Genomic DNA, 57,215 nt, shown 5'->3' with positions numbered 1-57,215 from the left:
TTCGACCGCCGTCGCCCTCGCACACCACGGGCATTGCCCGATCGTCGTCGCCAGGGGGAACCGGCCGGACGGTGTGGTCCCGCAGGCCGGCCCGGTCGTCGTCGGCACGGACGGCTCGCCCTCCAGCACGGCGGCGCTCGCGTTCGCGTTCGATGAGGCGGAGCGGCGGAAGACGGCGCTCGTCGTCGTCCGGACCTGGTCGGAGATGTTCGACCACGGGACCATCCGCCCGCATTTCCTCGATGTCGATCCGGCCGGAATCGAAGCCGCCGAGCGCACGGAAGCCGAAACGCAGATCGCTCCTTGGCGAGAGAAGTACCCGGACGTCGCGGTGGAACTCGTCGTGCGCAAGGGGCGACCGGTGCGGACCCTGCTCGAGTTCGGCGCGAAGGCGAGTCTGCTCGTGGTCGGCAGCCGGGGACGCGGCGGGTTCCAAGGCATGTTGCTCGGTTCGACCAGCCAGGCGCTGGTGGCGCACTCGGAGTGCCCGGTCGCCGTCATCCGGCCCGCGGCCCCGGCGGAATGACCACGTACCCCCTGTTCAGGAGACGAGATGCGAGCACGAGACCTGATGACGAGGCCGGTCCTCACCGTCACCCCGGAGACGACCGCCAAACACGCCGCCGGAGTGCTGGCCGAGCACGGCTTCACCGCTTTGCCGGTGGTGGATGACGATGACCGCCTGATCGGCATCGTGACCGAGGCGGATCTGATCCGCGACCGGTTCCCCCACGACATCCGGTCCGGCGATGACTCCGCTGTCCGGGTGACACCGGGCACCACCGTGCGCGAGGTGATGACCTCACCCGCGACCGGAATGGGAGCCGGCGCCGATCTCGCCGAAGTGGGCAAAGCGCTGCTCGACGGGAAGATCCGCGCGATGCCGATCGTGGACGGTGCACGGGTGATCGGCATCCTCACCCGCGGCGACTTCGTCCGTGCCTTCGCCCGCGACGACACGGCGATCGCCGCGGACGTCCGGCACCACCTCTCCGTCTACGGCGGCTCGGGCCGCTGGACCGTCGACGTGACCGACGGTGTCTGCCGTATCGCCGACGCCTATGACGACGACACCGACCGGCACGTGGCCAAGGTCATCGCCGAAGCGATTCCCGGTGTCGTCGAAGCCGAAGTGACTTACCAGGAGGAAGACCGATGAACACCGCGGAAAACAGGATCGTCGTCGGAACCGACGGGGCCGAGCCGGGGCGGGCCGCCGTCCGGTGGGCCGCCTCCCTCGCGGCCGAGCGGGGGTTGGGGCTGCTGATCGTGCACGCTCTCCACAGTGAGCAGTTGGCCTACGGTGCCGGGCTCGCCGGTCCCGTTCCGTGGCTGGACGATCTCGCTGCCGCGGGGCGCAAGGTGCTGGACGAGGCCGTGGCGGACGCCGAAAGGGTCGCTCCCGGTGTCCCGGTGGACACCGCCATGCCCACCGACTCGCCGACGCCGTACTTGATCGACGCGTCGAAGTCGGCGGCGATGGTGGTGGTCGGCGCTTCGGGGAAGGGCTTCTTCGCCGGAATGGTGATCGGTTCGACGGCGTCGGCCGTCATCGCCCACGCCCATTGCCCGGCGGTGGTTCTGCGGGGGCGGCAGGGCACTACGAACTATCCCGACAGCGGGCCGGTGGTCGTCGGGATCGACGGCAGCCCGTTGAGCGAGCAGGCACTGGAGACCGCGTTCGACGAGGCGTCGCGGCGGAACGCGTCCCTGGTGGCCGTGCACGCGTGGTCGGACGTCACCTACGACGACGTGTACGGCATGGCGCGGCTGGTCACGCAGTGGGAGAGCATCGAGGGCGACGAACGCCGTCTGCTCGCGGAACGGCTGGCGGGCTGGCAGGAGAAGTACCCGAACGTCACCGTGGAGCGGGTACTCGTCCGTGACCGGCCCCGCCACACCTTGCTGGAATGGAGTGCCACGGCGCAGCTCGTGGTCGTCGGCAGCCGCGGCCGGGGCGGCTTCACCGGGCAACTGCTCGGCTCGGTCAGCCAGGCGCTCACCCGCCACGCCGAATGCCCCGTGATGGTGGTCCGGCCGAGGAAGACCCGATGACCGCGCTCGGCGCCCCGGCCACCCCGTCAGTGCTCACCTCGGCGGAACTGTCCCAAGTGGACGCGCAGTGGCGGGCGGCGAACTACCTCGCCGCCTGCCAGATCTACCTGATGGACAACCCTCTGCTGACCGAACCGCTGAAGCCGGAGCACGTGAAGCCCCGGCTTCTCGGTCACTGGGGGACTTCACCAGGGCTGAACTTCCTGTACGCACACATGAATCGTGCGATCGTGCAGCGGGATCTCGAGGCACTGTTCGTCACTGGCCCAGGTCACGGCGGTCCCGCGTTGTACGCGCACACATGGCTGGAGGGCAGTTACTCGGAGGCGTGGCCGTCGGTCACCTACGACGAGGCCGGTCTCCGCAAGCTGTTCCGGCAGTTCTCCTTCCCCGGCGGCGTTCCCAGCCATGTCGCGCCGGAAGTGCCCGGATCCATCCACGAAGGTGGCGAGCTGGGCTACTCCCTCGCGCACGCGTATGGCGCGGCGTTCGACAACCCGCATCTCGTCGTCGCCTGCGTGGTCGGTGACGGCGAGGCGGAAACCGGTCCGTTGGCCGCGAGCTGGCAGTCGAGCAAGTTCCTGAACCCGGCCCGTGACGGGGCGGTGCTGCCGATCCTGCACCTGAACGGCTACAAGATCGCCAATCCGACGGTGCTGTCCCGGATCACGCAGGCGGAACTCGACGAGCTGCTGCGCGGCCATGGGTTCGCCCCGCGCTACGTCGAAGGTGCCGATCCGGCGCTCATGCACCAGGCGATGGCCGCGGCGCTGGACGGGGCCCTCGACGAGATCGAGGGCATCCAGGTCCGGGCGCGAGCCTCCAGCCGGATGCCTGAACGGCCGCGCTGGCCGATGATCGTGCTGCGCAGCCCCAAAGGCTGGACCGGTCCGTCCTTTGTGGACGACAAGCCGGTCGAAGGTACCTGGCGTTCGCACCAGGTCCCGGTCGCCAACGCTCGTGGGAATCCAGACCATCTGCGGCAGCTGGAGGACTGGCTTCGCTCTTACCGTCCGGAAACCCTCTTCGACGAGGGAGGGCGACCTTCGCCCGAGGTCACCGCGCTGATCCCGCGAGGCGAACGCCGGATGGGATCGAGCCCGCACGCCAACGGCGGGCTCCTGCTGAGGCCGTTGGACCTGCCCGCGGTGTCCGCGCACGCGGTGCCGGTCGAGCGGCCGGGCACGGCCGTCGCCGAGCCGACCCGGGTGCTCGGCCGATGGTTGCGCGACGTGTTCGCGATGAACCGTCGTGCGGCGAACTTCCGGTTGTTCGGTCCCGACGAGACGGCGTCGAACCGGCTCGACGCGGTGTTCGACGAGACCGCCAAGACCTGGCTGGCCGGCGTCGAGCCCGTCGACGAGCACCTCGCCGCCGACGGCCGGGTCATGGAAGTGCTCTCGGAGCACCTGTGCCAGGGCTGGCTGGAAGGCTACCTGTTGTCGGGCAGGCACGGGCTCTTCTCGTGCTACGAGGCCTTCGTGCACATCGTCGACTCCATGCTCAACCAGCACGTCAAGTGGCTCAAAGTGCACCGGAGGATCCCGTGGCGACGGCCGGTCGCGTCCCTGACCTACCTGCTGACGTCGCACGTCTGGCGCCAGGACCACAACGGATTCTCCCATCAGGATCCGGGATTCGTCGACCACGTCGCGAACAAGAGCGCCGAGGTCGTCCGCGTGTACTTGCCTCCGGACGCGAACACCTTGCTGCACGTCGCCGACCATTGCCTGCGGAGCCGCGACTACGTCAACGTGATCGTGGCGGGGAAGAACGACAGCCCGGTCTGGCTCGACGACGAACAGGCCGCGATCCACTGCGCGCGGGGTGCCGGGATCTGGGACTGGGCGAGCACGCACCCGGAACGGGAACCGGACGTCGTACTCGCCTGTGCCGGCGACGCCCCGACCGTCGAGGTGCTGGCGGCGGTGAAACTGCTGCGCGAGCACTTGCCCGAGCTCGCGGTCCGGGTGGTGAACGTGGTGGACCTCATGCGCCTCCAGCCGGCAACGGAACATCCGCACGGGATGGGGGACCGGGAGTTCGACGCGTTGTTCACCACTGATCGGCCGGTTATCTTCGCCTATCACGGTTATCCGTGGCTCGTCCACCGGCTGGCGTACCGGCGTACGAACCACCACAACCTGCACGTGCGCGGCTATATCGAACACGGGACCACGACGACACCGTTCGACATGCTGGTCCTCAACAGCATGGACCGCTTCCAGCTGGTGATCGACGTGATCGACCGCGTGCCCGGCCTGCTCACCGGCGCGGGACTGGTGCGGCAGCGGATGACCGAGGCGCAGGAACGGCACCGGCGCTGGATCGTCGAGCACGGCGAGGATCTGCCGGAGGTCCGAGACTGGGCGTGGGAGGACCGATGAGGGTTCTGACGCTGAATCCCGGCTCGTCGACCATGAAGGCGTCCCTGGTGCACGACGGCAGCCCGGTCGGCTGGGCCGCGTGGCCCCTGGATGGCGCCGGAGACGACGCCACGGTGGTGACGCAGGCGCTCGACCGATGGTCCACAGTGGACGCCGTCGCCATCCGCTTCGTGCACGGTGGCTCGAGGACGGGCCCGGAACGACTCGACGACTCGGCACTCGACGCGCTCGAACGGCTCGTTCCGCTGGCACCGCTGCACCAGCCCCGCGCGATCGGGCTGGCACGGGCGGTCCTCCGGCTGCGGCCATCGCTTCCGATCGTGGCGGCGTTCGACACCGCGTTCCACGCCGAGCTTCCGGCCGCCGCGGCGAAGTATCCGTTGCCGAGGGAGTGGACCAGGCAAGGACGGTTGCGACGGTACGGTTTCCATGGCCTCTCGTGCCGTCATGCCGCCCGCCGCACCGCCGAACTCCTCGATGTCGCCGCACCCCGGCTGGTGTGCTGTCACCTCGGCGCCGGCGTCTCGGTGACCGCGATCCGCGACGGCCGGAGCGTCGACACGAGTATGGGATTCACGCCGCTGGAAGGGCCCGCCATGGCCACGAGGTCCGGGTCGGTGGACCCGGGACTTCTGCTGCACGTCATGCGGACGGCGCCGATGTCGGCCGAGGAGATGGAGGACGCGCTCTATCACCGCTCTGGTCTGGCCGGGATGAGCGGTACGGACGGGGATCTGCGTTCGGTACTCGCGCTGGCCGCCACCGGCGATCCCGACGCGACGACCGCGCTCGAGGTCTACCTGCATCGCATCCGCCGGGAGATCGGCGCGATGGCCGTGGCGCTCGACCGGCTGGACGCGATCGTCTTCACCGGCGGGGTCACCGCGCATCAGCCGGAGCTGCTCGGGCAACTGGCGGAATCCCTTGGTGTGCTGGGGATCGCGGTCGACTCCGCGCGCTGCCTCGGTGAGGGCGATCGCGTCGTGAGTCCCGAAGGCGCGATGGTCACGGCCTTCGCCTTGGGAACGGGGGAGGACGTCGAACTCGCGCGCGACGCCGAGGACGTCCTGGCCGCCGCGCGGCTCTGAAGCCGGGTGAAGCGCGTGAAGGCCCCCTTCCCTCGGCTCAGCCGAGGGAAGGGGGCCTTCACGCGCGTTCAGGAGGCTTTAGGGCTGAAGTGGTGTGCCGCCTCAGGGGTGACGAGCACGATCGGACAGGGCGCGTGCCGGACACAGGCGGCGGCCACGCTCCCGAAGACGAGCCTGCCGATACGCCCTTCGGACGGCGAGCCGAGTACGAGCAGGTCCGCGCCTTCCGCGGCGGCCAGCAGTACCGAGGCCGGGTCACCTGTGCGGACCGAGGTCTCGACGGCGAGATCCGCCGCGAGCTCGTCGTGGATCCTCGCGACCTCCTTCGCCAGGGGATAGCCGTCCTGGATCGGGAGCCTGCCATGCGGCTGAAGCGCGAACGGTGTTCCGGGCAGGAGAACGTCCTTCGGTCGCACGAGGATCACTTCGACCCGGGCGCCGAGCGCCCGGGCTTCGCCGATCGCCCAGCGGACCGCTTCTTCGCCATGCGCGGTGCCGTCGGTCCCGACGACGATCCGGCGTTCGTGTGCTGACTGCTGGTTCATGGCATATCCCTTGACGAGGTTTCGGTGGCTCGCGCGCGCAGCAGGTCTCGCCAGGTGACAACGCCGACGACGCGGCCGTGGTCGAGTACGGGAACCGAGCGGAGCCGGTGCTCCAGCATCCGTTCCGCCAGGTCCGCGAGTTCCGTGTCCGGGTGCGTCCCGGCGCCCGGGGTCCGCATCACGTCCCGGACCTTGGTGCGGCCCCCGAGCAGGACACCCGCGTCGGGGTCGCTCGGTGACCGCGGGCCGGGCACGTAACAGGCGAGGACGACGTCGTCTTCCTCCAGGACGCCGAGCAGCCTGCCGGTCTCGTCGACGACCGGGAGGGAAGTGAACCCCTTGCCGGCCAGCACGGCGATCGCTTCGCCGAGTGTCGCGGCCGGGGTTACCGCGACGACGGGGGTGGTCATGACCTCACGTACACGCATTACCGCAGTGTGCAGCCCTCGTCGCGGTGGCCGGAACCGCTGGAGGTCCCGGCCTGCCGGGACCGAGGACCCTCTCCGCGCTCACGCGCCGGGAGGGTGTCGAAGGTCCCGGATGGCCGGGGCACACGGCTCTGCCGCCCGACCCCGTCCCGCGACAGGCTGGAAGTGTCCACCGACCGGCTAGGAGCCACAGCATGATCCCCACCGATTTCCCGGTACTCACCGCCTTGGAGGCCGCGGTGAGGGCGCCGTCGCCGCACAACACCCAGCCCTGGTTCTTCGAGCTGGAGCCGGACGCGATCGAGGTCCATCTCGACGAGGACCGGTTGCTCCGGGTGTGCGACCCCGACGGCAGGGAGGCGCGCCTGGCCTGCGGTGCCGCCTTGCTGAACATCGAGCTCACGATCGCGGCCGCCGGACGGCTCGTGGAGACGGAGCTGATGCCGGACCCTGGCCGCCCTTCGCTGCTGGCCAGGGTCGAGATCGGCGGCCGTCACCGGCCCGGCACCGAAGAACTGCGCCTCGCCGCCGCGATCCCTCGCCGCTACAGCAATCGCCGGCCGTTCGCCGATCAGGCCGTGCCGGAAGGCGTGCGAACCGCAGTACGACGAGCGGCACTCGCCGACGGAGCGGGACTTGTCCTGGTCGACGAGGTGGGCAAGCTGGAGGCGACCGCGGCACTGATCCGGCGCGCGGATCACGTGCAGACCGAGGACGAGGCCTTCCACGAAGAGCTCCAGGCCTGGACTCGAGGGCATGGCCGGGACGACGGGGTGCCCGCGTTCGCCGGGGGGCCGCGTTCGGCGGGCGGGCTGCTGCCGGTGCGGCACTTCCACGACAGTGAGGCGCCCCGGCCGTTCGAGCAGGATCCGGTCGTCGCGGTACTGACGACCGCCGCGGACGGTCCGTCGGCGCAGCTTCGCGCGGGACGGGCCATGCAACGCGTGCTGCTCACCGCGACCACCGCGGGGCTGAGCGCCTCGTTCTACTCCCAGCCCATGGAGATCCCGCCCACCCGGGAGGAACTTCGTGCGCTGCTCGGCGGAAGCGGCTATCCGCAGACGGTTTTCCGGCTGGGCTACGGCTACCCCGGTGTCCCGACCCCACGTCGCCCACTCGAGACGGTCGTCAGGCAGAAGACCTCGTGACGCCCATTTCCCTCTTCGCCACAGGAGACTTCAATGCGTACCCTTACCGCCTTTTGGCAGCGGATCCGCCCAGCCGGGAGCCCGCTCGTGCGGACGTCGGACCGGATCGAGGCGGCTCTGACGCTCACGGTGATCCTGGCCGGGTTGCTGGCGATACCGTTCGCGGCCGCGGTGGGCTCCGACATCTACGCGGGCCGGATGGCGCAGGTCGCCGAGCAGGCCGCCGACCGGCGGCCGGCCACCGCGATACTGCTGGTGGACGCGCCACCGGTGGCCATCCGGCTCGACGGCGTGCCGATCGAGGGGAGGTCCCGGGTCCCGGCGCGCTGGATCGACGGTGACGTCGTCCGGGAAGAACCGGTCGATGCCGGGAACGGTTCCGTAGCGGGGCAAGAGGTGAGGATCTGGCTGGATTCGCGGGGCGATGTGGTACCGGCACCGGTCACCCGGGATGACGCGGCGCGCAACGGCATCGGTGTCGGTGTCGGCGCCTGGCTCGGCTGTGCCGCGTTGCTCGCGGTGGTGTTCCTGATCGCGCGTTCGGCGCTGGCCAGGCGGCGTGACGCCGCGTGGAGCCGGGAATGGCGGCGGGTGGCGGACGACTGGACGACGGCCTGACGGCGGCTGGACCCCGGAACCGGTCGCGAGGCGATGGCCTGCCGTGGCAACGGCGTCCGGGCCGCTCGCCCGGTTCGCGCGGCTACCGCCTTCCGCTGATCGGAGATCATGGGACACCGTCGATGAGGGCCTGGACCGGTCCTGCCTTGGCATCGAGGCTGCCGACTGAAACGCTGAGGGCCATCATACGATGGACAATTGCCACGGTCCGCGCAGAGGGAGCCTGAGATGCCGGTAGAGCCGACAGCGGCTGAGAGCGCGCTGCCACCGAGCGCGGCGGTCCTCACCGGGTTGCGGCTGGACGAGTTGTTGCACGAGGTCCAGGAGCGGTTGTCGGAGATCGTCAAGACCAGGGACAGACTGCAGGGGTTGCTCGATGCGGTGCTGGCGGTGGGTACCGGGCTGGAGCTCGATTCGACCTTGCAGCGCATCGTGCAAGCGGCGGTCGAGCTGGTCGACGCGCAGTACGGCGCACTGGGTGTCCTCGGTGACGAGGACGGGCTCTCGGAGTTCGTCTACGTGGGGATCGATCCGGAGACCAGGTCGAAGATGGGGCATCTTCCCGAGGGACGTGGCCTTCTGGGACTGCTGATCGAAGAGCCACACCCGGTCCGGCTGCCGGACCTGTCGGCGCATCCGACGTCGGTGGGCTTCCCTCCGAACCATCCGCCCATGCACAGTTTTCTCGGCGTCCCGGTGCGCGTCCGGGACGAGGTGTTCGGCAACCTCTACCTGACGGAGAAGAGGGGTGCCGCGGAGTTCACGGCCGACGACGAGGTCGTGCTCCAGGCTCTGGCAGCGGCGGCCGGGGTGGCCATCGACAACGCCCGGCTGTTCGAGCGGTCTCGCTCCCGTGAACGCTGGCTGGAGGCGGTCGCGAAGGTCAACGGCGAGCTGCTCGGCGGCGCCTCCGTGACCGACACACTGAGCCTGATCGTCAAGAGCGTGCGGGATCTGGCCGAGGCCGATGGCGTGACGATCCTCCTGGCAGGAAGCGACGAGGGCGCCTCGCGATCACTGACCGTGACCGCCTCGTCGACCAGTGGGGGAGGTTCGTCCAGCAAGGTGGTCTCGGGGGACCATCCTGTTGTCGACGATGTCTTCACGGCGGGAGAAGCGAACCTGATCCCCGATCTCGGCATGGTGTTCCCCTCCACGGAGGACTCCACGCTCAGTGGGCCGGGAGTGATGGTGCCGCTGACCAGCGCGGGCGGCGTGGGCGGGATTCTGGTCGTCAGCCGGGAAAAGGGCTCTCCGCAGTTCAAGGCGGATCAGCTCCCGATGTTGTCGTCGTTCGCCGACCAGGCGGCGGTCGCTCTCGAGTTCGCGGAGAACCAGCGGAATCAGCGGCTGCTGGACGTGCTCGCCGACCGGGACCGGATCGCGCAGGACTTGCACGATCACGTCATCCAGCGACTGTTCGCCACCGGCATGAGCCTGCAGAGCATCGTGCCGCGCGTGCCCGACGAATTCGCCCGGAACCGGGTGACACAGGCCGTCGAGCAGCTGGACCGGACCGTACGGGAGATCAGGACGTCGATCTTCGACCTGCACACCTCGGGCGCGGACCAGTCGGTCAGCCTGCGACGCCGGTTGCTCGACGTGGTCACGGAGTTGTCGACGGACCCCTCGGTGACGCCCTCGGTGCGGATCAACGGAGCCGTCGACACCCTCGTCCCGGTGAAGTTGCACGAACACGCCGAAGCCGTCGTGCGCGAGGCGCTGAGCAACGCCATCCGCCATTCCGGTGCCGACGAGATCACCGTGTCCGTCGAAGCCGACGGCGATCTGATCATCGAAGTGACCGACAACGGCGTCGGCCTTCCCGAGACCGGCAGGCGCAGCGGTTTGGAGAACCTCACGCAGCGAGCGGAGCGATGTGGCGGCCGGGCCGAGTTCGTCGGGCGGGCAAGCGGGGGAACACAGGTTGTGTGGCGGGTACCCCTGCCGTGACGCGATCCCGGGTCACGGCGAAGGCGGTCACCGGTCGCCGAACAGCTGGCTGCGGTCCTGTTTCTTCAACTCGGTCGCGAGGACCGCGGCCTGGGTCCGTCGCTGGATGCCGAGTTTGGCGAGGATGCGGGAGACGTAGTTCTTGATGGTTTTCTCGGCGAGGAACATGCGCTCCCCGATCTCGCGGTTGGTCAGGCCTTCGCCGATCAGCTCGAAGACCGTGCGTTCCTGTTCCGACAGTCCGGCGGTGGGATCGTTGTGATCGCTCTCCCGGCGGATCCGGTTCATCAGCGCAGCGGTGGTCCTGCTGTCGAGCAGTGAGCCGCCGCCGGCGATCGTCCTGATCGCGGACACCAGGTCGTTCCCGAGTACCTGTTTGAGGACGAAGCCGGACGCGCCGGCCATGATCGCGGTGAACAGCGCTTCGTCGTCGGCGTAGGACGTGAGCATCAGGCAGCGCAGATTCGGCTGGGTGGACAACAGGTCCCGGCACAGTTCGATGCCGTTGCCGTCGGGAAGCCGGACATCGAGCACCGCGATGTCGGTGTCACTGGCGGGAATCCGGGTGAGAGCTTCGGACACGGAGGCGGCTTCGCCCGAGATCTCGATATCCGGCTCGCTGCCGAGGAGATCGGAGAGTCCTCGGCGGACGATTTCGTGGTCATCGACCAGGAACACCTTGGTCATCTGTGTGCATCCTCCTGTTGAGCCGGGTCCTGGCCGTCCTGGTGACCGTACTGATCCGTCTCGGTGAAAGCACCGGCCTGGACGTCCCGGGAAGGAGGGACTTTGGACCCTAATCGGACGAGGCGGGGCTTAGGTCCCGGCGATCGGAGTCGTCCGGACCTGCGCGCGGCACCCCTTCCTGCCGCACCGTGGAAACCGACACGGCCGGCGCGGAGGGACGGAACATGGCGAAGCGATCGCGGCAATGGTCGACGGCGGAGACCGAGGTGCTGGCGCGAACCTTGTTGCGGGCGCCCTCGGTGCACAACATCCAGCCTTGGCTTCTCGAGTTCGAGCGCGACCGGCTACTGCTGATCGAGCGCCGGGACCTGGCTCTGCCGGTACACGACCCGCTGGGCCGGGATCGGGCGATGTCCTGCGGGGCCGCTCTCGCGAATCTGGAAATCGCGGTCCGGGTACTCGGTTTCGAGCCCCGGACGGAGACGTTCCCCGATCCCGGCCGCCCTGAGGTGGTGGCGTCGGTGGAGCCGGGCGAGCGCACCCTTCCCTCGGCCGACGACCTGCACCGGTACTCCGCCATCGAGCGGCGCCGCAGCTACCGCAAGCGGTTCTCCGGGCGTCCGGTGACGCATCAACGGATCCGTGAGCTGGTGGCGACCGCCGCTTCGGTGGGTGTCGAGGCCCGGCCGATCCAGGACGAGCTGGAACTGTCGCGGGTCGCCGAGTTGCTCGAATTCGCGGCGGAGTCGTTTCAGCACGATCACGGATACCAACGCGAACTCGCGCTCTGGACGATCCGTGACGAGGTGTCCCACCGGCACGGCGTCGGCCTTGCCTCCGCCGCGCTTCCTTCGGGCTCGCTGCCGTGGGCCGGTCTCGTCAGGGCCTCGACAGCACTGCCGGACAGCGCGGTGCTGCGGCGGAGGCTGGCCGAGGAGTCCTTGCTGGTGTTCCTGACGCGTGACGACACCCGGCACGACCACCTGCGAGCGGGCCACGCCTTGCAGACGACGTGGCTGGACGCGGTCGACGGGGGACTGGCCGGCTCCATTCTGACCCAGCCGCTGCACCTGCCGGAGGTGCGCTCCGCACTGTGCGAAGACCTTGAGCTGCCCGGCTTCCCTCAGGCGCTCATGCGGTTCGGCTATCCGTCCGGTGCGGTACCCACGAGCCCCCGCCGCGCGGTCGACGAAGTGCTCGGACACGGCTTCCGAGCCGATTCCTGACCCTCGAAGGAGAAAACCACGATGCCCACGCGCAGCGAAACCGGATCCGTCGCACTGACCTTTCACGGCGGTGCGGGGACGGTCACCGGAAGCAAGTACCTGATCGACACACCCGAGGCGCGGGTGCTCGTGGATTGCGGTCTGTTCCAGGGGATCGCCGAGTTGCGTCGAAAGAACTGGGCGCCGGTGCCTGCGTCCTTCACCGAGATCGACGCGGTGGTGATCACGCACGCTCATCTGGATCACTGCGGATACCTGCCGGTGCTCGTGCGCGCGGGCTGGAGCGGGCCGGTGTTCACCACCAGGGGGACAGCCCAACTGGTCCCGATCGTCCTGCGGGACAGCGCGCATCTGATGACCGAGGAAGCGGCGCACGCGAACAAGTACGGCTGGTCGAAACACCGGCCGGCTTTGCCGCTGTACGACGCCTCCGACGCCGAGAAGGCGATCAGCCTCCTGCGTCCGGTCGAGTACGACGAGGAGATCGAGATCGCGCCGGGTGTGACGGCCGAATTCGGACAGGCCGGGCATATCCTGGGGTCTTCGTGGGTGCGGGTGCTGGCCGGCGAGCGAAGTGTCGTCTTCAGCGGCGACCTGGGCAGGCCGACACACAGCCTGTTGCGGCCCCCGCGGCCGCGGCCGGCTTGCGACGCGTTGGTCCTCGAATCGACTTACGGCGCGCGTGATCACCACGACACCGGGTCGATGGATCTGCTCGCCGACAGCATCCGGCGCACGGCGCGCCGTGGCGGCAGTGTGCTGATCCCGGCTTTCGCCGTCGACCGGACCGAGGTGCTGTTGTCGGCCTTGGCGAAGCTGATGCGTGAACAGCGCATACCCGAGTTGCCCGTCTACGTGGACAGCCCGATGGCGCTGGCCGCGCTGCGGATCTATCGCGAGGCACTGCATGGCCGCTGGCCGGAGATCCGGCCGGAACTCGCCGGGCACGACCCACTCACGCCCGGCTCGCTGACGGAACTGCGCACGGTCGAGGAATCCATGCGGGTGAACTCGCCACGGATGCCCTCGATCGTCGTGTCGGCCTCCGGGATGGCGACCGGTGGGCGGGTGCTGCACCACCTCGAGCACATGCTGCCCGACCACCGCCACACCGTGCTGATCGTCGGCTATGCCGCGCAGGGCACCCGGGCGAGACAACTCGCCTCGGGGGCCAAGCAGCTGAAAATCCATGGCCGATACGTGCCCGTGCGCGCCGACGTCGTCCAGGTCGACGCCTTCAGCGCGCACGCTGACGCCGACGAATTGCTGGCGTGGGCGACGGCCGGTCCTCCGCCGAAGACCACCTACCTCGTGCACGGGGAACCCGAAGCCGCCGAGACCGTGGCCGGCCGGCTTCGCGACGAACACGCCTGGTCCGCCGTCGTGCCTCGTCAGGGCGAGCGCGTGCTGCTTTAGCCAGGAAGAACCGAACTACCGAAGTGGGGAAGTCAATGCCGGAATACTCGAACGGGGCCGTGGTCGTCGGAATCGACGGCTCGGACTCCAGCCCGCGGGCGGTGCGCTGGGCCGCCGCCGAAGCCCGCCGTCGTCACGCCGAACTGCGGTTGGTCCACGCGATCGACGAGGAAGAGCTCAAATTCCCGCGGACGTTGCCGCTGGGCGAAGGTCTGGTCGAGAAGGCACGAACGCGCGGCCATCGCCTGCTGCGTCACGCCCGTGACCTCGTGAGGGAGGTGGAACCCTCGGTGAAGATCACCGCGGTCCTGCGGCATGACAGGCCGGCGCCCGCGTTGCTCGCGGTGTCGGAGGACGCGGCGTTGCTGGTACTGGGAACCGAGCAGATCCACGCGCTCGGCAGGGTGCTGGTGGGTTCGGTGTCGATCGCCGTGACCACGCACGCCCGGTGCCCGGTCGCGGTCGTACGCCCGCATATCGCGGAGGGCGAGGCTCCCGAGGAGGGCCCGGTGGTCGTGGGCGTCGACGGTTCCCGGGCGAGCGAGGCCGCGCTGGCGCTGGCGTTCGAAGAGGCGTCCTGGCGCGGCGCACCACTGGTCGCCCTGCACTGCTGGGACGACACCTTCCTCGCGGCACTCTTCGCCGAGTCGCGGACGACCCTGGACACCTCCGACTTCGAGGAGCGGGAGGGTGAGGTACTGGCCGAGCGGCTGGCCGGCTGGCAGGAAAAGTACCCGGAGGTACAGGTGGAGCGCGTGCTCACGCGTGGCCGGGCGTCCGATGAGCTGCTCGGATACGCCGATCGTGCCCGGCTGCTGATCGTCGGCAGCCGTGGCCGGGGCGGGGTCGCCGGGATGCTGCTCGGCTCGACCAGCCAGCGCGTGCTGTCCGCCGCCCTGTGCCCGGTGATCGTCGCCCGCTCACAGGGGGACGGGAAACGATGACGGGTGCCGGGCTTCTCCGGGAAGCCGGGGGCCTCACCGACGCCGAGGCGGCGACCGCGTTGCGGCGGGACGGACCGAACGTCCTGCCCGCTCCGAAGCGGCGGCACCCGGTACTCGTACTGGCCGGCCAATTCGTCCACTTCTTCGCGCTCATGCTCTGGGTGGCCGCGGTGCTGGCACTGATCGCCGGGATGCCCGCGCTCGCCATCGCGATCGCGGTGGTCGTGGTGCTGAACGGGGTGTTCTCCTTCGCGCAGGAATACCGCGCTGATCGGGCCGCCGAACGGCTGCGCGACCTGCTGCCGGTACGGGCCACGGTGCGGCGCGACGGACGGGCCAAGGTGGTGCAGGCGGCGGACCTGGTCGTCGGTGACGTCGTCCTGCTCGAAGCCGGCGACAGGATCTGCGCCGACGGACGCTTGATCGAGGCCGGACGGCTTTCGGTGGACGAGTCCATGCTGACCGGTGAGAGCCGTCCTGTCCGGCTCGAACCGGGTGGGACGGTGCACGCCGGAACCTACGTGACCGAGGGCCACGCCGCCGCGTCGGTGACCGCCACCGGTGCCCGATCGCGACTGGCCGGGATCTCCGCGGTCACGGCGAACGCCGTCCGCCCCAGAAGCCCGCTGACCGCGCAGCTCCACCGGGTGGTCCGGGTCATCGCCCTCGTCGCCGTCGCGGTCGGCTGCGTCTTCTTCGCCGCCGCACTGGGGTTGGGACGCACCGGCACGGAGAGTTTCCTGTTCGCGATCGGCGTGACCGTCGCCCTCGTGCCCGAAGGGCTCCTGCCGACCGTCACGCTTTCCCTGGCCCGCGCCGCGCAGAAGATGGCCGGGCGCAAGGCCTTGGTCCGCCGCTTAGAAGCCGTCGAAACCCTCGGGGCGACGACCTTCATCTGCACCGACAAGACCGGGACACTGACCAGGAACGAGATGTCGGTCGTGCGGGTGTGGACGCCCGCCGGAACCGTCGCCGTCGCAGGTGAGGGATACCGGCCTTCCGGTGATCTGACGGGAACACCGGAGGCGCTGGCGGCGACGGCCGCCCTCGCCGACTCGGCGGCGCGGTGTTCTCCGGACGCCCACGCGGTCGAGCAGGCTGGTCATTGGCAGCCGGTCGGTGATCCGATGGAGGTGGCGTTGCACGTCCTCGCCGCTCGCGCCGGTGTACAGGATCCACCGCCGCCGACCGAACGGCATCCCTTCGACCCTCGCCGTCGGCGTTCGTCGGTGAAGGACCGGGACGGAGTGCACGTATCGGGGGCGCCGGACAGCGTTCTCCCGCTGTGCCTGGAAGTTCCCGAAGGAGCGAAGGGCGCCGTGACCGCGATGAGCGAGCAGGGCCTGCGGGTGCTCGCCGTCGCCCGCCGTGGCCAGCCGTCCACAAAGGACGCTGAGAGTGAGCTGGAGCTCCTCGGCCTGGTCGGTCTGCAGGACCCGCCGAGGCCCGACGTCGGCGCCGCGATCGCCTCATGCCGCCGGGCGGGAATCAAGCTGGCGATGATCACCGGCGATCACCCGGGCACCGCCGCCGCCATCGCCGCCGAAGTCGGCTTGCTGGGCAGAGAAAAGCTTGTCGTGGAGGGAAAGAACCTTCCCGCGGACGACACCGAGCTCGGCGAACTGCTCGACGTGGACGGCGTGGTCGTCGCCAGGGTCGCTCCGGAGGAGAAACTGCGGATCGCCAAGGTGTTGCAGGCTCGAGGTCACGTCGTGGCGATGACCGGGGACGGGGTCAACGACGGTCCCGCGCTCCGCACCGCGGACATCGGCGTCGCCATGGGGGCGTCGGGGAGCGACGTCGCCCGCGAAGCCGCGGATCTCGTATTGCTCGACGACCACTTCGGCACCATCGTCTCGGCGATCGAACTCGGCCGGGCCACCTTCGTCAACATCCGCCGCTTCCTCACTTACCACCTGACCGACAACGTCGCGGAGCTGACACCGTTCGTGGTGTGGGCGCTCGCCGGCGGGCAGATCCCGCTCGCGATCACGGTGCTGCAGGTGCTGGCCCTCGACATCGGCACGGACCTGCTGCCCGCGGTGGCACTCGGCGCGGAGCCGCCGAACAAGCGCACGATGACCGGTCCGGCGAAGGGCGGTTCGCTGATCGACGGCAGGCTGGCTCGCCGCGCCTTCGGCGTGCTCGGACCGGTGGAGGCCGCGATGGCGATGGCCGGGTTCCTCATCGTGCTGCTCGCCGGCGGCTGGTGGTTCGGCGAAACGCCCGACGCCGGACTGCTGGCGGTGGCGTCGGGGACGGCGTTCTCCGCGATCGTGCTCGGCCAGCTCGCCAACGCCTTCGCCTGCCGCAGCGAGGCACGCTGGATCGGCCGTATCGGCGTCCGCGGCAATCCGCTGCTCTGGTACGCGCTCGTGTTCGAACTGGGGATGCTGGCCCTGTTCCTGCTGCTGCCGCCCTTACCGGGGGTGCTCGGTGGCGCCGTTCCCGGTCCGCTCGGCTGGGTGCTGGCCTTCGCCACCGTCCCGGTGGTCTTGCTGGCTGACACGCTGCACAAGGCCTTCCGGGCGCGAAGCCGGTAATGCCCTCTCCCAGTAAATGAAGGCCCTCTTCCTGGCGCCAGGCGCAAGGAAGAGGGCCTTCATGCCATGACCGCCTTCGTGCTGTCGACGTGAACAGTGGCCGCCATTCGGGAGATCGGGACGGAGGGCCACTGGGCCTGCCGGAGAGGGTCCTTGGTGCCTGTTTCCGGGGCGGGAAAAGCCGGATCGTCAAGGTGTCCGCTTCATACCGAGGAGATGCCGTGAATCAGTCTGTTCGTGCCGAGGCCGAGCTGGATCCCGGCCTGTCCCGCTGGCTGTGGCTGGTGAAATGGGTGCTGGCGATCCCGCACTACCTTGTGCTCGCGTTGCTGTGGCTGGCCTTCGTTCCTCTCACGGTGCTGGCGTTCTTCGCGATCTTGTTCACCGGTCGCTACCCGAGGGCGATCTTCGAATTCAACGTCGGTGTGCTGCGCTGGACCTGGCGGGTGCACTACTACGCCTACGCGGCGCTGGGCACCGACCGGTACCCGCCGTTCACCCTCGCCGACGTCCCCGCCTACCCGGCCAGGCTCGAAATCGCCTATCCGGAGCGGCTTTCGCGCGGCCTTGTGCTGGTGAAGTGGGTGCTGGCGATCCCGCACTACCTCATCAGCGCCCTGTTCGCGGGCGGTGGCCTGTGGCTGGCGTGGCGGCCGGAGGACGACGGGTTCAGCTGGGGTGCGGGCGGGCTCATCGCCCTGCTCGTCGTCATCGCGGGCTTCGTGCTGCTGTTCACCGGCGAGTACCCGAAGCCGATCTACGACTTCGTGCTGGGCATGGATCGCTGGGTCGTCCGGGTCGCCGCGTACGTCGCGCTCATGACCGACGAGTACCCGCCGTTCCGGTTGGACGAGGGCGGTACCGAGCCGGAGACCGTCATGGAGGACAGACCCTCACCGACGCGCAAGCTCGGCTGGACTTCGGGAAGGATCGTCTCCGTCGTCGCGGGGGCCGTCGCCGGCCTGGCGTCGATGGGGCTGCTGACCGGCGGCGCCGCACTGCTGTGGCTCGATCAGAGCGGCCGCGATGACAACGGCTACCTCGCCACTTCGACCTCCTATCGCACCGAGACACCCGCGCTGGTCAGTGAGCGGGTCCGGTTCGCCGGTGTCGCCGGAGAGTCCGTACCCGCGCTGAACGCGCTGGGCGATGTCCGGCTGACGGTGACGGAAAGCACCGGGAAACCGGTCTTCATCGGGATCGCGTCGTCGGCGGACGTCCAGCGGTATCTGGCGGGCACCACCTACGCGACGGTCACCGACCTGGCGTCCGGATCCGTTCTCGTGCGGCAAGGTGCCGGTTCGGCCGGTATCCCGGAAAGCGCGGACATCTGGACGGCGCGCTCGAGCGGCCCCGGTACCCGGACGGTGGCGTGGCCGGACCAAGCGGGTGACTGGACCGTCGTGGTGATGAACGCCGACGGCTCGGCGGGACTCGACGTGCGTGCCGAAGCCGCCGCGACCGTTCCCGCGCTCGGCTGGACGGCCTGGTCGCTGCTGATCATCGGAGCCGCCGGCCTGGCGGCGGCCGTCGCGCTCGTCGCGATCCCGGTCTCTCGCGTTTCCCGACACCGTTCCCTGACAGGACAAGGACCACTGTGATGAAAGCGACGATCGTGTACGAGTCGATGTTCGGGAACACCGAGCGTGTGGCGAAGGCGGTGGCGGATGGGCTGTCGCGTCATGCCGAGGTCGACGTCGTGAATGTCGACGACGTCGGCAGCGTGCCGGAAACCGGGTTGCTCGTGGTCGGCGGGCCGACCCACGTGCGTGGCCTTTCGTGGCCTTCCAGCCGGGCCGAGGCCGCGCGGCAGGCGATGGACGAGGTCCGTTCGAAGAAGAACTTGCGTGACTGGCTGGGCACCTTGGACCGGACGTCCGGCGGCACTCCCGTCGCCACGTTCGACACGAGGATCGGGAAACCGCGCTGGCTTGCCGGTTCCGCAGCGATCGCCGCGGAACGCAGGCTCAAGCGACTGGGGTTCGTCCCGCTCGTGCCGCCGGAGAGCTTCTTCGTCGATATCGACAAGGAGGAGACGGTGCTGCGTGACGGCGAGTTGCAGAGGGCACGCGACTGGGGCGCTTCGCTGGGCGAGCACTTCGTGTCGCTGCGGACGGTCGGCTGAGTGTCTTCGGTGGAAAAGGCGGTCGCCATGGCGAGCAGGCGTTATCCCGTTGTCGCGGGCGTGGACGGCTCGGATTCCGCGCTGCAGGCCGTCCGTTGGGCGGCCGGAGACGCGGTCCGGCGTGACCTGCCGTTGCGGCTGGTCTACGCCTGCGTCCCGCCGGGGCACGACTATCCGAACCTGGAGGTCACCGCGGCCGAAGTCCGTGACGCCATGTGGGAGACGGGCGCGAAGCGGCTGCGTGCCGCGACCGAGGCCGCTCGCACGGTCGCGTCGTCGCTGGTCGTCGAGAGCGAGATCAGACCCGGTGACCCGAGGGTCGTCCTGGTCGACGAGTCGAGACGAGCGGCGGTGACGGTGCTCGGTTCGCGGGGACTGAACGGGATAGGACGACTGCTACTGGGTTCCTCGGGTCTCGCCGTGGCGATGCGGGGGCATTGCCCGTTGGTGGTGGTCCGGGGCGATCGGGCGAGATCGGGGCCCGTGCTGGTCGGAGTGGACGACTGGGCCAGGTCGGCCGCCGCTGTGCGCTTCGCCTTTCAGGAGGCGTCCGCGCTCGGTGCTTCCGTGACGGCTCTCAAGACCTGGCACGACTTCGGGCCGGTGGACGGGCGGAGTGCCGCGCCGGCTGGACCGGCGACGCGGCACGAGGTGCTGCGACGGGAATTGGAGGCCGAGATGTCCGCGGTCGCGGCCGGGTTCCCGGAAGTGTCCTTCGATTGCCTCGTCGTCCGTGGCCGTCCCGGCCGGGTGTTGCTGGAATACGGCGAGCGGGCGGGCCTGGTCGTGGTCGGCAGCCGCGGTCGCGGCGCCTTCGGCGGACTGCTGCTGGGCTCGGTGGGCCAGAACCTGACCGGGCACGCGTCGTACCCGGTGGCCGTCGTCCGGTCCGAAGCGGGCGCCGAGACCACCGGCAGGCAAGACGAAGGACGCGCGTCCGTCCGAAGTGGACGAGAAACGACGCTCGAAGGCGTATCGGCCGACCGAGGGGAGCGGCGGTGAACCGGCGTCCTTCCGCGGAAGTCGTGCTGCTCGCCGCGGTGGCCGCTTCGCTCGCCGCCGGCGGGCTCGCTCGCGCGGCCGGCCTCGCGCCCGTGGCTTCGGCGCTTTGGGCGGCAGCCACCGTGACGGCACTCGTCCCGGCCGTGATCTGGGTGCTCGCGGACCTCCGGGCGGGCCGGTGGGGCGCGGACGTCCTGGCCGTGCTCGCGCTGGCCGGGACGGTGGCGGTCGGCGAATACCTCGCGGGAGCGATCATCGCGGCGATGGTCGCGACCGGCAGGGTGCTGGAAGCGGCGGCACAACGCCGCGCCGGGCGCGATCTCTCCGCGCTGCTGGAGCGGGCCCCGAGCACGGCCCATCGACGGCGTATCGACGATGCCGGCGCACCGATGGAGACCATCGCGGTCGCAGAGGTCGGCCCTGGTGACCGGATCGTGGTCTTACCGGGAGAGGTGGTACCGGTCGACGCGATCGTCTGCGAGCAAGGGGTTTTCGACGAATCCGCGCTGACCGGTGAGGCGGAACCGGTGCTTCGCCAGGGCGGGCCGGTGCGTAGCGGGGTGGTGAACGCCGGAGCGGCCGTCGACCTCCGCGCGTCGGCCACCGCCGAGGGCAGTACCTATGCGGGGGTGGTGCGGCTCGCCGAGCAGGCCGCGGCTTCCACCGCTCCGATCGCGCGGCTCGCCGACCGTATCGCCGTGTGGTTCCTCCCCGTCGCGCTGCTCATCGCCGTGCTGGCTTGGCTGCTCAGCGGAGAGCCCGCCCGGGCCGTCGCGGTACTGGTGACGGCCACGCCGTGCCCGCTGCTGCTCGCCGTCCCGGTCGCCGTGACCGGCGGGATGTCGCGGATGTCCCGCTCGGGTGTGGTCGTCAAGGACGGTGCGGCGCTCGAAACGCTCGGCCGGGTCCGGACCCTCGCGATGGACAAGACCGGAACGGTGACCGCGGGGCAGCCGGAGGTCACCGCGGTGCTGTGCACGCCCGACCGGACCACCGAGCACGTAATCGGCATCGCCGCCGGTGTCGAGTCGTACTCGTCGCATGTGCTCGCGGGTGCCGTTCTGCGGGCCGCTCGTTCGGCGGGGGTGCCGCCGGCCCACGCGGAGGCGGTGTCGGAAGAGGTCGGGCGCGGCGCGGTGGGCATGGTGTCGGGAGAACGGGTTCGGGTCGGCAGGCGTACCGGCCCGCTGCCGGAATGGGCGGTCGGTGTGGAGCGCCGGGGGCGGCTCGACCTGGCGTCCGTGGTGTGGGTCGAGGCCGACGACGTTCCGGTCGCCGCGTTCCTGGTCCGCGACCGGCTGCGACGGGACGCCGCACGCACGATCCGGCGGCTGCGCGCCGCGGGTATGGCGCAGATCGTGCTGCTCACCGGAGACCGGGTGGAGAACGCCACCGAGGTGGCTTCTCTGCTCGGCCTCGACGGTGTCCGGGCGGAGTGCGCGCCGGAGGAGAAGATCTCCTGGGTGAACGGGGAAAGCGAACGCACGGTCACCGCGATGGCCGGTGACGGGATCAACGACGCACCCGCGCTCGCGGCCGCCGACATCGGGATCGCGCTGGGTTCACGAGGGTCGACGGCGGCGGTACAAGCCGCCGATGCGGTCATCGTCGACGACCGGATCGACCGTCTCGCCGACGCCGTCGAGATCGCCCGCCGGACCAGACGGCTCGCCGTGGCGAGCGCCGGCCTCGGCACCGGACTCTCGGTCCTCGCCATGATCGCCGCCGCGGCCGGCAGGCTGCCGCCGGTGCTGGGGGCGCTGGCGCAGGAGGGTATCGACGTCGCCGTGATCGGGAACGCGCTGCGAGCGTTGACCGGTCCCGTGTCGTTCCGCCGCCGTCGTGCCCCCGATGACCTGTTGCGCCGGTTCGCGGATGAACACGAGACCCTCCTGCCCGCCCGGACCGCCGTCCGGCAGGCGGCCGACGCGCTCGGCGACGGCGGCGGGCCCGCGGCCGACGCCGCGGTGCGGCGGGCGTTCCGGTTGCTCACCGAACGCGTCCTCCCACACGAACTCGCCGAGGAGAACCAGCTCTACCCGGCGCTGGCCGGGGTACTCGGCGGTCCCGAGAGCACCGTGACGATGAGCAGGGAGCACGCCGAAATCGAACGGTTGGTGCGACGGCTGGGAAGACACCTGCGTGAGTCGCCCGACACGATCCAACCCGAGCAGATCGACGATCTCCGCGCGACGTTGTACGGCCTGGACGCCGTCCTCGACCTCCACTTCGCCCAGGAGGAGGAGGCCTACTTCACCCTCGGCCGATGAACCCGAAGTGCGGGAAGGGATCCCGGTGGCGTCCTCGGGCGGTCGAGCCTTTGGTCCCGCCCATTCGGGGACAACGTCCGCTCCGGCACCGTGCTCGGAAGGGTTTCCTGGAGTGGTGAGGTTTCCATCGCGACGAAGGGAAGGAAGATGACCTCTCTCGTGTCCAGCCCCCGCCTGGCGTTGCCGAGTTTGGCCGCCTGGCTGGAAAACCCCTGGCCGTTCGCCGAGCACAACCCGGTGCGCATCGAGGAGTCCACTGAGGACGGAAACTACGTCGTGCGCGCCGAACTCCCGGGTTTCGACCCGGATAAGGGTATCTCCGTCACGGCGCACAACGGCCTGCTGACCATCCACGCCGAACGCGAGGCGAAGTCGGCCGAACACGGACGCAGTGAGTTCTACTACGGCCGGTTCAGCCGCACTGTCTCGCTTCCCCCCGGCGCGGAAACAGCGAAGATCAGCGCGAAGTACAGCGACGGGATTCTCGAAGTCTCCGTGCCTCACAAGGAGGAGCCTCAGGACAAGCAGGTGAAGATCCAGGTCGGCAAGGCCTGAGCGACCGCCGAACGCAAGCGCCGTCACCCACGCCCGGGGGACGGCGCTTGCGTCGTCGCAGGGGCTGGAGGTCCCGATGAGGCGGGACCGTCGCCCCTCGTGGCCTTGGCTTGGTGAGGGGACGCTGAGAACCGTCCATTCCCAGAGAAGCGGCTGGAGGCCGATGATGAACATTCCGGCACGTTTCCTGCGACTCTGGCGGATCGCTCATCCTGGCCACGGCCCGCTGGCCAGGTCCATGGACCGGCTCGAGGGACTGATCCTGGTGTTCGCTGTGCTCATCGCGATGGCCGGACTGCCGTTCGCCGCGGCGGCGGGTTCGGCGGTGTTCGCGGCCGGAAAGGAGAGGTCGGCCGCCGAAACCGCCGTCCGGCACCGGGCCGAAGCGATGCTGCTCGAGGCCGGAGCGCCGGTCGCCATCGCGGTCCGGTCCGGGGCCACCGCGGACACCACGCCCGTGAAGGCGCGCTGGACGCTTCACGACGGCTCCCTTCGAGTCGGGAAGGTGCCCGCGACGCGGGGGACGCCGGCGGGCGCCCGGGTGCCGGTGTGGCTCGACGATGCCGGTCAGCCGGTGGAGGCACCGCTGACCCGCTCCGCCGCGGCCATCCGCGGCTTCGGGGCCGGTGCGGGCCTCTGGGGCGCTGTTCTGATCTTCAGCTGGCTGGTGTACCGGGTCAGCCGGTTCTTCCTCGACCGGGCGCGCATCGACCGGTGGCAGCGAGAGTGGGAGACGGTGTCCCGGCGGTGGAGCCATTCATGAACGGGCGGTCCACCCGCGACGCGGACGTCGACGAGACCGCGAAGGTGACCCTGCGGGACGGCCGGACCGTGTCGGTCCGCAGACTCACTTCGGCGGACGCTGCGGAACTGGGGGAGGCGATTCGCCACGCCGACGCAGGAACGCTTCACGGCAGGTTCTGCGGGCCACCTCCGAAGGTGACGCCCCGCCTGCTCGAGCACCTGACCGAGCTCGACTTCCATCGTCGCTACGCGTTGGTGGCCAGGGAGCCCGACGGACATGGAGTCGCGGTCGCACGCTACGAGGCGACCCAGGATCCCGGCGTCGCCGAGATCGCGGTGGCCGTCGACCCGCGTTGGCGACGAGCAGGCGTGGCGTCGGCGCTGATCCGACGGCTCGCGGTCGCGGCTCTGCGTAACGGGTTCGATCGGTTCACCGTCACCTACCTCGCCGACAATCGGCCGGTCGCCGATCTGCTCGACGAAACGCACGTGAAGCGGGTGATCTCGCAAGGCATCGCCGAAGCGACGGTCCCACTCGAACAGAGCCCGGAACGGACAGAGCGCTGAATCGGCCTCGGTCAGCGAGCCCGCCGTCGGCGTGACACCGCTTTGCGCAGTTCCTCGGCCCACAGGACGGAAGACGCGATCGCGGTGGCGGCGAGCCAGTCGAGGGCGGTCAAGGCGGTCGTGCCGAACAGGGCTTGCGCGGCGGGCAGGTAGACGGCGCAGATCTGCAGGGCGAGCACCGCACCCAGTGCGGCCCAGAGCCGCCTGTTACGGAAAAGGAGCCTGCCGAACGCCGAGGCGTGTTCGTCGCGGACGTTGAGGATGTTGAACAACTGGAACATCACGAAGGTCACGAAGGCCAGGGTGTGCGCCACTTCGATGCCGCGGTCCAGGCCGTGGGCGAACGCGTAGAGGGTGCCGGCCACCATCACGAGTCCGGACAACAGGATCCGCGTCAGGCGTCCAGCGCTGAGGATCTGCGCTCCCGGGCGTCGTGGTGGCTCGTCCATGACGGATCGCCGTGGTGGTTCCAGGCCGAGCGCCAATGCCGGGGGACCGTCGGCGATCACGTTGACCCACAACAACATCAGCGGTGTCAGAACGCTGGTTCCGGTACTGAACAGCAGGGAACCCGCCACCATGGTGAGGATCGCGGCGACATTGGTGCCGACCTGGAAGCGGACGAACTTGACGATGTTGTCGTAGATCGTGCGGCCGGCGCGGACTGCCCGGACGATGGTCGCGAAATTGTCGTCGGTGAGGATCATCGCGGCGGCTTCCTTGGACACGTCGGAGCCGGTGATCCCCATGGCCACACCGATGTGGGCGGCTTTGAGCGCCGGTGCGTCGTTCACGCCGTCACCGGTCATGGCGACGACGTCGCCTCGCCGCTTGAGCGTGTCGACGATGCGGATCTTGTGCTCCGGCGCCACTCGCGCGAACACGCCGGTGGTGGTCGCGGCCTGTTCGAGGGCACGGTCGTCGAGCCGGTCGATGTCCAGTCCCGACATGCCATCGCCCTCGATGCCGACCGCGCGGGCGATCGAGGTCGCGGTGGCCAGGTGATCACCGGTGATCATCTTGACATCGATTCCGGAGGCATGGCATTCGGCGACCGCGGCGCGGGCTTCCGGCCGTGGCGGGTCGAGCAGGCCGATCAGCCCGATCAGGACCAATCGCGGTGGCAGCACGGGCACCTCCGTGTCGCCGTGCGCGATCGCCAAGACGCGTTGACCGCGTCCGGCGAGGTGATCGAGTTCCACCAGGACCCGGCGGCGTTCGTCGTCGTCGAGCGGGACGTCACCGTGTTCCCGGCGCACATGGGTGGCCAGGTGGAGCAGTACGTCCGCCGCTCCCTTCACGTGCGCACGGAGCGCTCGCCCGTGCAGGTGGAACGTCGCCATGTACTTCAGGGCGGAGTCGAAGGGGATCTCGGAGACGCGGGGAGTGGCGCCGCGCAGCGCCGCGACGTCCAGCCCCGCCTTGCCCGCCAGGGTCACCAGCGCACCCTCGGTCGGATCGCCGACCAGAGCGGCGTCTTGGACGACGGCGTCGTTGCACAGCACCGCGGTGGTCAGCAGCTCACCGAGATCGGGGACTTCACCACCGTCTTCGGCGGTGATCGCGCCTTCGAAACCGTAGCCTTCACCTGATACCAGGTAGCGGCGACCGGCGTACCACAGCGAACGGGCGGTCATCTGGTTCAGCGTGAGCGTGCCGGTCTTGTCGGTGCAGATGACCGTCGTCGCTCCCAGGGTTTCCACCGCGGGGAGCCGTTTGACGATCGCGCGCTGACGGGCCATGCGCCGCATTCCCAGCGCCAGTGTCACCGTGACGACCGCGGGCAGCCCTTCCGGGATGGCGGCCACGCCGAGCGCGACAGCCAGCGTGATCACCTCACCGATACCGCCGCCTGCCGCGAATTGCAGTACCGCCACGAGCAGGACCGCCACGCCGGCGAGGTAGGCCAGGCGCACGCCGAGCTTGTCCAGCTGCCGCTGCAACGGCGTCCGTGTCGAATCGGTGCGTTCCAGCAGCCCGGCGACCATGCCGATCTCCGTGCGCATGCCGGTGCCCGTGACCAGCAGCTCGCCACGGCCCCTCGTGACGATGCTCGTCATATGGACCATGGACGTTCGATCGGGCAGCGCCACTTCGCTTCGCCGCGGCTCCACGGATTTGGGCACCGGGGCGGATTCGCCGGTCAACCCGGATTCGTCGGCTTCCAGGTTCACCGTCGACAGCACCCGGCCGTCCGCGGGCACGCGGTCACCGGCCTCCACCAGGACGACGTCACCCGGCACGAGTTCGGCCGCGGGCACCTCGGTCACCCTGCCGTCACGGCGGACCCGGGCCGACGGGCTGAGCAGGCTCTTCAGCGCGGCGACGGCGCGATCTGCCCGTCGTTCCTGGACGAACCCCAGGACGCCGTTCAGACCGAGGACCAGTCCGATGACGAGCGCTTCCCGATACGACCGCTCCACCACGCCGGCCAACGCGGCCGCCACCACGAGCACGAGGTTCAGCGGGCTGGCCACCTGCGCCACCAGCACCCGCCACCACGGCCTGGCCGGTGCCTCGGCGAGCCGGTTGGTACCTGTCACCTCGAGCCGGTCGTTCGCGTCCGAGGAGTCCAGACCTCGCCCCGGATCGACGCCGAGGCGAGATGCGAGCTCCGTGGTCTCGACGGACCAGGGAGCGGAGACTTCCGGCACCTGGCGGGTCGCGGGCCCCTTCGCCGGTGCGGTTTTCACTGTCGGGCGGGCGGGACGACGGCCACCGGAGAGGCGGAGTGGTGGATCAGCGCCTGGCTGGTGGAACCCAAGAGCAGGCCGCGGAAACCGCCACGGCCTCGAGAACCGACAACGACAAGCTGGGCGTCCTCGGAGTGTTCGAGCAACGTGTGCGCCGGCCGGTCGCGAACGACGACACCCTGGGCGGGCACGTCGGGGTACTTGCTCCGGTAGGCGTCGAGCTGCTGTTCCACCAGCCGGGCCTCCGCCGCTTGGACGGCCTCCCAGTCCAGCGCGGAGCCGAACTCCCAGGCGTTGCCCACGGCGAAGTCCGACCACGCGCGCACGGCGACCAGACGCGTACCGCGCGCCGCGGCGGCGTCGAAGGCGAAAGCCAAAGCCGCATCGCTCGTCGGCGAACCGTCCACACCGACGACGACCGGCGCGTCCTGTGGCCGGTCCGTTCCCCGGACGACGACGACCGGGCAATGTCCGTGCGTCGCGACCGCGACCGCGATGGAGCCGACCAGCAGCCCGGTGAACCCGCCAAGGCCGCGAGAGCCCAGCACGATCAACTCCGCCGAGGCCGATCGCCCGATGAGGTGCTCGGCCGCTGCCCCGCCGCGCAGCTCGGTGGTCACGTCGACCTCGGGGGCGACTTCCCTGGCCGCATCCGCGGCGGCCGCGAGTATTTCCCGTCCTTGTTCGGTCAGCGCGTCGGCGTACGGCCTCGGCAACTCGACCCCGGGCGGCAGCTGTACCGGGATGAGCATGCAGGCATGCGTGATCGACAACGGCGCCTTCCGCCTTGCCGCTTCGGTCGCGGCCCAGCGCGCCGCGTGGAGGGCCGAAGAAGAGCCGTCCACACCCACCACTACCGGTCGCACGTCTGGTGCGGTCATCGTGTCCTCGAATCGGGAGTAGGTCCCCGCCCCACGGGGCGGGCCTGATCACGTCACCCACCTTGCCGTCCCCCGAATTCCGGTCCCAGTGCCATCGGCCGAGTTTCGTAAGGACCAAGGTCCCCGGCCGAGTACGCCGAAGATCCCTAGGTGCCGCAACGCGTTCCCGGCAGGATCGGCGAGAGATCGGCCGTGGCCGCATCGGCGCCTTTGCGAGGCCTGGTCCTACTCCCCGAAGAAGGAGAATTCCTTGCTGTCCCCAGCATCCGCCGCGGTGGTTCGCGCCACCTTGCCCGTCGTGCGCGCGCACGCAGTGGAAATCACCGGCGAGTTCTACTCGTCGATGTTCGCCGCGCATCCGGAACTGCTCGACCTGTTCAACCAGGGCAACCAGGCCGACGGCCGCCAGAAGCTCGCGCTGGCGTCGGCCGTCGCCGGCTTCGCCGAGCACCTGCTCGACGGCGACGACGCCGCGCCGTTCGAGCGAGTCGCCGAGCGGATCGCGCACAAGCACGTGTCGCTGGGCATCCGGGCCGAGCAGTACCCCCTTGTCGGTCACTATTTGCTCACCGCCGTCGGCACGGTCCTCGGTGCCGCGGTCACCCCTGAAGTCTCCGCGGCGTGGCACGAGGTCTACTGGCTGCTCGCCTGCCGGCTGATCGCGGCCGAGGCCCGCCTCTACGAACGTGGCGACCTCGATCCCGTCGACCTCTGGCGACGCTGGCGGGTGGCCAAGCGCCTCGATGAGGCCGTCGACGTGGTGTCGTTCACGCTGGTGCCCGATGACGGCGCGGCCGTCCCGGATTTCCTGCCGGGCCAGTACGTTTCGGTCGCCGTCGATCTGCCCGACGGCCGTCGCCAGCCTCGCCAGTACTCCCTGTCGCAGGGCCCTGGAAGGGGCTCATTGCGGATCACCGTCCGCCGGGTTCGCGGCCACGACGGCGCTCCGGACGGCGCGGTGTCCAATCACCTGCACGACCACGTGACCGAAGACGACACCCTGCTGGTCGGGCCACCCGCGGGCGAGACGACCCTCGACACCGGCGACGGACCGGTGCTCCTGGTCAGCGCGGGCATCGGGATCACCCCGATGGCCGCCATGCTGGATCACCTCGCCCGCACCCAGCCGACGCGGCCGATCATCCTCGCCCACGCCGATCGCTCACCCGCCCACCACGGGCTCCGCCGCGAATGTGCCCAGGCCGCAACGGGTTTGGGCGAGGTCGAGGAGTTGTACTGGTACGAGCACGACCACGACGACCGCTCACGGCCCGGTCTCATGGACGTCGACGCGCTCCCGTTGCCTCCGGGCACCACTGCCTACCTGTGCGGTCCCTTGCCGTTCATGCACGGGATCCGCGCCGGACTGCTTCGGCGCGGCCTGCCCGCCGAGCGCGTTCACTACGAGGTGTTCGGCCCCGGAATGCTCGACCGGGGCTGACGAAGCCAGTCCGGCAGGAGGGCGTACAGCCGGGCGGCGATCTCCTCCTGGTCGCAGTCGGTGGTCCCACTGATCGCGGCCGAGAAGACTCCGTGCACGCCGGAGGCCGCGTAAACGTCCTCGACCGAGTGACGCTCCGGCTCCAGATCCTCGACACCCAGGTCGCGTCGCAGAGCGCGGAGCCGATCCAGGAGTAGATCGCCGATCCCCATCAGCCCGCTCGCTGAGCGCCACGCCGATGCCACGAGGAAGAGGCTTTCACGCCGCCGGAGCGAGTCGAGCATGGCGTTCAGCGTCGCGACCGCCACGGTGGCCGGGTCCGCACCCTTCTTCCTGTCGCTGATGTTCAAGTCATGGAGGACGCGGAAATCGTCGGCGATCACGTACACCGCTGCCTCCTCGACCGAGTCGAAATGGTTGTAGAAGGTGGCCCGGTGGATGCCCGCGGCGTCGGCGAGGGCCGAGACCGACGGGCAGACCCGGGTCCGCTCCATGAGTTCGGCCAGCGCGTCCGCGATCGCGCGACGCGAGCGGGTGAACCGCGGATCCAGTTCGGACATGACGCGTAGCTTACCTCTATTCGACAGGTGTCGAATAGAGGGCTACAGTCGGAAGGGCACCATCCCGCCACGTAAGGACGCACCGTGTCGCAGACCAGCACCACCGCGGACAAGCTCGCCGTCGTCGAGACCCTCTACCGCTACGCCGCGGGTCTCGACCTGCGGGACAAGGACCTGCTCGCCTCCGCGTTCGCCGAGGACGCGGTGGCCGATTTCGGCCCTGCCACGAGAAAAGCGGGGCAGGAGTACCCGCCGGTGGGCGGCCGCGACAGTATCGCCGCGGCCTTGTCGAGCTCGCTCAGCCATCTGGACACCACGCACTCCCTGAGCAATCCACGGGTGAGCCTCGACGGGGACACCGCACACCTGGAGGGCATCATGGCGTGCCAGCACCTGCCCCGGGAGGATCACTCCCGGCATGTCCTCATGACCAATCGGTACGACGTCGACCTGATCCGGCGCGGTGAGACGTGGGTTGTCCAGCGCCTCACCGTCGACAACGCCTGGACCGAGGGAGACCCGGCCGTCCTGGCCGGTATCTAGGACACGCCCGGATCGACGAGTATTTCGTGACGGATGAAAGTCCACCGGCCTTCGTGCCGGTCCAGGCGGTCGCGATAACGACCGGAAGCGACCAGCCGGTGGGAGCCGATGAGCGTGAAGTAGCTCTCGACGTGTGCGCCGGTTCCCGCCTGGCTGATCCGCATATTGGTCACCAGATGCCGGGTGGGCTGCGCACCTTCGGCGATGAGGTCGCCGATCGAGGAGCCTGTCGTCTCCTCGCCGCCGATCACCACCATGGCGTCCCGCAGCAGCCCGGTGAACGCCGCCCGGTCGCCGTCGTCGACCGCGCGTGCGCGGGCGAGGACCAGTTCGGTGATCTCCGCGCGATCGTCGGCGGTCACCACGGGACGACGCCGTCACGGTCGCGGTAGGTGCCGGTGGGCCCGTCCGGTGCGACCGTGGCGAGCTCGATGATCGCGTCGGAGCCTTCGGTGACGGTCTGGGTGCCCAGGTAGCCGTTGATCTCGGTGGCGGTGGGGCCAGGGTCGGCGATGTTGACCCGGAACCGCGGCAGGGCCTCGGCGTACTTCAGCGTGAGCATGTTGAGCGCTGCCTTGCTGGGCTGATAAAAGGGCAGCGGATTCGCGTGCTCCAGCGTCGACGGGTCCACCGACCGGGTGAACGACCCCATGCTGCTGGACACGTTGACGATCCGCGGCGCGTCCGACTTCTCCAGCAGGGAAAGGAAAGCTCGGGTGGTGCGCAGCGTCCCGAGGTAGTTGGTTCGAATCACTCGTTCGGCGTCTTCGGCCGTGAGATCGTGGATGTCGGTGATGACCGGTCCGGCGATGCCGGCGTTGTTGACCAGGACGTCGATCCGGCCCTCGTGCGCGAGGACGTCGGCGGCCGCGGCTTCGACCGAGTTCTGGTCGCTGACGTCGATGGCGACGAACCGAGCACCGAGTTCGGCCGCGGCCTTCGCGCCGCGTTCGGGGTCGCGGGCGCCGAGCAGGACCTGGTGGCCGAGGCCGACGAGCCGACGGACGGCTTCGTAGCCGATGCCGCGGTTGGCGCCGGTGATGAAGGTGATGGTCATGAGAATTCCTTTCAGCGGACGAAGGCTTGGGCGGACAGGCCGTTGATGGTGGTGTCACCCTGCTGGAAACCGACCATCGACTCGGCCACGTCGTGCGGGTAGTTCAGCGACGGTGCGGTGAGAGCGTCGAGCTCGGCGACGTGCTCCGCGGTGAGGGTGACCTCGATCGAGGCGAGGTTGCTTTCGAGCTGTGCCACGGTGCGGGCGCCGATCAGGGTCGAGGTGACCTCGGAGCGCTGACGGACCCAGGCGAGCGCGGTCGCCGCGACGGTGGTGCCGAGCTCGGCGGCGATTTTCTCCAAGGCGTCGAGCAGTACGAAGGTCGACTCGGTGAGATGCGTGCCCGCGTACGCGCTGCGGCCGGAGTCTTCGGCTGTGGTCTTGGTCCGGGAGTACTTGCCGGAGAGGGCGCCACTGGCCAGCGGGCTCCAGGGCGTGATCCCAAGGCCGAAGTGCCGGGCGGCACCGAAGGTCTCACCCTCGACGGTGCGGGCGAGCAGCGAGTACTCGACCTGCAGCGCCGCTACCGGCACCGAGCCGCGGAAACGGGCGATCGTGGCGGCTTCGGAGACCCACCACGCCGGTGTGTTGGACAGGCCGATGGCGTGCACCTTGCCCGCGCGGACGAGATCGTCCAGTGTGGACAGTGTTTCCTCGATCGGGGTGTGCCGGTCCCACTGGTGCATCCAGTAGAGATCGACATGGTCGGTGTCGAGCCGGCGCAGGGAGTCATCGAGCTGCGAGCGGATCGCCTTCCTGCCCGCACCACCGGAGTTGGGGTCACTCGCGTTCATGCTGCCGGTGAACTTCGTGGCCAGCACCATCCGGTCCCGGCGGCCCGGCCGGGCGGCGAAGTACCGGCCGAGGGTCTCTTCCGAGGTGCCGGCGTTGTACATGTTGGCGGTGTCGACGAAGTTCCCGCCCGCGTCGAGGTAGCGGTCGAGGATCTCGAACGACGTCTCGGGGGCCGAGCCCCAGCTGCCGTCGTCGAAGTTCATGGCGCCCAGTGCGAGCGGGCTGACACGCAGCCCCGAATGGCCGAGGGTGCGGTAGTCGGTCAGTGACATCTGCTTCTCCGTGTCCGATGTGGTGTGTCCACGGAAGACGATGCCCGGCCGCGCGCGGAGCGAGAAGGCCGCGTGATCCTGGGTGTGCGGCACCCAGGAAGCCCGTGCCTTCTCCGGCGGGCCGGCAGGCTCGAGGATCGAGGGTGATCGAAAGGAGCGCCATGCCGAACCGCGACGTGGTCGAGAAGTGGATCGAGAAGTACGTGCACGCCTGGACCACCAGCACGCGCGAAGACATCGAAGCGCTCTTCACGAAGGGCGCCGAGTACCACGAAGGGCCGTACGAGACCGACTGGATCGGGCGCGACGAAATCGTCGAAGGCTGGCAAAGCCGTGACGAGTGGCAGAAGAAGGGCTGGACCTTCGACTGGGAGATCCTGATGATCACCGGCGATACCGCGGCGGTGCGCGGGCGAGGCACCTACGCCGAGTTCGGGGTGTTCGACAACCTCTGGACCCTGATCTTCGCGTCGAACGGCCGGGTGAGCACGTTCCGGATGTGGAACAACGCCGCCGACGTATGAGCGTCCACTGTGGTCCGTTACCGTCGAACCGCGTGATCGGTACCTCCTCACGCCTGCTTCGCTTGCTGTCGCTGCTTTCGTCGCGGCCGGGCTGGACCGCCGACGAGCTCGCCCGGCGGATGGGGGTCACCGACCGCACCGTGCGCCGGGACATCGCGCGGCTGCGGGAACTCGGGTACGACGTCGAATCCGATCCCGGCCGTTGGGGCGGCTATCGGATGCGGCCCGGGCACCGGCAGCTTCCTCTGGTGCTCGACGACGAGGAATCGCTGGCCGTCACCGTCGCCCTGCGGGAGGCCGCGCAGACCGGCTTGCTCGGCGACGACCAGGCTGTGCTGTCGGCGTTGCTCAAGCTGAGGCAGCTGCTACCCGCCCGGGTCGCCTCCCAGCTCGGGGCGATGGACGACGTCTTCGAACACACCGCCCGAGCCGGCGGCCTGCCGCTGTCGCCCGGTCTGCTCGCCGGCCTGGCCACGGCCTGCCGCCGCGGCGAGCGGTTGCGGCTGTCCTACCGCGACGCGCACGGGACCGACAGCGCGCGCATGGTGGACCCGCATCGGCTCGTGTTCACTGGGAACCGCTGGTACTTCGTGGCGCGCGACGTCGAGCGCGGCGCATGGCGGACCTTCCGGGCCGACCGCGTCGTCCGCGCCGAACCGACCGGTCAGGTCGTGCGCGTCGACGACCCGCCCGACGCCGCCCGGTTCGTCGCCGAAACCCTGGCCGGCGGCTACCCGCTCTACGCGGTCGTGCGCCTGCACGTCCACCTCGACGAGGCGATGCGCGCGGTGCCTCCGCCTCAGGGTGTTCACCGGCCCGACGGCCCGGACGCCACGATCGTGGAACTCGGCGGCGTCGACGCCGAATCCCTCGCCCGGCGCCTGATCGGCCTGGCGATACCACTGACCGTCCTTGCCCCCGCCGAAGTCCGCGAGGCGGTCCGGCGGCGCGCGCTCATGCTGGCCGAGAACAACAGCTGACGCTCACCGTCCGGGCTCCGGGGTCAGTGCCCGGCGTGCAGGGAAGCGAGAAAGACCAAGGCCTCGGCGCTGCGGCTGCCCGGGTCGGCGGTGCCGACGAGCAGCTGCTGGCCTGGCGCGTCGTGGACGTCGAAGGTCTGGTAGGTCAGCTCGATCCGGCCCGCTTCGGGGTGCACGAACACTTTGAACGCCCGCGTGAGCGCTCCGACGAGCTGGTCGTCCCACAGCTTCCGGAAGTCGTCGGAGATCCCCAGCATCTCCCGGACCAGGCCACTGATCTCCGGGTCGTCCGGGAAGCGCCCGGCGTTGAGGCGCAGGGCGTAGACGGTGTCGCGGACCACGGTCGACCATTGGATGAACACCGTTTTCGCGGCGGGGTGGGTGAACTGGATGCGGACCATGTTCCGCATGCCCTCGAACGGCGCCAGCAGCGCTGAGGCGAGCGTGTTCGTGGCCAGGATGTCGAAGCCAGGGCTCAGCACGTAGGCCGCCGAGGCTGGGAACGCGTCGAGCAGCTGTAGCAGCGACGGGTGCACGGCGTCCCGGTCACCCGCAGCGGCGAGGCGCGGGTTGAGCCCGGCCAGGCGATAGAGGTGTTCCTTGGCATCCGTGGTCAGCCGCAGCGCCTGGCCGATCGCGGCGAGGACCTGAGCCGAGGGGTTGCGCTCGCGACCCTGTTCCAGCCGGGCGTAGTAGTCGGCACTGACCCCGGCCAGCACCGCGACCTCTTCCCGGCGCAACCCGGCCACCCGCCGGTTGGCGCCGGCGCCGACAAGCCCCGCGTCGGCGGGGTCGAGGCGGGCGCGGCTGGCTCGGAGGAAATCGCCGAGCGGTGTGCTGGAGGCAGCGGCCATGTCGCCGAGGCTACCGCCACCCCGTCGCCCCGGCCCCGCGGCGGGGACCATGGACGTCGAACCGCGGTTAGCACGCAAGGAATCGAGCCGCCTAGGAGGACGCACCTCGCACCGCCCGTTCGAGTCCGCCGCCGATTTTGTCCATAGTGGACTCATAGGCCGCCGGCACGTCCACGCCGAGCCGGTCGCCGAGGACGAAGACCCACCAGAGGCATTCCGCGAGCTTGTGCCGCAGTTCGTCGTCGACGTCACCGTCGATACCCCAGGTGCGCTCCGCGGCGAGCACCAAGCGCCCGACGTAGGCGGCGTCGTTGGTGAATCCGAGCGCGAGCTCGGGCAAAGTCCAGGTGCGGCCCAGCAGTCGGTTTTCGAGCTGTTCGTACAGCGCGCGCACCTGTAGCGCGCGGGCGTCGGCGTCTTCGAGGCTCATGCGGTCTCCTGTGGTCGATGTCGTGACAGACGCGACCGTAACCGCGAATCCGGACAGGTCGGGTCCGGGAAACGCTGTCCGCCGGATCACACGATCGAGCGGCCTACCCGGACCCGACCTGTCCGGGAACGTCCCTAGCGTCGTCATCGAATCCCGGCCAGTGAAAGGAAATCCCTGTGAACGGACGTCTTCTCGTCTATGGCGCCACCGGCTACACCGGACGGCTCGTCGCCAGGCGGGCCGTCGCGATCGGCCTGGACGTCGTCGTGGCAGGCCGCGATCCCGACCGTGTCGACGAACTCGCGAACGAACTCGACGTCGAGGGCCGGACGTTCGAGGCGAGCGAAGCTCGTGAGGCGCTCGAAGACATCGACTGCCTGCTGAACGTCGCCGGCCCGTTCCGGCACACCGCCCGGCCACTCATGGACGCCTGCCTTGACAGCGGGGTCCACTACCTCGACACGACCGCGGAGTTCGACACCTTCGTCCTCGCCGAATCCCTGGACCGGCGAGCGAGCCGCGCGGGGATCATGCTGATGTCCGGGACCGGCTGGGACGTGGTCCCATGCGACTGCCTCGCCCTGCACACCGCACGCCGGGTCGCCGAGCCCGAGAAGGTCACGATCGCCCTGCGCGTGACCGGCGGCTTCTCCCGCGGTTCGCTCGCCAGCTCCGCCGGAATCGAAGAGCTGGGCACCCTCGTCCGCCGTTCCGGCGAACTCGTCCGCCTCGACACGGCCACCCCCCGGACGTTCGACTTCGGCGCCGGCCCGGAGAAGTGCCTGCCCGTGCCGATGGGCGACCTGATCACCGCTTCGCGGTCCACCGGCCTCGCAGACATCGAGGTCTACCTGGGCACGGACGACGGCTTCCCTGCCACCACCACAGACGGTCCTACCGCGGAGGAACGTGCCCGCGGTCACTACCACGCTCTGGCCGAAGTGACCGGCCGCGATGGCCAGATAGCCCGGTCCCTGATCACCACCCCCACCGGCTACACGTTCACACAGCACAGCTCGGTCGAGATCGCGCGCCGGGTACTCGCCGGACAGTTCACCGCCGGCTATCGAACCCCGGCGTCGGCGTACGGAGCCGAGCTCGCGACCTCCATCGACGGCACCACCGTCACGGACCTCTGACCCACCCGAGGAGAATTTCATGACCTTCCCCGCCGATCCTGAAATCACGACCATCGACGCCGCCACGTTTTTGGCGGTGACCGGCACCGGGCTGCCCGGCACCGAGAAGTTCTACGCCCGCAAAGCGAAGCTCATCGCGGCGGCCGAACGGCTCGGCCACGACTCCCCGGTAGAAGGGCTCTACTGGTTCGACCCCGAACACGGCGACGTCGACATCGCCGGCTTCTACTGGACCGTGCCGCTGGAGCACCTGCGGTGGAGGCTGCTCATGCGCGTACCCGACGACACCGAGCTTCCTCCCGACCTCGCTGCCTCTGGGCTGTCGCTCTTTCCGTACTCAGAAGGCAAAGTCGTCCAGGTCACCCACTACGGCCCGTTCGCAGGAGAAGACGACGCTGGCCCGCCTCGGTACTTTCGCCGATGCTCACGGCCTGCGCCGCAACGGACCCCATCACGAGATCTATTTTGACCACTTCGACCAGGGCACGGCACAGGAAGGCTTCCGCACCATCCTGCGGGATCCCGTCGCCTGACGGACCCCACGACACCCGTCGGCCTACTTCAGCCGCGATGAATGTTCCGAGGCACGGGCGAAGACGTCGGCGTCGCTGCAGAACCCGGTCAGACGGCGCTTGAGGCAGAGCAGGCCCAAGATGGCGCCGTCGTGATCGACCACGGCGAGGCGCCGCTGTTCGCGTGCCAAGAGGAGTAGGCGTGCCTGTTCGGCGGGCATGTCCGCGGTGACCGTCCGGCCCGACATCCGCGAGTGGGGCAGAGCGAGGTCGGCACCGTCCAGATCCGCGGGCAGGTCGGTGCGGAGGAGGGTGCCGATGAGACGTCCGGACTCCGTGAGCAGGAGCATGTGGACGTGGTCGTCGGCGAAGCAGGCTCGGGCCTGATCGACGGAAATGTCCACTGGTGACGTTTTGGGTTGTCGCACCAGCACGTCGCCGACAGTCTTGCCGATCAACCCGGGCGGAGCGGAAACAGACACGGCATGTCCTTCTTCACTTGAGGGCCAACGTGGCGCGGCCCCGGACAGGGCCGGCTCTGTGTCGCGAAAGCCACTTTCGCAACGCCTTCGTCGTGAGAGTGGGGATCCGGAGCCGGGCATCGGACCGTGGTCACGACTCTGTCCTTCTCAGCGCCGGGTGTCGTGCAGGGTTCGATCTCGCACGGTGGCCGGCGTCGGTGCAGGAGTGGCGGGCTTCCCCCGGCGGCCGCGGTAAACGACGTAGGGCCGCCACAGATAGGCCAGCGGCGCCGACCACACGTGGACGAGCCGCGTGAAGGGCCACAGCGCGAGGAACAGGAATCCGCCGATCGCGTGCAGCTGGTAGACGAGCGGCGCTCCGGTCATCAGGTGCGGTTCGGAAGAGAACCAGAAGACGCCGCGGAACCAGACGGCGATCGTCTCGCGGTAGTCGTAGCCCTCGCCGAACAGGTTGGTCCCGACTGTGGCGGTCATCCCGAGCACCACCATCGCGGCCAGCGCGGCGTAGAGCACCTTGTCCATCGTTGTGGTGACCCGGCGGACTCGGCGGTTGACGAAGCGGCGGGCGATCAGCAAGGCGAGCCCCGCCACGAGCATGACACCGGTGACGGTGCCGCCCCAGACGGCGGTGGCGTGGTAGACGTGCTCGGAGATCCCGATCTTCGCCGTCAGCGAAGCGGGCACTAGCAGGCCCATGGCGTGGCCGGCGATGACACCGAACGCTCCGAGATGGAACAACGGTGAGCCCAGCCGCAGGATGCGGCTCTCCAGCAGTTGGCTGGTATGGGTGGTCCAGCCGAACCGGTCGTGGCGCCACCGCCACACGTGGCCGAGCACGAACACCGCCAGGCAGGCGTAGGGGACGACGATCCAGACGAACGTGCTCACGGGACACTCTCCATCGAACGATTGGTGAAGGGGCGTGCGTGGGCACACGCTTCGGTACTGAGATCGGGGCCGAAGCCGATGGTGTCGACATCGGTGCCGTATGGCGCGAGCCCGACCGATTCCACGGGCGGGCCGTCTTCGGCGAGCGCGCGGATCGTGTCCCGGTCGGCCTCGGTCAGGGGAGGCAACGCGGCGACGACCGCTTCGAGCAGGTGCCGGTAGGGCGATCCGCTTTCGTCCAAAGTGGACCGCAGGAGCTCCAGGCCCTGGCGGTGCTGGCGCAGCGGAGCCTCGCCGTCGCCCGGGCCGGCGACCGCGGCGAACTCGAGTACCACCGGCAGCAGGTCGGGCAGCTCGCCGGCGGTCAGGCGCAGGCCGTGGGCGCGGTAGCGCTGTTTGAGGGTGAGCAGGGCGATGCCGCGCTTGCGGGTGTCGCCGTGCAGGTAGTAGGTCAGGTACAGCCCCGAGCGGCGGCGCAGGTCGAACGTGCGGACGTAGTGGGTCTCGACCTGGAGGGAGTCGGTGGTCAGGAACCAGCCGAGGAACGTCGTGAGTTGTTCCCGCACCTCGTCGTGGGTGATGTCGCCGACGGCGGAGATCAGTTCCTTCCCCGCCCCGATCAGTGCGGCGTCGGGGTAGGTGAGCAGCACCGAGGCGAGTTCGAACAGCCGGGTTCGGTCGGCCCCCTCCACAAAGGACTGTTCGGGCGCGGTCATGAGCGGCCTCCGGTGGGGTCGATGGTCAGGCCGAGCCTGCCGTCGCCGCGGCGGGCGAACAGGCTCCGGCGGCCCGGGCGGACCTGCTGGTCGTCGGTCACCAGGTGGAACCGTTCCGCAGTGGCGGCCGATTCGGTCATCCCGGGGCCGCCGGTGCAGTCCAGCGAACAGTCCGAAGTGGACGCCGCCTGTGCTTCGAGCGCGGCAGCGTCCCTGGCGTAGGCGGCGGGGATGACGTAGCGCTCGTCGTACTTGGCGATCGCGAGCAGCCGGTACATCGCCTCGATCTCCTTGCCGGACATGCCGACGGCCTCGCAGAGTTCCTCGGCGACGGTGCCGTCGAGGGTGCGGGCGCGCATGTAGGAACGCATCGCGGCGAGCTTCATCAACACGCCGGCCACCGCGTCGGCGTCGCCCGCGGTGAACAGTTCGGCGAGGTATTCCACGGGGATCCGCAGATCACGGATGGTGTGGAAGACGTCGTCGGCGTCGGTGTCGTCGCGCCCCGCGGCGTTGACGGCGTCCAGCACGGGGGAGAGCGGCGGGACGTACCAGACCATCGGCAGGGTGCGGTATTCCGGGTGCAGCGGCAAAGCGATCTGGTACTCGCTGATCAGCTTCCACACCGGCGAGGCCTGCGCGGCGAGCACCCACTCCTCGGGCAGCCCCGCCTCGGTCGCCAGGCGCACCGTCTCGGGATCGTGCGGGTCGAGGAACACCGCTCGTTGCGCGGCCAGGAGTTCCTGCTCGTCCTCGACGGAGGCGGCGGCGAGCACCGCGTCCTCGTCGTAGAAGAGCAGCCCCAGATAGCGCAGCCTGCCGACGCAGGTCTCCGAACAGATGGTGGGCTGGCCTGCTTCGATGCGCGGGAAGCAGAAGGTGCACTTCTCGGCCTTGCCGGTGGCGTGGTTGACGTAGACCTTCTTGTAGGGACAGGCGCTCACGCACATCCGCCAGCCGCGGCAACGGTCCTGGTCGACCAGGACGATGCCGTCCTCCTCGCGTTTGTACATCGAGCCCGACGGACAGGCCGAAACGCAGGCGGGGTTGAGACAGTGCTCGCAGATCCGCGGCAGGTGGAACATGAAGGTCTTCTCGAACTCGAACTTCACCCGTGCCGCCGCGTCGGGATCCATCGCGGTGATGTTGGGGTCGGTCCCGGCGCGTTCGTGGGCGCCGCCGAGGCCGTCCTCCCAGTTCGCGCCCCATTCGAGGCTCATCGGTTCCCCGGTGAGAGCCGACCTCGGTTGCTTGACCGGGGTGTCGGTGAGCCCGACGGGCGCGGTGACGAGGACATCCTTGTCGAAGGTCGCGGGCTCGTAATAGTCCTCGAGCGTCGGAAGGTCGGGATTGGCGAAGATCCGCGAAAGCCGCTTCGCGCGGCCGCCGGAGCGCAGGACCAGTCGTCCCTTCTTGTCGAGCTTCCAGCCGCCCTTCCAGCGTTCCTGGTCCTCGTAGTGCTTGGGGTAACCGATACCGGGTTTGGTCTCGACGTTGTTGAACCAGACGTACTCGGTGCCTTCGCGGTTGGTCCACGTCTGCTTGCAGGTCACGGAACAGGTGTGACAGCCGATGCACTTGTCGAGGTTCATCACCATCGCGACCTGGGCGCGGATGCGCATGTCAGTACTCCACTTCCTGGCCGCGGCGGCGGATCACGGTGATCTCGTCGCGCTGGCTGCCGATGGGGCCGTAGTAGTTGAAGGCGTAGGTCAGCTGGGCATGGCCGCCCGCGAGATGGGTCGGCTTGATGAGCAGCCGGGTCATCGAGTTGTGGTAGCCGCCGCGCTTTCCCTTGCCCTTGCCGCTTTTCTCGGTCTTCGGGACGTTCACGGTGCGCTCGGGGGAGTGGTACTGGAACACCGTGCCTTCGGGCATCCGGTGGCTGACGACGGCGCGGGCGACGATCACGCCGTTGCGGTTGTCGGCCTCGACCCAGTCGTTGTCGGCGACACCGATCTTGGCGGCGTCCTCGATGCTCATCCAGATCACCGGACCACCGCGGGAGAGCGCGAGCATGAGCTCGTTGTCGTGGTACATCGAGTGGATCGACCACTTGGCGTGTGGCGTGAGGAATCGGACGGTCACGCCACCGTCGGCGAGTTCGCCGGGCTTGCCGAAGTGCCGGGCCATGTTCAGCGGCGGCCGATAGCCGGGCAGATGCTCACCCAGTTCGGCGACCCAGTCGTGCTCGACGAAGAAGTGCTGCCTGCCGGTGAGGGTGTGCCATGGCTTGCGCCGCTCGACGTTGATGGTGAACGGCGAGTACCGGCGCCCGCCCTTTTCCGAGCCGGACCACTCCGGGCTGGTGAACACCGGCTGCGGCGCCTCCTGAGTGGACGCGTAGGTGACGTGATCGGTTTCGTGGCCCTCGACGAGGTCGGTGAACTGGTGTCCGGTTCGCTTTTCCAGCTGCAGGAAGCCTTCGTGGGCCACGCGGCCGTTCGTCGTGCCGGACAGGGCGAGGATCGCCTCGCACATCCGGTCCGCTGTGGACAGTGACGGGCGACCGGCGAACGGGCCGTCGGTCACGACTCCGTTCTGGTGGCGCAGGTACTCCAGCTCCGAGGTGACGTCGACGGTGATGCCCTTGGTCGTGGTGCCGAGCTTGTCCAGCAACGGTCCGACGGCGCGCATCTTCGCACCGATGAGCGTGTAGTCGCGTTCGATCTCGATCAGCTTCGGCATCGTCACGCCCGGCACTGGTTCGCACTCGCCGCGCTTCCAGTCACGGACCCTGCCCGACGGCGTCGCGAGCTCGTCGGGAGTGTCGTGCTGCAGCGGCGCGGCGAGCACGTCGCGGCGGGTACCGAGGTGGGTGACCGCCAGCTCGCTGACCTTGTCGGCGATGGAGAGGAAAGCGTCGTAGTCGGTGTGCACCTCACCCGGCGGGGCGACGGCGGGGGAGAACGCGTGCACGAACGGGTGCATGTCGGTGGTGGAGATGTCGTGCTTCTCGTACCAGGTGGCGGCGGGCAGGACGACGTCGGAGTGCAGCCCGGTGTTGGTCATCCGAAAGTCGATCGCGGTGAGCAGGTCGAGCTTGCCTGTGGGCGCTTCGTCCCGCCACACCACGTCACGGGGCCGTTCATCGGGAGCGCATTCGTCGGCCGACGCCAAGGAGTCCACGCCGAGCAGGTGCTTCATGAAGAACTCGTTGCCCTTGCCGGAGGAACCGAGCAGGTTCGCCCGCCACAAGGTCAGGCAGCGGGGGAAGTTCGCGGGATCGTCGGGATCGTCGGCGACGGCCTTGAGCCGTCCCGCGCGCAGCTCGGAGACGATGTGCTCGCTCGTGCTCAGTCCCGCGGCCGCGGCCTCGTCGGTGAGGTCGAGCGGGTTGCGGTCGAACGCCGGATGGCCCGGCGACCAGCCCATGCGCTGAGCTGCCGCGACGGTGTCGGCGAACGCCATACCCGCCAACCGCCCCTCTCCCAGCGGCGAAGCGAGCTCGTCGGCCGGCACCTTCTCGTAGCGCCACTGGTCGGTGTGCAGGTACCAGAACGGGGTGCTCGCCTGATGCCGCATCGGACGCTGCCAGTCGAAGGCGAAGCTCATGTGCTGCTGCCCGGTGATCGGCCGCGCCTTCTCCTGGCCGACGTAGTGCGCCCAGCCGCCGCCGTTGACGCCCTGGCAACCGGTGAGCGTCACCAGCGCGATGAACGCGCGATAGGTCATGTCCGAGTGGAACCACTGGTTCGCGCCCGCGCCCAGCGCGATCAGGGACCGGCCACGGCTGCGCTCGGCGTTGCGGGCGAACTCGCGCCCGATCTTGGCCGCCATCGCCGCGGGCACGCCGGTGAGCCGCTCCTGCCACGCGGGGGTGTGCGGGGCGTCGGCGTCGTCGTACCCGGTGGGCCATTCGCCGGGCAGGTCGCCGCGACGGACGCCGTACTGGGCCATGATGAGGTCGAAGACGCCGGTGACGAGGTGGTCGCCCACACGCGTGACCGGGACACCGCGGCGCATGGTGGCACCGCCCTCGGTCTCGCCGATGTCGAACCGGGCGAGATCCACGGGAACCTGCCCGGTGGCGTGATCGAGCACGCCGAGCGCGGGCACGACGTCGCCGAGATCGAGGTTCCACCGGCCTTCACCCTCGGGGCCGTAGCGGAATCCCAGCGACCCGCCCGGCACCACCGGGGCACCAGACGCGTCGTCGAGCAGAACGGTCTTGTGCTGCGCGCCAGGGTCTTCGTCGCCGAGGTCCGCGGCGGTGAGGAACCGGTCCGCGACATAGACGCCCGGTTCCCGTTCGCGAAGCGTCACCAGGAAGGGCAGGTCGGTGTAGGACCGCACGTAGTCGGTGAAGTAGGGGACCTGGCGGTCGCGGAAGAACTCGGTGAGCATCACGTGGCCCATGGCCATCGCCAGCGCACCGTCGGTGCCGGGCCGGGGGGCGAGCCAGTCGTCGGCGAACTTGACGTTGTCTGCGTAGTCGGGGCTGACGGCGACGACCTTGGTGCCGCGGTAGCGGGCCTCGGCGAGGAAGTGGGCGTCCGGGGTGCGGGTGACCGGGATGTTGGAGCCCCACATGACCAGGTAGGTGGAGTTCCACCAGTCGCCGGCCTCGGGGACGTCGGTCTGGTCGCCCCACACCTGGGGCGACGCGACCGGGAGGTCGGCGTACCAGTCGTAGAACGACAGCAGCGTGCCGCCGAGCAACGCGTGGTAGCGGGTGCCCGCCGCGAAGGACGCCATGGACATCGCGGGGATCGGCGAAAATCCGACGACACGGTCAGGGCCGTGGGTCTTGGTGGTGTACACGTGCGCGGCGGCGACCATGGTGGTCACCTCGTCCCACGACGCGCGCACGAACCCGCCGCGACCACGCTGTCCTTTGTAGACGGATGCCTTGCGCGGGTCCTCGACGATATCCGCCCACGCCGCGACCGGATCGCCGAACCGCTGGAGTCCGGCCCGGAACATCGTGATCAGCGAGCCGCGCACGTAGGGGTGCCGGACACGGGAAGGCGAGTACTCGTACCAGGAAAACGACGCGCCGCGCGGACAACCCCGGGGTTCGTAGTCGGGGCTGTCCGGTCCCGTGGTCGGGTAGTCGGTCGCCTGGTGCTCCCAGGTGATGAGGTCGTCCTTGACGAACACGTTCCACGAGCACGAACCGGTGCAGTTGACGCCGTGGGTCGAACGCACGACCCGGTCGTAGCTCCACCGGTCGCGGTAGAACGATTCCCAGGCGCCGGAATCGATCTGGTGCAGAGTCCGTCCGTGGTCACCGACCGTCTCCTTGGTCAGGAAACGACGGGCACCGAGCAGCGGCCCATGGCCGGGAACGTGGTCGTTCGCAGGGGCAGGATGGGAAGACACGGGGACGCGGCTCCTTCGGGTGGTCCGGGCACCGGGACAGGGGGCGGGTGGCCGGTAAGGCATCACCTATGTTCGGTGAGAGCGACCTGCCGATCACCAGGCGAACGTCCCGCACCGAGGGACCTTCGGTCCCGTCCTGCCGGGCTACTGCCCGACCAGGCCGGTGCCGAGCAGGATCACGCCGAGCGAGCCGACGAGCGCGGTGATGGACGCGGCTCGTGCGGCGGCCGGCCTGCGCTTGGCCTGAGCGATGCCGTGCACCGTCGCCGCGGCCATCACCAGGGTGAACAGGATCAGCTTCGCGGCCAGGACGCGGCCGTAGCCGGGTTCCACGAGCGCGGCCCAGGTGACCCCGTGCCGCCACGCCAGCAGCACACCGGTGGTGATCTGGGCAGGTAGGAACAGCGCCGCGGTGATCAGCGCGAAGCGTTTGCCCACGGTCCGCAGGACTTCGGTCCGTTCGGCGAGGCCGAGCAGGCGCCGTACCGGCGGCAGCACGACGACCGTGATGGTGAGTTGACCGCCGACCCAGATGATGGCGCCGAGGACGTGCAGGAACCGCACGACGGTCCAGATGTCGATCACCGCGGCGGCTCCGTGACGGTGAACTGACCATGGGCGCCGTTCTCGGCGTGGCGCATGTCGTGGTCCACGAACGGGTAGTGGCCGGCTTCGGGGAAGGTCAGTTCGACGAAGCCGCCCTGGGCCGGCGCGAGGTCGAGCACTTGGGCGCCGCCGGGGTCGCCGGGCCCGGCATTGACCAGCCAGATCCTGACGCGCCGACCGGTGTGGGTGGTGAGCGGCGCGTGGTCGTACTGGGCGGCCATGCCGTTGAACGCCCAGCCGTCCGGTCGTCCCGTGTGGATCTTGGCGACGTGCTGGTCGCTTTCGGGAACGCCGAGGTAGAGCTGGGAGGAGACGAGCAGATATTCGTGGTCGGCGGCGGGCAGGTCCGGGGGATCGATGACTACCGCGCCGTACATGCCGTTGGCGATGTGCTGGGACATGGGCATCGTGGAGCAGTGGTAGAGCAGGCGCCCGCGCGGTGCGCGGTGAACCGGTAGACCAGGCGCTCGCCCGGCTCGATGGTGCGCATCGGCTGATCGGGAGCCAGTGCGCCGGCGTGGAAGTCGATGCCGTGGCCCATGGCGGCGTCGTTGACGAGGGTGATCTCGAACCGGTCGCCCACCCGTCCGCGCAACGCCGGGCCGGGTGCTGTCCGGCCGAACGTCCACCGTCGCTCGCGCACTCCGGGCGCGACCTCCAGGTCCTGCTCGGTGACGTGGAGTTCGACCCGGTGCACGGTCCCGGTCGGCGGCGCGAGCCGGGCGTCACGAGGCGTCCAGCCCGGCGAAGGGGCGGCACCCAGGTCCAGACCGTTCCCGGTGCCCGGATCGTGGTCTTGGACGGTGTCCGCGGCGGCGGGGGAGGTGCGGATGGTCATGGTCATCCCCGCAGCGCGGTGTCCGGCGACGTCGCACCAGGCCTGGTGGTCGCCTCGGATCGCGCCGAGGTCGAGCAGCGCGGTTTCGCCCTGCCGGAGCCGAGGTGTGCGTTGTCCGCTGTCCGCGCGCAGGTCGTGAGGCATCGAGTCCTGGTTGGTCACGCGCAGCACCAAGCGGGTGCCCGGCGGGATGTCCACAGTGGACGGTCGGATCCGCATCGCGCTCATGGTCACCTCGACGGTGTCCGCCGCACCGGAAACCGGTGTGTGCTTGGCGTCGCCGTCGCCGGTGGTGGCCAGTGCCACGGCGAGCACGACCACGGCCAGCCCGGCGGCGATCCCGGTGGTGGTGCCTGCGGCCGGGCTCACCCGGTCCGGCTCATGAACCGTGGTCACCGCGCCACGTAACGCCACCGGAATCGTGGCACGCAGGGCGAGTACGACGAAGGTTCCGATACCGAGGGCGCCGAACGCCCAGCCGATCAGCGGCAGCGGTCGTGGCCAGCCCCCGGCGACGAGAGGCACGGCGAGGTTGGTCAGGAGGACACGCACCTGCCAGCCTCGCGCCAATGCAGCGGAGAGGGACTTGTGCTCGGCGGGACCGTGGCCCAGCACGACGGGCAGCAACTGGGTCAGCGCACCGACCAGCACCTGGGCGGTGAAGCCGAGCACGAACACCGGCACCACAGCGCCGACCACGTCCGGAACGGCGTCGATCGATCCGGCGACGAGCAACCGGACCGCCTCGATCAGCACCGCCACGCCCAGCCACCCGGTGCCGGCGGCCAGCATCCACGCCGCCGGACCACGCGGACGCCGGGTGGCGAGCACGCGAACGAGCGGGATCACCGCGACAGTGACACCGGCGGCGTAGCACGCGAGACCGGCGAGGGTCAGCCATTGGCGCGCCGCGAGGATGCCGCCTACGGCGAGGACCAAGCCCACCGCCAGCACCGGAAGCGCACGACGCGCCGCCGAGGCGGTGCCGTCGGCGATCCGGGTGCCGAGCGTGGTCGGCCACAGGGTGAACAGGGTGCCCAGCACCGCGAAACCCACCCAGCCCAGCAAGGTGAGATGGACGTGCGCACCCCACAGGCGCGAGTACCAGACCGGGGTCGCGGCCCCGGTGCCGAGCGCCGCACCCGTGACGGCACCGGCCAGTAGCGCGACGCTCGCCGAGGCATAGAAGCCGATGAGGTGGCCGAACCGGCGCTGAAGCGCCTTTCGCTGTATACGCACCAAGAAAACGGTGTGCACGGCTGCGATCACGCAGATGCCTGCGGCGCCGGCACCGGTCATCACGGCCACGTCCGCCGTGACTCCGGCGAGCACGGTGACCACGGAAAGGTTCAGTGCGATCAGTCCGGCCGCCACCCGCCGTGCGGGTGGGGCCGGTGCGCGGCACAGCGTCACCACGAAATGCTCGGACCAGATCACGATGGCGTTGGTGACCGCGCCCAGCAGCAGGGCGTGCAGCGGGGCCCAGCCCGGCAAGCCGAGTACCTCGTGCGCGGCCGACAGTATGACGGCGACGGCCAGCCCCCAGCACCACCGCGTTGGCCCATACGAACAGCGGCCCTCGCGGGCGCGCCGCGGTCGGTGGTGCGAGAGCGATCCGAGGTGTTTCGTCCACGCCATCAAGGAAAGCCGGACGGCGATTCCGCCGGAAGGGACGTTCGACCCGCGAGGACGGGACCGTCGATCTCTGTCGATCCGCCGGTCCGGTTCGCATCCTTGAGCTGTCCACTACTTACGACGAGAACGTCCGAGGCGACATGACGACGCACGTGACAACGCCGGGCACGCATCCGGCCAAGGGCAACAAGGACGAGAACCACGGCGGACCGCCTGCCGGGCGTCGGATGCTCATGTTGGCGATCGCGACCGCGGGCTTCGCGGTGAACTTCTGGGCGTGGGCGTTGCTGAGCCCACTCGGCCCACTGTTCAAAGAGGACCTCGGGCTGAGCTCGTTCCAGCAGGCGCTGCTGGTCGCCGTACCGGTCGTGGTCGGCTCGGTCGGGCGGATCCCCGTGGGCGCGCTGACCGACCGGTACGGCGGGCGCGTGATGTTCCCGCTGGTCTCGGCGGCGACGATCGTGCCGGTGCTCTTCCTCGGCCTGGTGGGGAGTACCTCGCTGGCGGCCCTGCTGATCGGCGGATTCTTCCTCGGCATCGGCGGCACCGCGTTCGCCGTGGGCGTGCCGTTCGTCAACGCCTGGTTCCCGCCGCAGCGACGTGGGTTAGCGATCGGCGTGTTCGGGGCGGGCATGGGCGGCACCGCGATCAGTGCCTTGACCACGGTGCAGCTCGTGGACGCCGGCGGAGCTGCGACACCGTTCGTCATCACCACCGTCGTACTGGCACTCTACGCCGCCGTCGCGTTCCTGTTGCTGCAGGACGCGCCAGGCCGGACGGTGCCGACCGAACCTGCCCTCCGTCGCCTGGCGGACACGGCTCGTTTGCCCATCACGTGGCAGGCCTCGGCGCTGTACGCGGTCGCTTTCGGCGGCTACGTCGCGTTTTCCGTCTATCTGCCCGCTTATCTGAAGGCCGCTTACGGGCTCACTCAGGCCGACGCGGCCAACCGGATGGCAGGCTTCGTGCTCTTGGCAGTTCTGATGCGCCCGGCGGGCGGGTGGCTGTCCGACCGGATCGGACCGGTGCGGGTCTTGGCCGGAGTCTTCACGGTGGTCACCGCCGCGGCCGCGGTCACGGCGTTCACCCCGGCCCTGATGCCGCTCGGCACGATCGCCTTCCTGTCCATGGCCGCCGCGCTCGGCGCCGGCAGTGGCGCGGTCTTCGCGCTCGTCGCCCTGCTCGCGCCGGGGAACAAGGTCGGTTCGGTCACCGGGATCGTCGGCGCAGCAGGTGGTCTCGGCGGATTCGTGCCGCCGCTGGTGATGGGTGCCCTCTACGGCGCATTGGGCTCGTACGCGGTGGGCTTGGCCGCTCTGGCCGCGGTCGCCGGCGGCGCGTTGGCCTTCACCGCCACCACGGTACGCCGCGCGATCGCCGAGCGTGAGGCACAGCCGGCCGACTAGGGACCTGAGCGCGGCCTGGTTGATGACGGGGCTAGTCAGTATCGAGTCCTCGCTCCACAAGATGACGGGTGAGGCTCGAGCGGTAGCGGTGGTCCGCGGCGGCCCGGGTAACCCACCCCGTGGCGGACCTCAACTCTCAGCGGATCAGGCGACATCGGCTGCTCGGAGGCCTCATCAACGAATACGAACGGGCCGCGTAAACTCACTGGTCAACGCCGGTGAGTGACTTTTGGAACCCCACACGGTCTGCTCGACTTCTACACCGGTTCCCGGTGGGGCGAGTTGGTCGGTCAGCAGCGGCACGAGTACGACAGCGAAGCACGGGCGATCCAGATCCGCGAGCCGCTGAAGGAGATCGGTGGACGATTGTTCAAGGGTGGTCGCCGGGTCGACACCTCGCGGCTCGCCGATCTCGGTCCCCGGCCGACTCGCCCGGTGACACCGCGACGACAGGGCGGTCGGGCGAAGAAGGGCAGGACCAAGACTCCGGCGGGCACGCGGAGCGTGGAGTTGCCGCCGAGCATCGCGGTCTTCTACGAAGAGCTGATCGACAGCCACAGCTTCCCGTTCATCCTCTGCAGTGCCGAGGGTGCGCCGTTGCGGCGGTCGAACTTCCGCAACCGGTACTGGCGCCCGGTGTGGGACGGCAGTGACGCTGAACACACGCGGTCGGCGGAAGTGGTGCAGCCGATCCTGCCGACCTTCACCTTCCACGAGGGCAGGCATAGCCACAGCACCTGGCTCGCCGAGGACGGCATCCCCGAAGTCGCCCGGCGAGCGCGGCTCGGGCAGAAGATGAAAGGCATCGCGAGGGTCTACGACCACGTGACTCCGCTGATGCGCCGTCAGATTCTGCAGGCGCTCGAGACCCGGTGGATCGGTTCGTTGGTCGCGCTCACGCCGAGTGAGCGGACGAAGCTGGGGGGAGTGGTTCCCGCACCTGCACGCCACTTTCCGTGACGGGCAGTTGGAGACGGCCCCGAGGGCCATCGCCATTTCATCGCCATTGAACGACTGAAGCCCCGCCCCTCCGAGGAGGAGCAGGGCTTCTGACCTGCGAAAACAGATGGTGCGCGATACTGGGATTGAACCAGTGACCTCTTCCGTGTCAGGGAAGCGCTCTCCCGCTGAGCTAATCGCGCGAGGTGGAGACGGGATTCGAACCCGTGTACACGGCTTTGCAGGCCGTTGCCTCGCCTCTCGGCCACTCCACCGTGTCAGGCCCGAGATGGCCTTCCGAGCGGATGACGGGATTCGAACCCGCGACCCTCACCTTGGCAAGGTGATGCGCTACCAGCTGCGCTACATCCGCACATCCTCGGTCTGGATGGGAGTTCAGAGCCTCGCGGTTCTGTCTCTCACCCCGTCGCCGTGGTGTGTGTGAACACTATCCGATCCCGAAAACGGCTCTGCAACCGGGGTGCCACTTGCTGTTCGCAAGGCCGTCATCAGGCCAGATCGTTGGGGATCAGGTGTGTCAGGGCGTCGTCGACGTCGACCCAGAGGTGCTCGTTGCCCGGAAGCACGACGTCGTAGGTCCGGTCGAGGAAGTCGGCCAGCTCCTGGGCGGACGCCTCGAACATGGCGTGCCCGGACGGCGAGTTCAGTTCGATGAGGACGGACTCGGGGTCTTCCACGGAGGGGCGGATGCGTACGTCGCCGTCGCCCGCGTCGGCCAGGAGGCCGTCGGCGAGGAGATCGCGCGCGTAGACCCACTCGACCCAGCCGGCGCGGCCGGTGCGGAAGGCGGCCACGACCGCGTACGGGTCGCGAGTGTCGTATCGCAGTTCCACCTTGACTGGAACCGCGGGGGTCCGCGGCGCCAGGAGGTCGAACACCGCCGTCGAGCGGAGCGTCACGTGATCGTTGCGCATCGTCCTACCCTTCGTCTCCTTCCCGGCCCGGTCGAACCGAGTGGCGATGATGTGACGTATCGGCCGGCTGATCGGAACGCGGTTTTGCCGCAGATCACCCGGACGGGGTCATCGGACCCCGGGTCCGTGCTCCGTCACCCCATCATCACCCGCGCGACGCGCAGCCCTACATGCGCCCTGCAGGCAGTCCACATGTACATACTGCGCGGTTTAGTCGTCACGCGATAGCACCGTCGCACGAATGTCGAAACGCGTCGCGGGCGGCCCCCGGCCCGGACAACCCCGACTAGCTCGCGGTTGTTCGCTCCGTACTTGCTGGTGAGCGGAGTGTGGTCGGAGGGAACCACCCGTTTGCAGGCCCCCTAAAGTCGTGGGGTAGAGTCTGCCGAACACCGCGAGCGGGCGATTAGCTCAGCGGGAGAGCGCTTCGTTCACACCGAAGAGGTCACTGGTTCGATCCCAGTATCGCCCACCGGATGAAGGCCCTGGACCGTTGGTCCGGGGCCTTGATTCATTCTCGGCCGCTTGACGGCGGTGAGCCGTCCGGCGGCATTCGATCCCCAGGTCGGACGCGGGTTGTGTGGGGGCGGTACTTCTACCGTCGCGGCCGGCCCGGCTCGTGCGGGTGGATCCACACTGGCCGATCGGGGGCACGGGGAGCCGCCGGTTCGAAGATCTCCGAAGTCGATCCTTCCGGCCGGTGTGGACATTCGCCGGAGATCTCGTGTGGCGCCACGAAAATGTCGCATGATCCGACCGTCGAGACTTCTTTGTGATCCTCGGCACGAAACGTCCGGCGAAAGGTCCAGACCACGAAGAAGGTGATGTGGGGCATGGCTGGGCGGCTCACTCGTCCGGCTCCGGTCGCGGGGCCGTCGTGACGCTGACGTGATGTGACGAAACGCCACACCGGTGACCGATTGACAAGGTAGGTGGGCGCGCCGGACGGGCCGCAGTCCTCCCGGTGCGTGAAATCCACAATGGACCGGCCGGTGATCGACTTCCGTGAACCGTCCACTGTGGAGTTTTCCGGGCCGTTCGGCCGATCGGGGAAGCGGTGCTCCAAGTGGCCGGGAGTCCTGATAATTGGTGACTACTTTGAGTAGTTGTTCGGGGGATACGGTCTATTACGCATCGTCATCATCTTGTTATCAACACGGCATTCATTTGCCGGATGCTCGCCCAGGGTGTGGCTGGAAATCCTTGTAACGATGGCCGGAGAGTGGCCGATACCTTGGCGTGTGTCGCCCCATCGGCCGCTGAGAGACAGTGAGAATCGATCACTCTTCGAGATCGCTCTCATTTACTCAGCGTGTTGATCCGGCGTTCGGGAATCCCCACTCCGGGAGGTCTGATGGAAGAGTCGGTGCGGCCGTCGTCCACCGTCAACGGGACGCCGCAGCACATCGACCTCCAGTCGATTCCGCTTCCTCCCCAAAGGGGTGCGGGCGATGCCGCCGCGGTCGACACCACGTCGGCGCGGCCCCCTTACGCGGCTTGGGAATCGCGCTACCGCGCCTGGGTCATCGGTAGTGACGTTTTCACCGCGTTCGTGCTCATCGTGATGAGCGCCTTCTTGATCGATCGATCCGATCCGCACGACATGCACGCGCTCGGCACCGCCGCGGCCTTCCTGTTCGGGTTGTCGGCCTGCCGCGCCTGGAGCCCGCGTGTTCTGGGCGAGGGTGCGGAGGAGTACCGGACGCTGGGGCGCGGCCTCGTGGCCACCGCCGTCCTCGTCGCGCTGGGCGGCCTGCTCTTCGGTGCGCTCGCCGTGCAGCCGTGGGTCTTCATCGTCGTCCCGATGATCTCGGTCTTCATGTTCCTGCAGCGATACGCGCTGAGACAGGTGCTGCACCGGCGCAGACGGCTCGGTGAATGCCTGCTGCCGGTGCTCGCGGCGGGAAGTCCCGACACGGTCGCCGACCTGATCGCCCGCACCAAGGCCGATCCGCATGTCGGCTGGCGGGTGGAAGCCGTCTGCACATATTCCGGGGCCGGCGCGGAGCGGGGGAGCGGAGAGGTGGAAGGCGTCCCGATCGTCGGGAAGCTCGACGACCTCGCGAGCCACGTCCGCCGCGGCGGCTACCGGGTGGTCGCCGTGACCGCCGATCAGCACTGGAACCCGAAGCGCCTCCAGCGGCTCGCCTGGGATCTCGAAGGAACCTCGGCCGAGATGGTGGTCGCGCCGATGCTGATGGAGGTCGCCGGACCGCGGCTGAACGTCTCCGGCGTGCTCGGGATGCCGCTGTTGCGCGTGACCGCGCCGATGTTCACCGGGGGCCGCCGTCTGGTCAAGGAGGCTCTCGACCGGTTCGGTTCCGCCCTGCTCCTCACGCTCGTTTCCCCGGTGCTGCTGGCCATCGCGATCGCGATCAAACTCGACGACCACGGTCCGGTGATCTACCGGCAGCGCCGCGTCGGCCGCGACGGGCACACCTTCACGATGCTGAAGTTCCGCACGATGGTCACGAACGCCGACAAGCTCAAGCAGGATCTCCAGTCGGACAACGAAGGCGCGGGCCCGCTGTTCAAGATGCGGAAGGACCCGCGGGTGACCCGGGTCGGCGGTCTGCTTCGCCGGTACTCCCTCGACGAGCTGCCGCAGCTGCTCAACGTCGTGAGCGGGCGGATGTCGCTCGTCGGCCCTCGTCCGCCGCTGCCCGAGGAGACCGCGAAGTACGCTCCCGACGCGCGCCGCCGTCTCCTGGTCAAGCCCGGGCTGACCGGGCTCTGGCAGGTCAGCGGCCGCAGCGACCTCAGCTGGGCCGAGAGCATCCGCCTCGACCTGCGCTACGTCGAGGACTGGTCGCTGGCCCTCGACCTGGTGATCCTTTGGAAGACCTTCCGCGCCGTGGTGCAGGGACGAGGTGCCTACTGACGCTTTCCTGTGACCGGTCCCACACGTAGAGATAGTTGAGCGAGAAATAGTTCAGCGCTCAACTAGGTTGGGACGGGTACAAGGACGCGTACGGAAGGAAGATCCACCCATGACCACCAGCGTTGAGCCGACCGAAGCCTTGAACCTCCCGCAGGACGTTCAGGACCTGTTGTTCCGCGAGGCCCGCACCGCGAACAACTTCAGCGACGAGCCGGTGACCGACGAGCAGATCCGCGCGATCTACGAGCTGGTCAAATGGGCCCCGACGTCGATGAACAACCAGCCGCTGCGCGCGCTGGTGATCCGCACCGAAGAGGGCAAGAAGCGGCTGTCCCCGCTGATGTCCGAGGGCAACCGCGCGAAGACCGAGGCCGCGCCGGTGACCGTCGTGCTGGCCGCCGACACCGAGTTCCACGAGAACCTGCCGCGCACCTTCCCGCACTTCCCGGGTGCCAAGGACCTGTTCGCGGACGAGGCTGCCCGCGTCGAGACCGCCAAGCTCAACGCGCTGCTGCAGGTCGGTTACTTCATCATCGGCGTCCGCGCCGCCGGGCTGGCCGCCGGCCCGATGACCGGCTTCGACGCCGAGGGCATCGACAAGGAGTTCTTCGCGGACAAGCCGTGGAAGTCCCTCGTCGTGATCAACGTCGGCAAGCCGGGCGAGAACCCGTGGTTCGACCGCCTGCCGCGGCTGGACTTCGACGAGGTCGTCGAGACCGTCTGACCTCGTTCCCCGATACGCGAAGGCCTTCTTCCGATGGGAAGGAGGCCTTCGTGGTGCTTGGGGTAATGCGCGTGAGCCGCGCCGCACCTGACGACTAACATCACGGGAACCATCCGCTTTAACCACGAGGAGTCCATCGTGTCCCAGCCGTCGTCAGTAGCAGCCGCAACCGCCTCGCGCGTGGTGGTACCGGCGGGCACTACGGCGGGCACCGCGGTCCGCGAAGCCGGGCTGCCGACCAAGGGGCCGGACACGATCGTCGTCGTGCGCGACGCCGAGGGGAACCTCCGCGACCTCTCCTGGGCCCCGGAGGCCGAGGTCGAGGTCGAAGCCGTCGCGGCGAACACCGAGGACGGCCGCAGCGTCATCCGCCACTCGGCCGCCCACGTGCTCGCCCAGGCCGTGCAGCAGCAGTTCCCGCAGGCCAAGCTGGGCATCGGCCCGCCGGTCAAGGACGGCTTCTACTACGACTTCGCCGTCGACACCCCGTTCACCCCGGAGGACCTCCAGGCGCTCGAAAAGCGCATGAAGCAGATCGTGAAGGGCGCGCAGCAGTTCTCCCGCCGCGTCTTCGACTCGGTCGACGAGGCCAAGAAGGAACTGGCCGACGAGCCGTTCAAGCTCGAACTCGTCGACATCAAGTCCGAAGACTCCACAGTGGACACCTCCGAGGTGATGGAGGTCGGCGGCGGCGAGCTGACCATCTACGACAACCTCGACCCGCGCACCAAGGAGCGCGTGTGGAGCGACCTCTGCCGCGGCCCGCACGTGCCGACCACCAAGTTCATCCCGGCGTTCAAGCTCACCCGGGTCGCCGCCGCGTACTGGCGCGGTGACGACAAGAACCCGCAGCTGCAGCGGATCTACGGCACCGCGTGGGAGTCCGCCGAGGCGCAGGACGTCTACCTGGAGCGGCTGGCCGAGGCCGAGCGGCGCGACCACCGCAAGCTCGGTGTGGAGCTGGACCTGTTCTCCTTCCCCGACGAGATCGGCTCGGGGCTGCCGGTGTTCCACCCCAAGGGCGGGATCATCCGGCAGGAGATGGAGAACTACTCGCGGCAGCGGCACGTCGAAGCCGGGTACGACTTCGTCTACTCGCCGCACATCACCAAGGGCGCGCTGTTCGAGACCTCCGGTCACCTCGACTGGTACCGCGACGGCATGTACCCGGCGATGCACCTCGACGCCGAGCACAACGAGGACGGTTCCGTCCGCAAACCCGGCCAGGACTACTACCTCAAGCCGATGAACTGCCCGTTCCACGACCTGATCTTCCGTTCGCGCGGGCGTTCCTACCGGGAACTGCCGCTGCGGATGTTCGAGTTCGGTTCCGTGTACCGGTACGAGAAGTCCGGCGTGATCCACGGCCTGACCCGCGTGCGTGGCATGACACAGGACGACGCGCACATCTTCTGCACCCTGGAGCAGGTCCCCGGTGAGCTGAAGTCCCTTTTGGACTTCGTGCTGAACCTGTTGCGCGACTACGGTCTCGACGATTTCTACCTCGAGCTGTCCACTCGGAACGACGAGAAGTACATCGGTTCGGACGAGGTGTGGGACGAGGCGACCGAGGTGCTCCGCGCCGCCGCCGTGGACTCCGGGCTGGAACTGGTGCCGGATCCGGGTGGCGCCGCGTTCTACGGGCCCAAGATCTCCGTGCAGGCGAAGGACGCGCTGGGCCGCACCTGGCAGATGTCGACCATCCAGCTGGACTTCATGCTGCCCGAGAAGTTCGAACTGGAGTACACCGCGGGCGACGGCAGCCGTCAGCGTCCGGTGATGATCCACCGCGCGCTGTTCGGCTCGATCGAGCGGTTCTTCGGCGTGTTGACCGAGCACTACGCGGGCGCGTTCCCGGCGTGGCTGTCGCCGGTCCAGGTGGTCGGCATCCCGATCACCGAGGACCAGGTCGAGCACCTGCGCGGGGTCGAGAAGGCATTGCGGGCCAAGGGGATCCGGGTCGAGGTCGACGCGAGCGGCGACCGGATGCAGAAGAAGATCCGCACCCACACCACGCAGAAGGTGCCCTTCATGCTCCTGGCGGGCGCGAAGGACGTCGAGGCGGGCGCGGTGTCGTTCCGGTTCCGCGACGGCGGCCAGATCAACGGCGTCTCGGTGGACGACGCGGTCGAGGCGATCGCCGGCTGGGTCCAGCGCCGTGAGAACGCTTCGCCGACCGTGGCGGGCTTGGAGGCGGTACTCCGGTGACGGGCCTCGATGGCCCGGAAGCCGTCGGACAGGACGGTGTGGGGGTCCCGGACGCGTTGCAGCGTCTGTGGACCCCGCATCGGCTCGCCTACGTGCAGGGGTCGAAACGACCCGATGAGGGTTGCCCGTTCTGCCATCTCCCCGAGAAGCGTGACGAGGACGCGCTGATCCTCGCGCGCGGGAAGACGGTGTACGCGGTGCTGAACCTGTACCCGTACAACCCCGGTCACCTGATGGCCGTGCCGTACCGCCATGTCGCGGACTACACGGATCTGACGCCGGAGGAGACCGTCGAGGTGGCGGAGTTCACCCAGCACGCGATGCGGGTGATCCGGGAGGTTTCGTCGGCGCACGGGTTCAACATCGGGATGAACCAGGGCGTGATCGCCGGCGCGGGGATCGCCGCGCATCTGCATCAGCACGTGGTGCCGAGGTGGGGCGGCGACGCGAACTTCATGCCCGTGATCGGGCACACGAAGGTGTTGCCGCAGTTGCTGGGCGAGACGCGGCAGTTGCTGGCGGACGCCTGGTAGGTCTGGCCGTTCTGAGTACGTGAAGGCCCCCTTCATTGCGCCTAGCGCAATGAAGGGGGCCTTCACGTACTCGGGGGCGCGGCGCGGCCAGTGGTTGCGAGTGTCATGAAAGGGTCG

51 protein-coding genes and 4 tRNA genes (1 of these 55 running past the window's edge) are annotated in these 57,215 nt (G+C 69.2%); 32 read left to right on the top strand and 23 right to left on the bottom strand.

Annotation, left to right across the window (positions count from 1 at the left end; genetic code table 11):
* The 5 genes in view from AVR91_RS05765 to AVR91_RS05745 are tightly spaced (at most 27 nt apart) and all read left to right on the top strand, a layout consistent with a single transcriptional unit that may run on beyond the window.
* Positions 1–526, top strand: partial view of a universal stress protein gene (locus AVR91_RS05765; RefSeq protein WP_143253891.1) — the 3' portion only. Its footprint begins 380 nt before the window's first position; 526 of the gene's 906 nt are visible here — the last part of the coding sequence; its start codon lies off the left edge, out of view; the stop codon is at positions 524–526.
* Positions 527–553: 27 nt separating this feature from the next.
* Complete coding sequence (locus tag AVR91_RS05760; protein WP_063274745.1) at positions 554–1,159, top strand: CBS domain-containing protein; 606 nt, start codon at positions 554–556, stop codon at positions 1,157–1,159.
* On the top strand, positions 1,156–2,055 hold the full coding sequence (locus AVR91_RS05755; protein ID WP_063274744.1) for a universal stress protein: 900 nt from the start codon (positions 1,156–1,158) through the stop codon (positions 2,053–2,055). The genes AVR91_RS05760 and AVR91_RS05755 overlap by 4 nt, the downstream gene beginning before the upstream one ends.
* Complete coding sequence (locus tag AVR91_RS05750) at positions 2,052–4,442, top strand: phosphoketolase family protein (RefSeq protein WP_063274743.1); 2,391 nt, start codon at positions 2,052–2,054, stop codon at positions 4,440–4,442. The genes AVR91_RS05755 and AVR91_RS05750 overlap by 4 nt, the downstream gene beginning before the upstream one ends.
* Complete coding sequence (locus tag AVR91_RS05745) at positions 4,439–5,530, top strand: acetate/propionate family kinase (RefSeq protein WP_063274742.1); 1,092 nt, start codon at positions 4,439–4,441, stop codon at positions 5,528–5,530. The genes AVR91_RS05750 and AVR91_RS05745 overlap by 4 nt, the downstream gene beginning before the upstream one ends.
* Before the next feature lie 68 nt (positions 5,531–5,598).
* On the opposite strand, the gene AVR91_RS05740 is transcribed toward AVR91_RS05745, so the two are convergent.
* Together AVR91_RS05740 and AVR91_RS05735 are read right to left on the bottom strand one after the other, a co-directional pair.
* The gene (locus AVR91_RS05740) at positions 5,599–6,075 is read right to left on the bottom strand and encodes a universal stress protein (protein ID WP_063271447.1); all 477 of its coding nucleotides are present in this window, start codon (positions 6,073–6,075) and stop codon (positions 5,599–5,601) included.
* Positions 6,072–6,503, bottom strand: a complete 432-nt coding sequence (locus AVR91_RS05735; protein ID WP_063823092.1) for a CBS domain-containing protein — start codon at positions 6,501–6,503, stop codon at positions 6,072–6,074. The genes AVR91_RS05740 and AVR91_RS05735 overlap by 4 nt, the downstream gene beginning before the upstream one ends.
* 194 nt (positions 6,504–6,697) lie before the next feature.
* Here AVR91_RS05735 and AVR91_RS05730 point away from each other — a divergent pair, with 194 nt between their 5' ends.
* From AVR91_RS05730 to AVR91_RS05720, 3 genes are all read left to right on the top strand, one after another.
* Entirely contained in the window at positions 6,698–7,651 is a 954-nt protein-coding gene (locus AVR91_RS05730) for an Acg family FMN-binding oxidoreductase (protein WP_063271448.1), read from the top strand.
* 33 nt (positions 7,652–7,684) lie between these two features.
* Positions 7,685–8,269, top strand: coding sequence for an Rv1733c family protein (locus AVR91_RS05725; RefSeq protein WP_063271449.1), 585 nt, complete (start codon positions 7,685–7,687; stop codon positions 8,267–8,269).
* 228 nt (positions 8,270–8,497) lie between these two features.
* The gene (locus tag AVR91_RS05720) at positions 8,498–10,222 is read left to right on the top strand and encodes a sensor histidine kinase (protein WP_063271450.1); all 1,725 of its coding nucleotides are present in this window, start codon (positions 8,498–8,500) and stop codon (positions 10,220–10,222) included.
* 27 nt (positions 10,223–10,249) lie between these two features.
* Here AVR91_RS05720 and AVR91_RS05715 read toward each other — a convergent pair whose 3' ends face one another.
* Positions 10,250–10,909, bottom strand: a complete 660-nt coding sequence (locus AVR91_RS05715) for a response regulator transcription factor (RefSeq protein WP_063271451.1) — start codon at positions 10,907–10,909, stop codon at positions 10,250–10,252.
* Positions 10,910–11,133: 224 nt separating this feature from the next.
* On the opposite strand from AVR91_RS05715, the gene AVR91_RS05710 reads away from it, so the two are divergent.
* The 11 genes from AVR91_RS05710 to AVR91_RS05660 all read left to right on the top strand — a co-directional run bounded on the left by AVR91_RS05710 (position 11,134) and on the right by AVR91_RS05660 (position 24,301).
* On the top strand, positions 11,134–12,135 hold the full coding sequence (locus AVR91_RS05710) for an Acg family FMN-binding oxidoreductase (RefSeq protein ID WP_063271485.1): 1,002 nt from the start codon (positions 11,134–11,136) through the stop codon (positions 12,133–12,135).
* 21 nt (positions 12,136–12,156) lie between these two features.
* Positions 12,157–13,551, top strand: coding sequence for an MBL fold metallo-hydrolase RNA specificity domain-containing protein (locus tag AVR91_RS05705; protein ID WP_063271452.1), 1,395 nt, complete (start codon positions 12,157–12,159; stop codon positions 13,549–13,551).
* A 35-nt stretch (positions 13,552–13,586) separates the two neighbouring features.
* Complete coding sequence (locus AVR91_RS05700) at positions 13,587–14,495, top strand: universal stress protein (RefSeq protein WP_063271453.1); 909 nt, start codon at positions 13,587–13,589, stop codon at positions 14,493–14,495.
* The gene (locus AVR91_RS05695; protein WP_063271454.1) at positions 14,492–17,038 is read left to right on the top strand and encodes a cation-translocating P-type ATPase; all 2,547 of its coding nucleotides are present in this window, start codon (positions 14,492–14,494) and stop codon (positions 17,036–17,038) included. The genes AVR91_RS05700 and AVR91_RS05695 overlap by 4 nt, the downstream gene beginning before the upstream one ends.
* 221 nt (positions 17,039–17,259) lie before the next feature.
* Positions 17,260–18,639, top strand: a complete 1,380-nt coding sequence (locus tag AVR91_RS05690) for a DUF4389 domain-containing protein (RefSeq protein WP_063271455.1) — start codon at positions 17,260–17,262, stop codon at positions 18,637–18,639.
* On the top strand, positions 18,639–19,163 hold the full coding sequence (locus tag AVR91_RS05685) for a flavodoxin family protein (RefSeq protein WP_063271456.1): 525 nt from the start codon (positions 18,639–18,641) through the stop codon (positions 19,161–19,163). The genes AVR91_RS05690 and AVR91_RS05685 overlap by 1 nt, the downstream gene beginning before the upstream one ends.
* Entirely contained in the window at positions 19,164–20,165 is a 1,002-nt protein-coding gene (locus AVR91_RS05680) for a universal stress protein (RefSeq protein ID WP_063823093.1), read from the top strand.
* Positions 20,162–22,435: a heavy metal translocating P-type ATPase gene (locus AVR91_RS05675; protein ID WP_063271457.1), complete on the top strand. Its 2,274-nt coding sequence runs from the start codon at positions 20,162–20,164 to the stop codon at positions 22,433–22,435. The genes AVR91_RS05680 and AVR91_RS05675 overlap by 4 nt, the downstream gene beginning before the upstream one ends.
* A gap of 147 nt (positions 22,436–22,582) precedes the next feature.
* Positions 22,583–22,990: an Hsp20/alpha crystallin family protein gene (locus AVR91_RS05670; RefSeq protein ID WP_063271458.1), complete on the top strand. Its 408-nt coding sequence runs from the start codon at positions 22,583–22,585 to the stop codon at positions 22,988–22,990.
* Positions 22,991–23,156: 166 nt separating this feature from the next.
* The gene (locus AVR91_RS05665; RefSeq protein ID WP_063271486.1) at positions 23,157–23,753 is read left to right on the top strand and encodes an Rv1733c family protein; all 597 of its coding nucleotides are present in this window, start codon (positions 23,157–23,159) and stop codon (positions 23,751–23,753) included.
* Complete coding sequence (locus AVR91_RS05660) at positions 23,750–24,301, top strand: GNAT family N-acetyltransferase (RefSeq protein ID WP_063271459.1); 552 nt, start codon at positions 23,750–23,752, stop codon at positions 24,299–24,301. The genes AVR91_RS05665 and AVR91_RS05660 overlap by 4 nt, the downstream gene beginning before the upstream one ends.
* A gap of 11 nt (positions 24,302–24,312) precedes the next feature.
* Here the strand turns inward: AVR91_RS05660 and AVR91_RS05655 are convergent, their stop codons facing one another.
* A complete protein-coding gene (locus tag AVR91_RS05655) occupies positions 24,313–26,955 on the bottom strand; it encodes a cation-translocating P-type ATPase (RefSeq protein ID WP_228709141.1) in 2,643 nt (880 codons plus the stop codon).
* Positions 26,956–26,990: 35 nt separating this feature from the next.
* Positions 26,991–27,875, bottom strand: coding sequence for a universal stress protein (locus AVR91_RS05650; protein WP_063271461.1), 885 nt, complete (start codon positions 27,873–27,875; stop codon positions 26,991–26,993).
* A 250-nt stretch (positions 27,876–28,125) separates the two neighbouring features.
* Between AVR91_RS05650 and AVR91_RS05645 the strand changes: the two genes are divergently transcribed.
* Positions 28,126–29,316 (top strand): globin domain-containing protein, encoded by a 1,191-nt coding sequence (locus tag AVR91_RS05645; RefSeq protein WP_063271462.1) that lies wholly within the window; start codon positions 28,126–28,128, stop codon positions 29,314–29,316.
* Here the strand turns inward: AVR91_RS05645 and AVR91_RS05640 are convergent.
* The gene (locus AVR91_RS05640; RefSeq protein ID WP_063271463.1) at positions 29,277–29,876 is read right to left on the bottom strand and encodes a TetR/AcrR family transcriptional regulator; all 600 of its coding nucleotides are present in this window, start codon (positions 29,874–29,876) and stop codon (positions 29,277–29,279) included. The two genes, AVR91_RS05645 and AVR91_RS05640, sit on opposite strands and share 40 nt — an antisense overlap.
* 84 nt (positions 29,877–29,960) lie before the next feature.
* Between AVR91_RS05640 and AVR91_RS05635 the strand changes: the two genes are divergently transcribed.
* Entirely contained in the window at positions 29,961–30,419 is a 459-nt protein-coding gene (locus AVR91_RS05635; RefSeq protein ID WP_063271464.1) for a nuclear transport factor 2 family protein, read from the top strand.
* On the opposite strand, the gene AVR91_RS05630 is transcribed toward AVR91_RS05635, so the two are convergent.
* The 3 genes from AVR91_RS05630 to AVR91_RS05620 are packed head-to-tail and all read right to left on the bottom strand — an operon-like array spanning position 30,416 to position 32,543.
* Entirely contained in the window at positions 30,416–30,781 is a 366-nt protein-coding gene (locus AVR91_RS05630) for a nuclear transport factor 2 family protein (RefSeq protein WP_158077386.1), read from the bottom strand. The genes AVR91_RS05635 and AVR91_RS05630 overlap by 4 nt on opposite strands.
* The gene (locus AVR91_RS05625; RefSeq protein ID WP_063271466.1) at positions 30,778–31,476 is read right to left on the bottom strand and encodes an SDR family NAD(P)-dependent oxidoreductase; all 699 of its coding nucleotides are present in this window, start codon (positions 31,474–31,476) and stop codon (positions 30,778–30,780) included. The genes AVR91_RS05630 and AVR91_RS05625 overlap by 4 nt, the downstream gene beginning before the upstream one ends.
* Positions 31,477–31,487: 11 nt before the next feature.
* On the bottom strand, positions 31,488–32,543 hold the full coding sequence (locus tag AVR91_RS05620; RefSeq protein ID WP_063271487.1) for an aldo/keto reductase: 1,056 nt from the start codon (positions 32,541–32,543) through the stop codon (positions 31,488–31,490).
* Between the two features lie 161 nt (positions 32,544–32,704).
* Here AVR91_RS05620 and AVR91_RS05615 point away from each other — a divergent pair, with 161 nt between their 5' ends.
* Both AVR91_RS05615 and AVR91_RS05610 read left to right on the top strand, forming a co-directional pair.
* Positions 32,705–33,067 carry a nuclear transport factor 2 family protein gene (locus tag AVR91_RS05615; protein WP_063271467.1) on the top strand — a complete coding sequence of 121 codons (363 nt, stop codon included), beginning with the start codon at positions 32,705–32,707 and terminating at the stop codon, positions 33,065–33,067.
* A gap of 32 nt (positions 33,068–33,099) precedes the next feature.
* The gene (locus AVR91_RS05610) at positions 33,100–34,047 is read left to right on the top strand and encodes a helix-turn-helix transcriptional regulator (RefSeq protein WP_063271468.1); all 948 of its coding nucleotides are present in this window, start codon (positions 33,100–33,102) and stop codon (positions 34,045–34,047) included.
* A 23-nt stretch (positions 34,048–34,070) separates the two neighbouring features.
* On the opposite strand, the gene AVR91_RS05605 is transcribed toward AVR91_RS05610, so the two are convergent.
* Entirely contained in the window at positions 34,071–34,901 is an 831-nt protein-coding gene (locus AVR91_RS05605) for a helix-turn-helix domain-containing protein (protein WP_063271469.1), read from the bottom strand.
* A gap of 91 nt (positions 34,902–34,992) precedes the next feature.
* Positions 34,993–35,331, bottom strand: coding sequence for a nucleoside triphosphate pyrophosphohydrolase family protein (locus AVR91_RS05600; protein WP_063271470.1), 339 nt, complete (start codon positions 35,329–35,331; stop codon positions 34,993–34,995).
* A gap of 176 nt (positions 35,332–35,507) precedes the next feature.
* Between AVR91_RS05600 and AVR91_RS05595 the strand changes: the two genes are divergently transcribed.
* Both AVR91_RS05595 and AVR91_RS05590 read left to right on the top strand, forming a co-directional pair.
* On the top strand, positions 35,508–36,470 hold the full coding sequence (locus AVR91_RS05595) for a saccharopine dehydrogenase family protein (protein WP_211282634.1): 963 nt from the start codon (positions 35,508–35,510) through the stop codon (positions 36,468–36,470).
* A gap of 19 nt (positions 36,471–36,489) precedes the next feature.
* Positions 36,490–36,939, top strand: coding sequence for a GyrI-like domain-containing protein (locus AVR91_RS05590; RefSeq protein ID WP_063271472.1), 450 nt, complete (start codon positions 36,490–36,492; stop codon positions 36,937–36,939).
* A gap of 87 nt (positions 36,940–37,026) precedes the next feature.
* Here the strand turns inward: AVR91_RS05590 and AVR91_RS42695 are convergent, their stop codons facing one another.
* From AVR91_RS42695 to AVR91_RS43485, 8 genes are all read right to left on the bottom strand, one after another.
* Positions 37,027–37,464: a CBS domain-containing protein gene (locus AVR91_RS42695; protein ID WP_158077385.1), complete on the bottom strand. Its 438-nt coding sequence runs from the start codon at positions 37,462–37,464 to the stop codon at positions 37,027–37,029.
* Between the two features lie 147 nt (positions 37,465–37,611).
* On the bottom strand, positions 37,612–38,352 hold the full coding sequence (gene narI / locus AVR91_RS05580; protein ID WP_063271474.1) for a respiratory nitrate reductase subunit gamma: 741 nt from the start codon (positions 38,350–38,352) through the stop codon (positions 37,612–37,614).
* Positions 38,349–39,068, bottom strand: a complete 720-nt coding sequence (gene narJ / locus AVR91_RS05575; protein WP_063271475.1) for a nitrate reductase molybdenum cofactor assembly chaperone — start codon at positions 39,066–39,068, stop codon at positions 38,349–38,351. The genes narI and narJ overlap by 4 nt, the downstream gene beginning before the upstream one ends.
* Positions 39,065–40,690 (bottom strand): nitrate reductase subunit beta, encoded by a 1,626-nt coding sequence (narH, locus tag AVR91_RS05570; RefSeq protein WP_063271476.1) that lies wholly within the window; start codon positions 40,688–40,690, stop codon positions 39,065–39,067. Before narH ends, narJ begins: the two co-directional genes overlap by 4 nt.
* Position 40,691: 1 nt before the next feature.
* The gene (locus AVR91_RS05565) at positions 40,692–44,393 is read right to left on the bottom strand and encodes a nitrate reductase subunit alpha (protein ID WP_063271477.1); all 3,702 of its coding nucleotides are present in this window, start codon (positions 44,391–44,393) and stop codon (positions 40,692–40,694) included.
* Between the two features lie 144 nt (positions 44,394–44,537).
* On the bottom strand, positions 44,538–44,978 hold the full coding sequence (locus AVR91_RS05560; RefSeq protein ID WP_063271478.1) for a hypothetical protein: 441 nt from the start codon (positions 44,976–44,978) through the stop codon (positions 44,538–44,540).
* Complete coding sequence (locus AVR91_RS43490) at positions 44,975–45,400, bottom strand: cupredoxin domain-containing protein (protein WP_063271479.1); 426 nt, start codon at positions 45,398–45,400, stop codon at positions 44,975–44,977. The genes AVR91_RS05560 and AVR91_RS43490 overlap by 4 nt, the downstream gene beginning before the upstream one ends.
* Positions 45,361–47,331: a cupredoxin domain-containing protein gene (locus AVR91_RS43485; protein ID WP_063271480.1), complete on the bottom strand. Its 1,971-nt coding sequence runs from the start codon at positions 47,329–47,331 to the stop codon at positions 45,361–45,363. Before AVR91_RS43485 ends, AVR91_RS43490 begins: the two co-directional genes overlap by 40 nt.
* Before the next feature lie 281 nt (positions 47,332–47,612).
* On the opposite strand from AVR91_RS43485, the gene AVR91_RS05550 reads away from it, so the two are divergent.
* Both AVR91_RS05550 and AVR91_RS05540 read left to right on the top strand, forming a co-directional pair.
* Positions 47,613–48,878: an MFS transporter gene (locus AVR91_RS05550; RefSeq protein ID WP_083737391.1), complete on the top strand. Its 1,266-nt coding sequence runs from the start codon at positions 47,613–47,615 to the stop codon at positions 48,876–48,878.
* A gap of 222 nt (positions 48,879–49,100) precedes the next feature.
* Complete coding sequence (locus AVR91_RS05540) at positions 49,101–49,838, top strand: site-specific integrase (RefSeq protein ID WP_228709130.1); 738 nt, start codon at positions 49,101–49,103, stop codon at positions 49,836–49,838.
* Positions 49,839–49,945: 107 nt separating this feature from the next.
* Here the strand turns inward: AVR91_RS05540 and AVR91_RS05535 are convergent.
* From AVR91_RS05535 to AVR91_RS05520, 4 genes are all read right to left on the bottom strand, one after another.
* Positions 49,946–50,020 (bottom strand) — tRNA-Val (locus AVR91_RS05535).
* A 1-nt stretch (position 50,021) separates the two neighbouring features.
* A tRNA-Cys gene (locus tag AVR91_RS05530) sits at positions 50,022–50,092 on the bottom strand.
* A 25-nt stretch (positions 50,093–50,117) separates the two neighbouring features.
* Positions 50,118–50,190, bottom strand: a tRNA-Gly gene (locus AVR91_RS05525).
* 136 nt (positions 50,191–50,326) lie between these two features.
* The gene (locus tag AVR91_RS05520) at positions 50,327–50,752 is read right to left on the bottom strand and encodes an SsgA family sporulation/cell division regulator (protein ID WP_005159130.1); all 426 of its coding nucleotides are present in this window, start codon (positions 50,750–50,752) and stop codon (positions 50,327–50,329) included.
* 400 nt (positions 50,753–51,152) lie between these two features.
* Between AVR91_RS05520 and AVR91_RS05515 the strand changes: the two genes are divergently transcribed.
* From AVR91_RS05515 to AVR91_RS05495, 5 genes are all read left to right on the top strand, one after another.
* Positions 51,153–51,224: transfer RNA gene (locus tag AVR91_RS05515), tRNA-Val, on the top strand.
* Positions 51,225–52,106: 882 nt separating this feature from the next.
* Positions 52,107–53,633, top strand: coding sequence for a sugar transferase (locus AVR91_RS05510; protein ID WP_063271481.1), 1,527 nt, complete (start codon positions 52,107–52,109; stop codon positions 53,631–53,633).
* A gap of 109 nt (positions 53,634–53,742) precedes the next feature.
* Entirely contained in the window at positions 53,743–54,357 is a 615-nt protein-coding gene (locus tag AVR91_RS05505; RefSeq protein ID WP_037339000.1) for a malonic semialdehyde reductase, read from the top strand.
* 138 nt (positions 54,358–54,495) lie between these two features.
* Positions 54,496–56,565: a threonine--tRNA ligase gene (thrS, locus tag AVR91_RS05500; protein WP_063271482.1), complete on the top strand. Its 2,070-nt coding sequence runs from the start codon at positions 54,496–54,498 to the stop codon at positions 56,563–56,565.
* Entirely contained in the window at positions 56,562–57,098 is a 537-nt protein-coding gene (locus AVR91_RS05495) for an HIT family protein (protein ID WP_063271483.1), read from the top strand. The genes thrS and AVR91_RS05495 overlap by 4 nt, the downstream gene beginning before the upstream one ends.
* The last annotated feature ends 117 nt before the right edge of the window (positions 57,099–57,215 follow it).

The organism is Amycolatopsis keratiniphila subsp. keratiniphila, from assembly GCF_001620365.2.
GTDB classification, from domain to species: Bacteria; Actinomycetota; Actinomycetes; order Mycobacteriales; family Pseudonocardiaceae; genus Amycolatopsis; species Amycolatopsis keratiniphila.
This window is presented reverse-complemented; position numbering and strand designations above follow the sequence as displayed.

Coding starts and splice junctions, on each gene's coding strand:
- AVR91_RS05760 (WP_063274745.1), top strand. CDS start 554: ATGCGAGCACGAGACCTGATGACGAGGCCGGTCCTCACCGTCACCCCG.
- AVR91_RS05755 (WP_063274744.1), top strand. CDS start 1,156: ATGAACACCGCGGAAAACAGGATCGTCGTCGGAACCGACGGGGCCGAG.
- AVR91_RS05750 (WP_063274743.1), top strand. CDS start 2,052: ATGACCGCGCTCGGCGCCCCGGCCACCCCGTCAGTGCTCACCTCGGCG.
- AVR91_RS05745 (WP_063274742.1), top strand. CDS start 4,439: ATGAGGGTTCTGACGCTGAATCCCGGCTCGTCGACCATGAAGGCGTCC.
- AVR91_RS05740 (WP_063271447.1), bottom strand. CDS start 6,075: ATGAACCAGCAGTCAGCACACGAACGCCGGATCGTCGTCGGGACCGAC.
- AVR91_RS05735 (WP_063823092.1), bottom strand. CDS start 6,503: ATGCGTGTACGTGAGGTCATGACCACCCCCGTCGTCGCGGTAACCCCG.
- AVR91_RS05730 (WP_063271448.1), top strand. CDS start 6,698: ATGATCCCCACCGATTTCCCGGTACTCACCGCCTTGGAGGCCGCGGTG.
- AVR91_RS05725 (WP_063271449.1), top strand. CDS start 7,685: ATGCGTACCCTTACCGCCTTTTGGCAGCGGATCCGCCCAGCCGGGAGC.
- AVR91_RS05720 (WP_063271450.1), top strand. CDS start 8,498: ATGCCGGTAGAGCCGACAGCGGCTGAGAGCGCGCTGCCACCGAGCGCG.
- AVR91_RS05715 (WP_063271451.1), bottom strand. CDS start 10,909: ATGACCAAGGTGTTCCTGGTCGATGACCACGAAATCGTCCGCCGAGGA.
- AVR91_RS05710 (WP_063271485.1), top strand. CDS start 11,134: ATGGCGAAGCGATCGCGGCAATGGTCGACGGCGGAGACCGAGGTGCTG.
- AVR91_RS05705 (WP_063271452.1), top strand. CDS start 12,157: ATGCCCACGCGCAGCGAAACCGGATCCGTCGCACTGACCTTTCACGGC.
- AVR91_RS05700 (WP_063271453.1), top strand. CDS start 13,587: ATGCCGGAATACTCGAACGGGGCCGTGGTCGTCGGAATCGACGGCTCG.
- AVR91_RS05695 (WP_063271454.1), top strand. CDS start 14,492: ATGACGGGTGCCGGGCTTCTCCGGGAAGCCGGGGGCCTCACCGACGCC.
- AVR91_RS05685 (WP_063271456.1), top strand. CDS start 18,639: ATGAAAGCGACGATCGTGTACGAGTCGATGTTCGGGAACACCGAGCGT.
- AVR91_RS05670 (WP_063271458.1), top strand. CDS start 22,583: ATGACCTCTCTCGTGTCCAGCCCCCGCCTGGCGTTGCCGAGTTTGGCC.
- AVR91_RS05665 (WP_063271486.1), top strand. CDS start 23,157: ATGAACATTCCGGCACGTTTCCTGCGACTCTGGCGGATCGCTCATCCT.
- AVR91_RS05660 (WP_063271459.1), top strand. CDS start 23,750: ATGAACGGGCGGTCCACCCGCGACGCGGACGTCGACGAGACCGCGAAG.
- AVR91_RS05650 (WP_063271461.1), bottom strand. CDS start 27,875: ATGACCGCACCAGACGTGCGACCGGTAGTGGTGGGTGTGGACGGCTCT.
- AVR91_RS05640 (WP_063271463.1), bottom strand. CDS start 29,876: ATGTCCGAACTGGATCCGCGGTTCACCCGCTCGCGTCGCGCGATCGCG.
- AVR91_RS05625 (WP_063271466.1), bottom strand. CDS start 31,476: ATGACCATCACCTTCATCACCGGCGCCAACCGCGGCATCGGCTACGAA.
- AVR91_RS05620 (WP_063271487.1), bottom strand. CDS start 32,543: ATGTCACTGACCGACTACCGCACCCTCGGCCATTCGGGGCTGCGTGTC.
- AVR91_RS05615 (WP_063271467.1), top strand. CDS start 32,705: ATGCCGAACCGCGACGTGGTCGAGAAGTGGATCGAGAAGTACGTGCAC.
- AVR91_RS05605 (WP_063271469.1), bottom strand. CDS start 34,901: ATGGCCGCTGCCTCCAGCACACCGCTCGGCGATTTCCTCCGAGCCAGC.
- AVR91_RS05600 (WP_063271470.1), bottom strand. CDS start 35,331: ATGAGCCTCGAAGACGCCGACGCCCGCGCGCTACAGGTGCGCGCGCTG.
- AVR91_RS05590 (WP_063271472.1), top strand. CDS start 36,490: ATGACCTTCCCCGCCGATCCTGAAATCACGACCATCGACGCCGCCACG.
- narJ (WP_063271475.1), bottom strand. CDS start 39,068: ATGACCGCGCCCGAACAGTCCTTTGTGGAGGGGGCCGACCGAACCCGG.
- narH (WP_063271476.1), bottom strand. CDS start 40,690: ATGCGCATCCGCGCCCAGGTCGCGATGGTGATGAACCTCGACAAGTGC.
- AVR91_RS43490 (WP_063271479.1), bottom strand. CDS start 45,400: ATGTCCCAGCACATCGCCAACGGCATGTACGGCGCGGTAGTCATCGAT.
- AVR91_RS05550 (WP_083737391.1), top strand. CDS start 47,613: ATGACGACGCACGTGACAACGCCGGGCACGCATCCGGCCAAGGGCAAC.
- AVR91_RS05520 (WP_005159130.1), bottom strand. CDS start 50,752: ATGCGCAACGATCACGTGACGCTCCGCTCGACGGCGGTGTTCGACCTC.
- AVR91_RS05510 (WP_063271481.1), top strand. CDS start 52,107: ATGGAAGAGTCGGTGCGGCCGTCGTCCACCGTCAACGGGACGCCGCAG.
- AVR91_RS05505 (WP_037339000.1), top strand. CDS start 53,743: ATGACCACCAGCGTTGAGCCGACCGAAGCCTTGAACCTCCCGCAGGAC.